General features: G+C 70.8%; 42 protein-coding genes (1 of these 42 running past the window's edge). 18 read left to right on the top strand and 24 right to left on the bottom strand.

Features of this window, described 5'->3' with window-relative positions; translation table 11 throughout:
• The 4 genes from treS to H180DRAFT_RS25060 all read right to left on the bottom strand — a co-directional run.
• On the bottom strand, positions 1-621 hold the 5' portion of the coding sequence (treS, locus tag H180DRAFT_RS25075) for a maltose alpha-D-glucosyltransferase (protein WP_055488417.1). It extends 1,092 nt beyond the left edge of the window; 621 of the gene's 1,713 nt are visible here — the first part of the coding sequence; the start codon lies at positions 619-621; its stop codon lies off the left edge, out of view.
• A 77-nt stretch (positions 622-698) separates the two neighbouring features.
• Positions 699-2,783 (bottom strand): alpha-1,4-glucan--maltose-1-phosphate maltosyltransferase, encoded by a 2,085-nt coding sequence (locus H180DRAFT_RS25070; RefSeq protein ID WP_055488416.1) that lies wholly within the window; start codon positions 2,781-2,783, stop codon positions 699-701.
• Positions 2,784-3,110: 327 nt separating this feature from the next.
• On the bottom strand, positions 3,111-4,373 hold the full coding sequence (locus H180DRAFT_RS25065; RefSeq protein WP_055488415.1) for a cytochrome P450 family protein: 1,263 nt from the start codon (positions 4,371-4,373) through the stop codon (positions 3,111-3,113).
• Positions 4,370-5,533 carry a cytochrome P450 gene (locus H180DRAFT_RS25060; protein ID WP_254666184.1) on the bottom strand — a complete coding sequence of 388 codons (1,164 nt, stop codon included), beginning with the start codon at positions 5,531-5,533 and terminating at the stop codon, positions 4,370-4,372. Before H180DRAFT_RS25060 ends, H180DRAFT_RS25065 begins: the two co-directional genes overlap by 4 nt.
• Before the next feature lie 741 nt (positions 5,534-6,274).
• Here H180DRAFT_RS25060 and glgP point away from each other — a divergent pair.
• Entirely contained in the window at positions 6,275-9,007 is a 2,733-nt protein-coding gene (glgP, locus tag H180DRAFT_RS25055) for an alpha-glucan family phosphorylase (RefSeq protein WP_055488414.1), read from the top strand.
• 121 nt (positions 9,008-9,128) lie between these two features.
• On the opposite strand, the gene H180DRAFT_RS25050 is transcribed toward glgP, so the two are convergent.
• From H180DRAFT_RS25050 to H180DRAFT_RS25040, 3 genes are all read right to left on the bottom strand, one after another.
• Positions 9,129-10,745: a M4 family metallopeptidase gene (locus H180DRAFT_RS25050; protein ID WP_055488413.1), complete on the bottom strand. Its 1,617-nt coding sequence runs from the start codon at positions 10,743-10,745 to the stop codon at positions 9,129-9,131.
• Positions 10,746-10,988: 243 nt separating this feature from the next.
• A complete protein-coding gene (locus H180DRAFT_RS25045) occupies positions 10,989-12,824 on the bottom strand; it encodes an ABC transporter ATP-binding protein (protein ID WP_055488490.1) in 1,836 nt (611 codons plus the stop codon).
• An 80-nt stretch (positions 12,825-12,904) separates the two neighbouring features.
• Positions 12,905-14,818, bottom strand: a complete 1,914-nt coding sequence (locus H180DRAFT_RS25040) for an ABC transporter ATP-binding protein (RefSeq protein ID WP_254666183.1) — start codon at positions 14,816-14,818, stop codon at positions 12,905-12,907.
• 503 nt (positions 14,819-15,321) lie between these two features.
• Between H180DRAFT_RS25040 and H180DRAFT_RS25035 the strand changes: the two genes are divergently transcribed.
• The 6 genes from H180DRAFT_RS25035 to manD all read left to right on the top strand — a co-directional run bounded on the left by H180DRAFT_RS25035 (position 15,322) and on the right by manD (position 22,572).
• Positions 15,322-16,461 (top strand): L,D-transpeptidase, encoded by a 1,140-nt coding sequence (locus tag H180DRAFT_RS25035; RefSeq protein ID WP_254666182.1) that lies wholly within the window; start codon positions 15,322-15,324, stop codon positions 16,459-16,461.
• A gap of 189 nt (positions 16,462-16,650) precedes the next feature.
• Complete coding sequence (locus tag H180DRAFT_RS25030; protein ID WP_055488412.1) at positions 16,651-17,934, top strand: L,D-transpeptidase; 1,284 nt, start codon at positions 16,651-16,653, stop codon at positions 17,932-17,934.
• A gap of 76 nt (positions 17,935-18,010) precedes the next feature.
• The gene (locus H180DRAFT_RS25025; RefSeq protein WP_055488411.1) at positions 18,011-18,778 is read left to right on the top strand and encodes an enoyl-CoA hydratase/isomerase family protein; all 768 of its coding nucleotides are present in this window, start codon (positions 18,011-18,013) and stop codon (positions 18,776-18,778) included.
• Positions 18,779-19,204: 426 nt separating this feature from the next.
• Positions 19,205-19,657, top strand: a complete 453-nt coding sequence (locus tag H180DRAFT_RS25020; RefSeq protein WP_055488410.1) for an ATP-binding protein — start codon at positions 19,205-19,207, stop codon at positions 19,655-19,657.
• A 102-nt stretch (positions 19,658-19,759) separates the two neighbouring features.
• Positions 19,760-20,341: a hypothetical protein gene (locus tag H180DRAFT_RS25015; RefSeq protein ID WP_139151439.1), complete on the top strand. Its 582-nt coding sequence runs from the start codon at positions 19,760-19,762 to the stop codon at positions 20,339-20,341.
• 989 nt (positions 20,342-21,330) lie between these two features.
• On the top strand, positions 21,331-22,572 hold the full coding sequence (gene manD, locus H180DRAFT_RS25010) for a D-mannonate dehydratase ManD (RefSeq protein ID WP_055488408.1): 1,242 nt from the start codon (positions 21,331-21,333) through the stop codon (positions 22,570-22,572).
• Positions 22,573-22,719: 147 nt separating this feature from the next.
• Here manD and H180DRAFT_RS25005 read toward each other — a convergent pair whose 3' ends face one another.
• The 4 genes from H180DRAFT_RS25005 to H180DRAFT_RS24990 all read right to left on the bottom strand — a co-directional run bounded on the left by H180DRAFT_RS25005 (position 22,720) and on the right by H180DRAFT_RS24990 (position 29,989).
• Positions 22,720-24,015, bottom strand: a complete 1,296-nt coding sequence (locus H180DRAFT_RS25005; protein ID WP_254666181.1) for an ABC transporter substrate-binding protein — start codon at positions 24,013-24,015, stop codon at positions 22,720-22,722.
• Between the two features lie 528 nt (positions 24,016-24,543).
• On the bottom strand, positions 24,544-25,209 hold the full coding sequence (locus tag H180DRAFT_RS25000) for a class I SAM-dependent methyltransferase (RefSeq protein WP_074466986.1): 666 nt from the start codon (positions 25,207-25,209) through the stop codon (positions 24,544-24,546).
• Positions 25,210-25,555: 346 nt separating this feature from the next.
• The gene (locus tag H180DRAFT_RS24995) at positions 25,556-28,342 is read right to left on the bottom strand and encodes a cation-translocating P-type ATPase (RefSeq protein ID WP_055488487.1); all 2,787 of its coding nucleotides are present in this window, start codon (positions 28,340-28,342) and stop codon (positions 25,556-25,558) included.
• Positions 28,343-28,582: 240 nt separating this feature from the next.
• Positions 28,583-29,989, bottom strand: a complete 1,407-nt coding sequence (locus H180DRAFT_RS24990) for an APC family permease (protein ID WP_055488406.1) — start codon at positions 29,987-29,989, stop codon at positions 28,583-28,585.
• A gap of 463 nt (positions 29,990-30,452) precedes the next feature.
• Between H180DRAFT_RS24990 and H180DRAFT_RS24985 the strand changes: the two genes are divergently transcribed.
• On the top strand, positions 30,453-31,349 hold the full coding sequence (locus H180DRAFT_RS24985) for a universal stress protein (protein WP_254666178.1): 897 nt from the start codon (positions 30,453-30,455) through the stop codon (positions 31,347-31,349).
• A 113-nt stretch (positions 31,350-31,462) separates the two neighbouring features.
• On the top strand, positions 31,463-32,689 hold the full coding sequence (locus H180DRAFT_RS24980; RefSeq protein WP_368073146.1) for an FAD-dependent oxidoreductase: 1,227 nt from the start codon (positions 31,463-31,465) through the stop codon (positions 32,687-32,689).
• A gap of 104 nt (positions 32,690-32,793) precedes the next feature.
• Here the strand turns inward: H180DRAFT_RS24980 and H180DRAFT_RS24975 are convergent, their stop codons facing one another.
• On the bottom strand, positions 32,794-33,177 hold the full coding sequence (locus H180DRAFT_RS24975; protein WP_055488404.1) for a VOC family protein: 384 nt from the start codon (positions 33,175-33,177) through the stop codon (positions 32,794-32,796).
• Positions 33,178-33,327: 150 nt separating this feature from the next.
• Between H180DRAFT_RS24975 and H180DRAFT_RS24970 the strand changes: the two genes are divergently transcribed.
• Complete coding sequence (locus tag H180DRAFT_RS24970) at positions 33,328-33,708, top strand: VOC family protein (RefSeq protein WP_074466984.1); 381 nt, start codon at positions 33,328-33,330, stop codon at positions 33,706-33,708.
• 74 nt (positions 33,709-33,782) lie between these two features.
• Here the strand turns inward: H180DRAFT_RS24970 and H180DRAFT_RS24965 are convergent, their stop codons facing one another.
• On the bottom strand, positions 33,783-35,162 hold the full coding sequence (locus H180DRAFT_RS24965) for an FAD-binding oxidoreductase (protein WP_055488403.1): 1,380 nt from the start codon (positions 35,160-35,162) through the stop codon (positions 33,783-33,785).
• A 167-nt stretch (positions 35,163-35,329) separates the two neighbouring features.
• Between H180DRAFT_RS24965 and H180DRAFT_RS24960 the strand changes: the two genes are divergently transcribed.
• Positions 35,330-35,680, top strand: a complete 351-nt coding sequence (locus H180DRAFT_RS24960; RefSeq protein WP_175437823.1) for a VOC family protein — start codon at positions 35,330-35,332, stop codon at positions 35,678-35,680.
• Positions 35,681-35,726: 46 nt separating this feature from the next.
• Entirely contained in the window at positions 35,727-36,923 is a 1,197-nt protein-coding gene (locus H180DRAFT_RS24955; RefSeq protein WP_254666176.1) for a class I SAM-dependent methyltransferase, read from the top strand.
• Between the two features lie 70 nt (positions 36,924-36,993).
• Here the strand turns inward: H180DRAFT_RS24955 and H180DRAFT_RS24950 are convergent, their stop codons facing one another.
• Genes H180DRAFT_RS24950 through H180DRAFT_RS24940 form a run of 3 tightly spaced genes read right to left on the bottom strand, consistent with a single transcriptional unit; the run spans position 36,994 to position 39,895 of the window.
• Positions 36,994-37,875 carry an alpha/beta fold hydrolase gene (locus tag H180DRAFT_RS24950; protein ID WP_055488400.1) on the bottom strand — a complete coding sequence of 294 codons (882 nt, stop codon included), beginning with the start codon at positions 37,873-37,875 and terminating at the stop codon, positions 36,994-36,996.
• 58 nt (positions 37,876-37,933) lie between these two features.
• Entirely contained in the window at positions 37,934-38,212 is a 279-nt protein-coding gene (locus H180DRAFT_RS24945; RefSeq protein WP_055488399.1) for a phosphopantetheine-binding protein, read from the bottom strand.
• Between the two features lie 24 nt (positions 38,213-38,236).
• Entirely contained in the window at positions 38,237-39,895 is a 1,659-nt protein-coding gene (locus H180DRAFT_RS24940) for an AMP-binding protein (RefSeq protein WP_055488398.1), read from the bottom strand.
• Between the two features lie 176 nt (positions 39,896-40,071).
• Here H180DRAFT_RS24940 and H180DRAFT_RS24935 point away from each other — a divergent pair, with 176 nt between their 5' ends.
• Both H180DRAFT_RS24935 and H180DRAFT_RS24930 read left to right on the top strand, forming a co-directional pair.
• A complete protein-coding gene (locus tag H180DRAFT_RS24935) occupies positions 40,072-41,700 on the top strand; it encodes a (2,3-dihydroxybenzoyl)adenylate synthase (RefSeq protein ID WP_055488397.1) in 1,629 nt (542 codons plus the stop codon).
• A 15-nt stretch (positions 41,701-41,715) separates the two neighbouring features.
• The gene (locus H180DRAFT_RS24930; RefSeq protein ID WP_055488396.1) at positions 41,716-42,489 is read left to right on the top strand and encodes a 4'-phosphopantetheinyl transferase family protein; all 774 of its coding nucleotides are present in this window, start codon (positions 41,716-41,718) and stop codon (positions 42,487-42,489) included.
• Here H180DRAFT_RS24930 and H180DRAFT_RS24925 read toward each other — a convergent pair.
• A complete protein-coding gene (locus H180DRAFT_RS24925) occupies positions 42,453-43,670 on the bottom strand; it encodes a cytochrome P450 (RefSeq protein ID WP_055488395.1) in 1,218 nt (405 codons plus the stop codon). The genes H180DRAFT_RS24930 and H180DRAFT_RS24925 overlap by 37 nt on opposite strands.
• Before the next feature lie 149 nt (positions 43,671-43,819).
• Here H180DRAFT_RS24925 and H180DRAFT_RS24920 point away from each other — a divergent pair, with 149 nt between their 5' ends.
• The gene (locus tag H180DRAFT_RS24920) at positions 43,820-45,019 is read left to right on the top strand and encodes a cytochrome P450 (protein WP_055488394.1); all 1,200 of its coding nucleotides are present in this window, start codon (positions 43,820-43,822) and stop codon (positions 45,017-45,019) included.
• Between the two features lie 50 nt (positions 45,020-45,069).
• Here H180DRAFT_RS24920 and H180DRAFT_RS24915 read toward each other — a convergent pair whose 3' ends face one another.
• From H180DRAFT_RS24915 to H180DRAFT_RS24895, 6 genes are all read right to left on the bottom strand, one after another.
• Positions 45,070-45,504: a helix-turn-helix domain-containing protein gene (locus tag H180DRAFT_RS24915; RefSeq protein ID WP_254666175.1), complete on the bottom strand. Its 435-nt coding sequence runs from the start codon at positions 45,502-45,504 to the stop codon at positions 45,070-45,072.
• 210 nt (positions 45,505-45,714) lie between these two features.
• The gene (locus tag H180DRAFT_RS29585; protein WP_139151438.1) at positions 45,715-45,918 is read right to left on the bottom strand and encodes a hypothetical protein; all 204 of its coding nucleotides are present in this window, start codon (positions 45,916-45,918) and stop codon (positions 45,715-45,717) included.
• 89 nt (positions 45,919-46,007) lie between these two features.
• Positions 46,008-46,769 (bottom strand): tryptophan 2,3-dioxygenase family protein, encoded by a 762-nt coding sequence (locus H180DRAFT_RS24910; protein WP_055488392.1) that lies wholly within the window; start codon positions 46,767-46,769, stop codon positions 46,008-46,010.
• Positions 46,766-48,007, bottom strand: coding sequence for a pyridoxal phosphate-dependent aminotransferase (locus tag H180DRAFT_RS24905; RefSeq protein WP_055488391.1), 1,242 nt, complete (start codon positions 48,005-48,007; stop codon positions 46,766-46,768). The genes H180DRAFT_RS24910 and H180DRAFT_RS24905 overlap by 4 nt, the downstream gene beginning before the upstream one ends.
• A gap of 35 nt (positions 48,008-48,042) precedes the next feature.
• Positions 48,043-48,795: an SDR family NAD(P)-dependent oxidoreductase gene (locus H180DRAFT_RS24900; RefSeq protein WP_055488390.1), complete on the bottom strand. Its 753-nt coding sequence runs from the start codon at positions 48,793-48,795 to the stop codon at positions 48,043-48,045.
• Positions 48,792-49,652 carry a thioesterase II family protein gene (locus H180DRAFT_RS24895; RefSeq protein WP_159033605.1) on the bottom strand — a complete coding sequence of 287 codons (861 nt, stop codon included), beginning with the start codon at positions 49,650-49,652 and terminating at the stop codon, positions 48,792-48,794. The genes H180DRAFT_RS24900 and H180DRAFT_RS24895 overlap by 4 nt, the downstream gene beginning before the upstream one ends.
• A gap of 151 nt (positions 49,653-49,803) precedes the next feature.
• On the opposite strand from H180DRAFT_RS24895, the gene H180DRAFT_RS24890 reads away from it, so the two are divergent.
• Positions 49,804-51,018 (top strand): cytochrome P450, encoded by a 1,215-nt coding sequence (locus H180DRAFT_RS24890; RefSeq protein ID WP_254666174.1) that lies wholly within the window; start codon positions 49,804-49,806, stop codon positions 51,016-51,018.
• Between the two features lie 105 nt (positions 51,019-51,123).
• Here the strand turns inward: H180DRAFT_RS24890 and H180DRAFT_RS24885 are convergent, their stop codons facing one another.
• A complete protein-coding gene (locus H180DRAFT_RS24885; RefSeq protein WP_055488388.1) occupies positions 51,124-53,112 on the bottom strand; it encodes an amino acid adenylation domain-containing protein in 1,989 nt (662 codons plus the stop codon).
• 255 nt (positions 53,113-53,367) lie between these two features.
• On the opposite strand from H180DRAFT_RS24885, the gene H180DRAFT_RS24880 reads away from it, so the two are divergent.
• Together H180DRAFT_RS24880 and H180DRAFT_RS24875 are read left to right on the top strand one after the other, a co-directional pair.
• Positions 53,368-54,645, top strand: a complete 1,278-nt coding sequence (locus tag H180DRAFT_RS24880) for a condensation domain-containing protein (RefSeq protein ID WP_055488387.1) — start codon at positions 53,368-53,370, stop codon at positions 54,643-54,645.
• Positions 54,642-57,671: non-ribosomal peptide synthetase (locus tag H180DRAFT_RS24875; RefSeq protein ID WP_139151437.1), on the top strand; the 3,030-nt coding region annotated here is incomplete at its 3' end. The genes H180DRAFT_RS24880 and H180DRAFT_RS24875, both read left to right, overlap by 4 nt.

Genomic DNA, 57,671 nt, shown 5'->3' with positions numbered 1-57,671 from the left:
CCAGAAGCGCAGTGCGGAGATCATCTCCTCCTGCACGGCCGGGTTCTCGTAGTTCAGGTCCGGCTGGTGGGAGAAGAAGCGGTGGAAGAAGTACTGCTTGCGGACCGGGTCGAACGTCCAGTTGGAGGCCTCGGTGTCGACGAAGATGACCCGCGCGTCCGCGTAGCGTGTGTCCTCGTCGTCCCAGACGTAGTAGTCGCCGTAGGGGCCGTCCGGATCGTGCCGGGACTCCTGGAACCACGGGTGCTGGTCACTGGTGTGGTTCATGACCATGTCGATGATGACGCGCATGCCGCGCTGGTGCGCCGAGTCGGTGAACTCCACGAAGTCCGCGAGGTCCCCGAACTCCGGCAGCACCGACGTGTAGTCGGAGACGTCGTAACCCCCGTCGCGCAGCGGCGACTTGAAGAACGGCGGCAGCCACAGGCAGTCGACGCCGAGCCACTGCAGATAGTCGAGCTTCGCGGTGAGCCCCTTGAGGTCTCCGATGCCGTCGCCGTTGCTGTCGTAGAAGGAGCGGACCAGCACCTCGTAGAAGACGGCCCGCTTGAACCACTCCGGGTCGCGGTCCCTGGCGGGCGTGTCCTCGAACTTGTCGTGTACGGGTTGGTTCACGGTCATGGGTGAGTGCCCTTCGGGTCGGTGGGGGGTGTCTTGCGAAGAGCTCGTCCGCCCATCGGGCGGAGCACAGGAATTCGTCAGACACCGCCTGGTTCGGGCCGCAGCGTGAGAACGTGCGCCGCTGCGGGGGAGCCGTCCCCCGCCTCCAGCCGCACGTAGTTGTTCCTGCTCCACTCGTACGTCCTCCCGGTGAGCTCGTCGCGCACCGGGAAGTTCTCCCTCCCGTCGGCCTGCGCCGCCGTCAGCCCGAAGCGGCGCAGGTCCCCTTCCTCCAGCGTCACCGTCGCCTCCTGCGTACGCGCCGGGTCGAGACTGACCACGACGATGACGGTGTCGGTGTCCCGCTGTCCTGGATCTGCCTGCTCTGCCTCCTTTCCCTGCTCTGCCTCTTCTCCTGGCGCCGACCAGTGCTTGGAGAAGGCGATGACCTGATCGTTGTCGCAGTGGTGGAATCTCAGGGAGCGCAGTCCGCGCAGGGCGGGACGGGCGCGCCGCAGCCGGTTGAGCTTTGTGATCAGCGGCGCGATCGTCCGGCCGGACTCCTCGGCCGCGGCCCAGTCGCGCGGACGCAGCTGGTACTTCTCCGAGTCCAGGTACTCCTCGCTGCCGGGCCGTACCGCCTGCGACTCGCACAGTTCGTAGCCCGCGTACATGCCCCACGAGGGGGAGAGCGTCGCCGCGAGCACGGCCCTCGTCTCGAAGACGGGCCGCCCGCCCTGCTGGAGGCAGGCGTGCAGGATGTCGGGGGTGTTCACGAAGAAGTTCGGACGCATGTACGCGGCGGCCTCGCCGGACAGTTCCGTCAGGTACTCCGTCAGCTCCTGCTTCGTGTTGCGCCAGGTGAAGTACGTGTAGGACTGCTGGAAGCCCACCTTGGCGAGGGTGTGCATCATCGCGGGCCGCGTGAACGCCTCGGCGAGGAAGACGACATCGGGATCGGAGCGGTTGATGTCCCCGATGACCTTCTCCCAGAAGCCCACGGGCTTGGTGTGCGGATTGTCCACGCGGAAGATGCGCACGCCGCGTGACATCCACAGCCGGAGCACGCGCAGGGTCTCGCGCACGAGCGAGGCGTAGGCGTCCGGGTCCGTGTCGAAGGCGAGAGGAACGATGTCCTGGTACTTCTTCGGCGGGTTCTCGGCGTGTGCGATGGTGCCGTCCGGGCGGTGCCGGAACCACTCGGGATGCTCCTTGATCCACGGGTGGTCCGGTGAGCACTGCAGGGCGAAGTCCAGCGCGACCTCAAGCCCCAGGGACCGGGCGCGCTCCACGAAGTACGCGAAGTCCTCGGCCGTCCCCAGATCGGGGTGGAGCGCGTCGTGGCCGCCGGCCGCCGAACCGACGGCCCACGGAGAGCCCACGTCGTGCGGCCCCGCGGACAGCGCGTTGTTGGGGCCCTTGCGGAAGACGTCGCCGATGGGGTGCACCGGCGGAAGGTAGACCACGTCGAACCCCATCGCCGCCACTGCGTCGAGCCGTCGCGCCGCGGTGCGGAACGTGCCGGAGACGGGCGGATCGCCCTCCTCCTGCGGGAGCCGCGCGCCCTCGGAGCGCGGGAAGAACTCGTACCACGAGCCGAACTGGGCACGTTCCCGCTCGACTTGGAGGGGCAGCGGACGTGTCGAGGTGATCAGTTCGCGCAGCGGATACCGCTGCAGCACCCCCGTCACCTGAGGTGTCAGCGCGGCCGACAGCCGTGCGGCAACGCTGCGGCTGCGGCTGCGCAGCGCGTCGGCCACGGCCAGCACGCAGTCCCGGCCCTCACTTCTGGGCACGTCGGCGGCGGCGCGCTCGTGCAGCACCGCGCCTTCCTCCAGCACGGCTTCGGTGTCGGTGCCGGCGGGGATCTTCAGCTTCGCCCGGCGCCGCCACGTGGTGACGGGGTCGCTCCAGGCCTCGATCGCATAGGTCCATCTCCCCTCGCTGTCGGGGGTGATGTCGGCCGCCCAGCGGTCGGTTCCGGGGGCGAGTTCGCGCATCGGGGTCCAGGGCCCCTGGCGGCCGCTCGCGTCGCGGAGCACGACGTTGGCGCCGAGGGCCTCGTGTCCTTCGCGGAAGACGGTGGCCGAGACCTGGAACGTCTCGCCCGGTACGGCCTTGGCGGGGTGGCGCCCGCAGTCGACGAGGGGGCGGACGTCGAGGACGGGAATGCGACCGATCATTGCTTCACCTTGGTGCGGGACGGAACAGGCGGACGGTTTGTGATCTTCTGCCTGTTCTATCTGCTTCACCTGGTGCCCCGGTGCCCCGTGCAGGGCGGCAGCGCGCGTTCACCCGCCCGGCCCTCCGCACGAGGGCCGTGCCCGGTGACAGCCGCCCACCGGTCTCCGGGCGGGTCCTCGGGCCGGCCGTCGGGACGGTCCCGGTCCGGGAGCACGGGACGTGAACGGATCTGCGCACGGACCCGCATCTGCTCCCAACGGGACGCCCCGCACGCAGAGTTGGCCCCGGCGGGCACGCTGTGGTCCGCCGGGGCGGGGCGGCCCGCGTCAAATCCCGTGCAGGTGGACGGGGAAGGACCGGAGGTCGTTCTGCGTGAGCACCGGCTGGTTGACGATCTCCTCCACCGGGACGGCGAACCGGATGCCGGGGAAGCGCTCGAAGAGCGCCGGCAGCGCGATGCCCGCCTCGAGCCGCGACAACGCCGCACCCGGGCAGATGTGCGGTCCGTGGCCGAACGTCATGTGACGGCTCGGCGAGGGCCGGGCGATGTCGAACCGGTCGGCGTCGGGCCCGTGTTGCTCCTGGTCCCTCCCGATCGCGCGGTAGGAGATCACGACGCCCTCGCCCTCGCGGACGACACAGTCCCCGACCTCGATGTCCTCCGTCGCGAACCGCATCAGCACGTGCGTGGTCGGTGTGTCCCAGCGCAGGGTCTCCTCGACGACGGCGTCCCAGCCCACCTCGCCGTCGAGCACCATGCGCAGCTGCGCGGGGTGGGTGAGCAGCGCCCGCACGGCGTTGAGTATCAGACCGATGGTCGTCTCGTGCCCCGCGGCCACCATCGCCTTCAGGTTGCCGACGACCTCTTCCTCGGTCAGCGGCTCGCCGCCCTGGTCCGCGAGGATCAGCGCGCTGGTCAGGTCGTCCCGCGGTTCGGCGGTACGGGCCCTGACCATGTCGGTGAAGATGCCGTCGAGTTCGTCGATCACCGCGAGCCGCTCGTCCTGCGGCGTCAGCATCGAGAAGAACGCCTTGTACAGGACGTGCAGCCGCGGATGGAGTGCCGGGTCGACACCCATGAGTTCGCTGACCACCGACATCGGAAGCGGCAGGGCGTAGACGGACTTCAGATCGACCGCGCCCTCCTTGCCCTGCACCTCCAGGTCATCGAGCAGCCGGTGGGTGATTCCCTCGATCACCGGACGCAGACCCTCCAGGCGGCGCGGAGTGATCGCCTGAGCGGTCTTCGTGCGCAGCCGGCGGTGCTCGGTGCCGTCCACGGTGAACATCGAACGTCCCGCGTCGATCATGCCGATCAGCGGCCACTCGTGGGTCACCTCCCCCGTGCGCCACAGCGTCCACCGGTTGATGTCCTTCACCAGCCGCTGGTCCGTCAGAAGCCGCCTGGCCTCGGCGTGAGTCGTGACGGTCCAGGCCGGCACCCCGAGCAGGTCGATGCGGGCGAGGGCGCCGGCCTCGCGCAGCCGGCGGGTCTCCCCGTCCAGGTCGCGCACCATGGGGTCGATGACGACGGGGCACTCGTCCGGCCCGGCCGACGGAGAGGGAGAGGGAGAGGCGGGAGCATTCATCGCGAGCCTTCGAGGGGAGGAGTGGGGGCGAAGCGGACGGGCAGCGCGGTCATCCCGCGCAGGAAGGGCGAGGGCCGCCGCGCGAGGGCGCCGACGGGCACGGCCAGGTCGATCTCGGGCAGCCGGTCGAGGAGCACTTCGATCCCGATGCGGGCGATCGTCTCCGCGATCTCCTGCGCCTGGAAGGGGCACTGGAACTCCCCGTGGCTGAAGGCGAAATGGGCGCCGTTGCCACCGCGCAGCCCCGTGTCGGCCCCCTCGGCGGTGACGTGCACCTTCGGGTCCGCGTTGGCGCCGGCGAGCCCGAGCAGCAGCATGTCGCCGGTGCGTATGCGCCGGCCGCCGAGCCAGGTGTCCCAGGCGGCCCAGCGCCCGGCGAGGATCTGTGTGGGCGTGTCCTCCCACAGCACCTCGTTCATCGCCTCGGGGATGCTGCGCCGGTTGCCGGTGAGGGAGGCGGCGAAGCGGTCGTCGGTGAGCATCAGGCGCACGGAGTTGCCGATCCAGTCGGCGGTCGGCAGGTGTCCCGCGGCCGTGATGGCCATCAGGTCCAGCGCGTACTCCTCGTCGGTGAAGGGCTCGGGGTCGGCGAGCATCCACGACGTCAGGTCGGCGCCCGGGGCCTCCTGCTTGGCCGCCACCAGTTCGTGGATCTTGGCGCCGAAGTGCGCGAAGCCCTCCAGGGCATCGGCTCCGCCGTCCGCCAGGTCGCTCATCGCCTTGATCAGGCCCGGGCCGTCGGAGTCGGGGAACCCCAGCAGCCTGGCCAGTACGAGGACGGGCAGCGGCTTGGCGTACTCGGCGATGATGTCCGCCTCGCCGCGCGCGCAGAACCGGTCCAGCAGGTGGTCCGCCAACTCCTCGCAGTGTGTGCGCAGTTCGAGCGGGCTGATGTTCTGCATGGCGGTCTGCACCATCTCCAGGTGGCGCTGGTGCTCCGCGCCGACCGTGTAGTAGATGGACGGCTGCCGTTCGCCGATCATGGGCCGGAGCGGCCAGTCCTGTGGCAGCGTCTCCCACTGGTTCCACAGCCCGGAGTCGCGCGGGAAGAGCTTGGAGTCCGTGGTGACCTGGTACATCTCCTGGTAGCCGATCACCAGCCAGGCCGGGACGTCGCCGGGCAGCAGCACCGGCACAACGGGGCCGTACTCGGCCCGCATCTCGCGGTAGTGGCCGGCGGGGTCGGTGTGGAACCGGGGGCCGCTGAGCGGCACCGCGTCGTCCGCCGGGTGTGCCGGGCACCCCGGCGGCGGGGCGGCCGGTGTCCCGAATCCGTAATCCCCCTGGTGGGCGCTTTGATACGCCGTCACGATGCAAAACCTTCCGTGTGATGGATCGCGACCGATTGCGTGGACGGGTACTGGAATGCGCGACCCGGTCGGAACACGGATCCAGCGGCGCAAGCGGGAGAGGGAGCTGGTCAGGAACCCACCGCTGTGCTGCGCCGTCACACTTCACCCCGACGGGGAGCGAGCGTGCCCTGGGCCGCTGTGCGCGGCCCGCACCGTTGCTCTCCGTTCACCTCCGTGGTCTGCCCGCGACTGTCCGCGTCCCGTGTGGAGAGCCCAGGTGGGACGTGCAGAAGTCGTGCCCCGTGTACTGAGGTCCCGAAGCTTAGGAGCAGAGACGGAGCCCGGTCGAGGGGGTGGAGCTGCGCATTCCGGCCCGGGCCCGTGACGAGCGGAATTACCCGCACGATGTGACGGATGTATCGGAGAACGAGCCGGCCCGCCCCCTCCGCGGGGGCGCGTTGACGGCACGTCACCGACCGCATCCGGGTCGAGGGCCTCACGGTGCGGACAGCCGCCCGCGCACCGCTGCGGTCACCGCGTCGGGGTGGACATCCCGCGCCGGGCGGATCATTGCCGCAATGGGTGCGTATGCCCCGTTACGGTCGAGGAGTGAAGGCCATTCGTCGTTTCTCCGTTCATCCCGTACTCCCCGAACCACTCCGTCCCCTGAGCGAACTGGCGCACAACCTGCGCTGGTCCTGGCATCCCCCGACCCTCCGTTTCTTCAGCGAACTCGACCCGGAGGCCTGGCGGCTCGCGGGCGGCGACCCGCTGCGCATGCTCTGCGCCCTGACGCCCTCGAAGCTCGCCCGGCTCTCCTGCGACGGAGCCTTCCTGCGGAGGCTCGCCGTCGTCGCCGGCGATCTGCACGACGCCGTGAACGAGCCGCGCTGGTACCAGCAGGAGGCCGCCACCGGCGATCTCCCGCGCGCCGTCGCGTACTTCTCACCGGAGTTCGGAATCACCGGCGCCCTGCCGCAGTACTCGGGCGGGCTCGGGATCCTCGCCGGCGACCACCTCAAGGCCGCCGGCGATCTGGGAGTACCCCTGATCGGTGTGGGGCTCCTCTACCGCCAGGGATACTTCCGGCAGAGCCTCTCCCGCGAGGGCCGGCAGCTGGAGCACTATCCGGCGCTCGATCCGGCGGAACTCCCGCTGCGGCTGCTGCGCGAGGAGAACGGCCTGCCCGTACGCGTCGAGTTGCGGCTGCCCGGCGGCCGGTCGCTGCGCGCCCAGGTGTGGCAGGCGCGGGTGGGGCGCGTACCGCTGCTGCTCCTCGACTCCATGGTCGGTGCGAACGCGCCGGCCGAACGCGAGGTCACCGACCGGCTCTACGGCGGCGGGGGCGAGCACCGCCTCCTCCAGGAGATGCTGCTCGGCATCGGCGGCGTGCGTGCGGTGCGCGCGTACTGCCGGCGCACCGGCCACCCCGCACCCGAGGTCTTCCACACCAACGAGGGCCACGCCGGCTTCCTCGGGCTGGAACGCATCCGCGAACTGGGGGAGCAGGGGCTGGAGTTCGACGCCGCCCTGGAATCGGTGCGTGCGGGCAACCTCTTCACCACCCACACACCCGTCCCCGCGGGGATCGACCGCTTCGACAACGCCCTGGTGGCGGCCCACTTCGGCGACGACGGCGAGCTGGAGGGCATCCCCGCGGACGACGTGCTGCGCCTCGGCGCGGAGAGCTACCCCGGCGGCGACCCGGGTCTGTTCAACATGGCGGTGATGGGCCTGCGGCTGGCCCAGCGGGCCAACGGCGTGAGCACCCTGCACGGTGAGGTCAGCCGCGCCATGTTCGCCGGGCTCTGGCCGGGCTTCGACCCGGCCGAGGTGCCCATCACGTCCGTCACCAACGGCGTGCACGCGCCCACTTGGCGATCGCCCGACGTGCCCGACGATGCGGCGGCGCTGCCCGACGCCGAACTGTGGGCGCTGCGCCGCCGACTGCGCGAGCGGCTCGTGCACGAGGTGCGGGCGCGCCTGCGCGCCTCGTGGCGCGAGCGCGGCGCCGCCGACTCCGAACTCGGCTGGACGGACGGGGTGTTCGACCCGGATGTGCTGACGATCGGTTTCGCGCGGCGCGTGCCGTCGTACAAGCGGCTCACCCTGATGCTGCGTGACCGTGAGCGGCTCACCGGGCTGCTGCTGCACCCCGAACGTCCGGTGCAGATCGTGGTGGCGGGCAAGGCGCACCCGGCGGACGAGGGAGGCAAGGAGCTGATCCAGGAGCTGGTGCGTTTCGCGGACGATCCTCGTGTGCGTCACCGCATCGTCTTCCTCCCCGACTACGGAATGGAGATGGCCCAGGCGCTCTACCCCGGCTGCGACGTGTGGCTCAACAATCCGCTGAAGCCGCTCGAAGCGTGCGGCACCAGCGGGATGAAGGCCGCGCTGAACGGATGCCTCAACCTCTCGGTGCGGGACGGCTGGTGGGAGGAGTGGTTCGACGCGGACTTCGGCTGGGCCGTGCCGAGTGCGGACGGCGAGGCCGCCGCGGACGAGGACCGCCGGGACGGCATCGAGGCCGCGGCGCTCTACTCGCTGATCGAGGACCATGTCGCGCCCTGCTTCTACGAGCGCGGCGGCAGCGTCCGTCCCGGTCCCGGTCCCGGGTCCGATTCCGGGTCGGGTTCGGGTCCGGGTTCCCGCGCTGCGGCCGGGGGCGCGGGTGGGCCCGTCCCGGCCCGCTGGGTGGAGATGGTCCGCAGGACGCTCTCGCGGCTCGGCCCGAAGGTGCAGGCGGAGCGGATGGTGCGCGAGTACGTCCAGCAGCTGTACGCGCCGGCCGCCCGCGCCCAGCGCGAGGCGGGCCCGGACGCGGCACGCGAACTGGCCGCCTGGAAGGCGCGTGTGCGGGAGCAGTGGCCGTCCGTCGCCGTCGGCCGGGTCGAGCACGAGCGGCATGACGGACCGGAGGGCGCGGGCCGCCGGGACGGGCACGACGAGCACCACGGGCACGACGGGAGTGTCCGGCAGGACGCTGCGGGACGGCAGCACGAACCGGACGACGGCCTGGCTCTCGGCTCGTGCCTGACTCTGCGCGCGCGGGTCGTCCTCGGGACGCTGTCCCCCGAGGACGTGGAGGTGCAGGCCGTTTCCGGACGGCTCGACGGCACCGACCGCATCACGGGCGGCGACGCGGTGAGCGTGCCGCTCAAGCCCGTGACGTCCGCGAGCGGCGGCCCCGACCTGGAGGGGCGGTGGACGTACGAGGGGACCGTCACGCCCGGCCGTGCGGGCCCCTTCGGGTACACGGTGCGGGTACTGCCCGCGCACCGGCTGCTGGCCTCGGCGGCCGAAATGGGCCTCGCGGCCGCACCCGAGGCCGAGGAGGTCTGAGCACGACGACGGGGCGGGTGCCGTGCGCGTTCTGCGCACGGCACCCGCCCCGCGGCTGTGCCGGTGGCCCTGGGTCTACGGCTCTACGGCCGGGATCCGGCGGCGGGCCGGTCCGCCCGGGTCACTTGACCGCGACGGCCGTCCAGGCTGCCTCGACCGCCTTGGTCTCGGCGGAGTCGGCGCCGAAGAGGTCGTTGGAGGCCTTGACCGTCGCCTCACGGGCCGCCTTGTAGTCCGTGTTCGCGGTCATGTTCTCGGTCAGCGCCTTGAACCAGATCTCCTGGGCCTTGGTGATGCCGATGCCCTCGATGGTGGAGCCGTCGGAAGTCGGCGAGTCGTACTCGACGCCGTTCTTCTCGGACTTCCCGCTGCCCATGGACATCAGGAAGAACCAGTGGTTGGCGATGCCGGACGAGTAGTGCACGTCCACGTCGCCGGCCTTGTCGCTCCACTCGTCGAGGGAGTTGCCGTCCTTGCTCGGCTTGTCCATGTAACGCAGCGGAGTGCCGTCGCCGTTGATGTCGATCTCCTCGCCGACGTGGAAGTCGGCGACGTCTTCCTTGTTCTCCGGGGCGTGGAACTCCGTGGCCGCCGCGAAGATGTCCGAGGTGGCTTCGTTCAGTCCGCCCGACTCGCCCGCGTAGACCAGTTTCGCGGTCGTCGAGGTGACACCGTGCGACATCTCGTGGGCCGCGACGTCGAGCGAGGTGAGCGGGGCCTTGTTGCCCTCACCGTCGCCGTAGGTCATGCAGAAGCAGCTGTCGTCCCAGAAGGCGTTGACGTAGTTGTCGCCGTAGTGGACGCGGCTGGGCGCACCCTTGCCGTCGCCGGCGATGCCCTCACGGCCGAAGGTGTCCTTGAAGAAGTCCCAGGTCTGCATGGCGCCGTAGTGGGCGTCGACAGCAGCGGTCTGGGGGTCCTCGGGCTTGCCGGTGCCCCACTTGTTGTCCTCGTCGGTGAACTCCTTGCCGTCACCGCTCTCCCCGTTCTCCAGGTTCACGGTCTTGCTGCCGCCCCTGGAGGCGTCGGTCAGCGTGAACTTGCCGTCCGCGCCGTCCGTGGAGAGCTCGACCTCGCCGCTGTACATGCTGGCGCCGGTGCCGTCGGCCTCGTGGATGCCCTGGTACTCCAGGAGCTTCTTGCCGGTCTTGGCGTCGGTGATGACGTGCAGCTGGCTCGGTGCGCCGGACTTCTGGGTACCGCCCTCGACGGTCTCCCAGGCGACGACGGGCTTGCCGCTCAATGCGTAGACGACCTTGCGCGGCGCCTTGCTGCCCTCGGCCTTCGGCGTGGCGGGCTTCTCGGCGGTGCTGATCCCCTTCGTGGAGACGGCGGAGATGTCGGCCTCGGTGGACTTGGTGACGCCGGTCCGCTTGCCCGACTTGGACTTGTGCACGACCATGTCGCCGCCGAGGACGGGCATGCCGTCGAGGGTCCGCTCGTAGCGGACGTGGGTGGCGCCGTCCCGGTTCTTGACGACGTCCCTGACCTCGAGCTTCTCCTTGGAGCCGAGGCCGAGGGCCTTGGCGTCCGCGGCCTTGGCCTCGGTGGAGTCGGCCTTCTTGATGAGCTGCGTCTTCTGGGCCGCGGTCATGTCGGCGGCCAGGGCGCCCGTCTTCATCGAGGACTGCTCGTCAGCGGGGCCGGCCGTCGCGGTGCCGGCGGTGACGCCGGCGACGACGAGCGCGGCGGTGGCCGCAAGGGCGGATATCCGCTGCTTCTTGCTGAGGGATCTCACTCGGTGGCTCCTTCTGCCGTGGGGGCCGGGCGGCCTGCCATCGCGGCTGCCCGGGCAGAACGTTGGAACTGGAACGCGAACAGTCGTGCAGTGTGCGAAATCACGACTGCCGGTCACACTACTGTCGAGTACGTGTGCATGTCACCGCTTCCGGCAGACAGCGTTCACAGGTTGACCAGACTTTGTTCGCCCTTGACCGTCCGCTTTCCGGATAACGGACGCTGATTCCAGTGCGGTTGGGAGTCACCGCTGGTCATGGTGGGGTGCGTGGGTCTGGACGAGACTCTCGCGCCAGGCGCTGTGAAGACCCGCGAATCTGCCCTCGCCGGCGATCAGTTGAGCCGGAGTGCCGTCCTCCACCAGTCTGCCGTCCTCCATCACGAGCACCCGGTCCGCGATCTCGACCGTCGAGAGCCGGTGGGCGATGACCACCGCCGTGCGGCCCCGAAGCACCGTCATCATCGCCTGCTGCACGGCTTGTTCGCCCGGAATGTCCAGAGACGACGTCGCCTCGTCCAGGATCAGCACGGCCGGGTCCGCGAGCAGTGCGCGGGCGAAGGCCACGAGTTGCCGCTGCCCCGCCGAGATCCGGCCGCCCCGCTTGCGCACGTCGGTGTCGTACCCCTCGGGGAGGCCGGAGATGAAGTCGTGCGCGCCCAGGGCCTTCGCGGTGTTCTCGATCTCGGTACGCGTCGCGTCCGGACGGCCGATGGCGATGTTCTCCGCGACGGTGCCCGAGAAGAGGAACGCCTCCTGCGTGACCATGACGACGTTGCGCCGCAGTTGGGAGCCGTCCACGTCGCGCAGGTCCACGCCGTCGAGCAGGACCCGGCCGCCCGTGGGGTCGTAGAAGCGGGCCAGCAGCTTCACGAGCGTGGACTTGCCCGCCCCGGTGGCGCCCACCAGCGCCACCGTCCGCCCCGCACGGAGGGTCAGTCCGAAGCGCGGCAGCACCTCGTCGCCCGTGCGGTAGCCGAAGGAGACCGAGTCGAAGACGACTTCGCGGCCGCCGCTCCCCTCGCCGCGCGGCGGGAGGGCCCGCGGTGCGGACGGTTCCGGCACGGACGGGCGCTGGGCGAGGAGCCCCGCGATCTTCTCCAGCGAAGCCGCCGCCGACTGGTAGGAGTTGAGGAACATCCCGAGGTGGTCGATCGGCTCGTACAGCCTGCGCAGATAGAGCGCGGCGGCGGCCAGCACACCGAGCGCGAGATCCTGCGCCGCCACGCGGTAGGCGCCCCACAGCACGATCGCCGCGACGGCGATGTTCGCGGTGAGCCGTGAGGTGACGACGTAACGCGCCATCTCCAGCAGGGAGTCGCCGTTCATCTTCAGATGACGGCCGTTGAGGCGTGCGAACTCCTCGTCGTTCGCGCGCTCCCGGCGGAAGGCCTGCACGGCGCGGATTCCGCCGACGGTCTCCGTGAACTTCACGATGACGGCCGCCATCGCGGTGGAGCGGCCCCGGTAGACGCGCGCGGAGCGCTGCTGGAAGTTGCGCACCAGCAGCGCCAGCGGGACGAAGCTGGCCAGCGCCGCGATTCCGAGACCGGGGTCGAGCCACAGCAGCGTCACCACGATGTAGACGACGGAGACGATGACGGCCAGCAGTTCCTGGAGGCCCTCGTCGAGCAGTTCGCGCAGCGAGCCGACATCGGTCGTGGAGCGGGAGATCAGGCGGCCCGAGGTGTAGCGGTCGTGGAAGTCGACGTCGAGGGCCTGCGCGTGCCGGTAGATCCGTCCGCGCAACTCCAGCAGCACTCGCTGGTTGACGCGGGCGGCGGCGACGATGAAGGCGTACTGGAGCCCTCCGGAGGCGAGCGCACAGAACAGATAGGCGAGGCCGACGGCAGCGAGGAGCAACTGCCCGCTCTGCCCGCCCTCACCTCTCAGCGCCGGGACGGCATGGTCGATGGCGAAGGCGACGAGGAGCGGACCCGCCTGCACCGCCGCCTGCTGCAGGAGCAGAAGCAGGGCCGCGGCGGCGACGCGCGGTTTGTGCGGGCGCAGCAGGGATGCGAGCAGTGTGCGCGCGGCGTGCGGAGGCGCGGGCAGCACGTCGCGGTCGAACGGGTCGGGCACGGGCGGCTGTTCGGGCCCGGACGCGTGAGGGGTCTGCGCGGGGCCGGGCTGCGGCCCGCCCGCCGTTTCGGCTGTGCTGGTCAACTCCGCTCCTTCTCCCGCTCGTTGTTCTCGCCCGACATCAGGCGGCGGTACTCCTCGCTGCTGCGCAGCAGCTCGTGATGCGTGCCGACGGCCGCGATGCGGCCGCCCGAGAGCAGCGCCACCCGGTCGGCGAGCAGCACCGTCGAGGGCCGGTGTGCGACGACGAGCGCGGTGGTCGAGGCCAGCACCTCCCGCAGGGCGGCCTCGACGGCGGCCTCCGTGTGCACGTCGAGCGCGGAGAGCGGATCGTCCAGTACGAGGAATGAGGGACGGCCGACGACGGCACGCGCCAGGGCGAGGCGCTGCCGCTGCCCGCCGGACAGGCTCAGGCCCTGCTCGCCGACCTGGGTTGCGGAGCCGTGCGGCAGGGCGGCGACGAAGCCGTCGGCCTGTGCGACACGCAGTGCGCGGTCGAGCCCGGCCCGCTGCCCGGCCGGCTTCCCGGCCCGGTGTTCCGGCGCGGCATGTCCGGGGAGCGGCGGGGCGCCCGGGGTCAGCCGGCCGGGCGGCGGCACACGGTCGTCGGCCGCGCCGTCCGGGGTGGCGCTGTTGCGGGCGGCGTCCGGTGCGGCCTGGGCGCCTGATCCCGGCCGGGGCGGTGGCAGCGCCGGCATTGCGGCGTGGGCCGGACCGTCCGCGCCCATCAGCACGTTCTCCGCGACGGTCGCGGAGAAGAGCGTCGTCTCCTCGAACGCCACGGCGACCCGGGAGCGGAGATCGGCGCGGCTGAGCGTGCCGATGTCGTCTCCGTCCAGGGTGATGCGGCCGGCCGTCACCTCGTGAAGACGCGGCACGAGCGCCGTGAGGGTCGTCTTGCCGCTTCCCGTCGCGCCGACGAGAGCCATCGTCTCGCCCGGACACACGTGCAGATCGACTCCGTCCAGGACGGGCCGGGTGCCGTCCGGCGCGTCGGGATAGCGGAAGACGACGCGGCTGAAGCGCAACCCGCCCCCGCGCGGGCCGTCCGGGGTTCCGCGCTCCGGCGCGCTCTTGACGAGCACGTCCGCGGGCAGCGGCTCGTCGAGTACCTCGAAGAACCGGTCGGTCGCCGTCGCCGACTCGTTGCTCAGCGCCAGCAGGAACCCGGTCGACTCCACCGGCCACCGCAGCGCCAGCGCCGTGGAGAGGAACGCCACGAGCGTTCCCGCCGAGAGATGGCCCTGGGCCACCTGCAGCGTGCCCAGCACCAGTGCCGCCCCGATGGCGAGTTCGGGCAACAGCATGATCACCGCCCAGATGCGGGCCAGCAGCCGCGCCTTCTCCAGCTCCGTACCGAGGAGCCGTTCGGAGAGTGCGCGGAACGCGCGGGCCTGGCTGCGGTGCCGTCCGAATCCCTTGATGACGCGGATTCCGAGGACCGATTCCTCGACGAGCGTCGTCAGGTCCCCGATCTGGTCCTGTGCCCGGCGCGCGGCGTGGGAGTAGCGGTACTCGAAGACCGCGCACATCCACACCAGCGGCACGAACGGGCCGAGGACCACCAGCCCGAGCGTCCACTGCTGCGAGAGCAGGATGATGCAACCGACCATCACGGTAACGGCGTTGACCAGCAGAAAGGTCACGCCGAACGAGAGGAATCTGCGCAGCAGTTCCAGGTCGGTCGTCGCCCGCGAGAGCAACTGCCCGCTGGGCCAGCGGTCGTGGAAGGAGACCGGCAGGCGCTGAAGGTGCCCGTAGATGTCGGCCCGCATGGCCGCCTCCACGCCCGCCAGCGGACGGGCGCTCAGCCACCGCCGCAGCGCGAACAGCCCCGCCTCTAGGACCCCGACCCCCAGCAGCAGCGCACCGCCCGCCCACACGCCGGCGGTGTCCCGCTCGGCCACCGGGCCGTCGACGATCCACTTCAGCACGAGCGGGATCACCAGACCGGTGCACGAGGCGAGCACGGCGACCAGGGCCGCGGCGAACATCCGCACGCGTACCGGCCGCACGTACGGCCACAGCCGGAGCAGCGAACGCACCGCCGAGCGGCCGCTTTCGGGCGCGGGGCCTGCGCGCGTTCCCCCGCTCGTTCCGACGGGCGTTCCGACGGCCCTGCCGCCGGTCCCGCTGCCGGCCTTCGTTTCCGCGCCGCCCCCGGCCATGCTGCCGGTGGTCTCGTTCCCCGTCCCCGCCCCGGTCGTCACCGGGCTGAGACTACGGCCGGGTGGTTGCATCCTTCATCTGCTTTTTTCCCGCCGAGTCGGTGCTCGCACGTCGGTGGTCCGACCGCAATGCTTCCTCTACGGGACAACTCGAACACCGTGCGTGACCGACTCGCATCCCCTCCGGCAGCGGGTCGTTGGTCTCCGTACGGATGAGCTTCACGGGGAGTGCGGACATGGATCGGGCGGGGCGGACGGAACACTCGTACTGGAAGGGCCTGCTGATGAGGAGCAGTGCGCTGAAGTGCTCGCTGGCCGCGCTGTGCGTGATGGGCGCTCCGCTGGCGGGCTGCGGTGCGATGGTCGAACCGCAGACGCCGGCGCAGTTGATCGAGGTGAAGCCCCGGGACGGTGCAAGGGACGTGACAGCCGGCAGCCGACTGCGAGTGACGGCGACGGAGGGCCGGCTGGAGAAGGTGCGGGTCACCCGCAGAAGCAGGGGCGAGGGCCACGCGGTTCCCGGTGCCATCTCGCCCGACGGGCGGACCTGGCTGCCCGAGGAGTCCGCACGTCAACTCAGGCTCGGCAGCAAGTACAGGATCGACGTCACCGCGCTGGACGAGGAAGGCCGGCGGGCGGCCCGGCACACCTCCTTCACCACGAAGGCCCAGCCGCGGCGCTTCATCGGCTTCTTCACCCCCGAGCACCGGCAGACGGTGGGCACCGGGATGATCCTCTCGATCAGGTTCAACCGCCGGATCGCCGACCGCGAGGCAGTTGAGCGCGGCATCAGCGTCACCGCGAGCCCGCAGGTCGAGGTGGCGCCGCACTGGTTCGGCCGTACCCGCCTGGACTTCCGCCCCGAGGAGTACTGGCAGCCGGGCACGCGCGTCACGCTGGATCTGCGGCTGCGGGGTGTGCGCGGCGCTCCGGAGGTGTACGGGGTGCAGAGCAAGCGGGTCCACTTCACGGTCGGCCGGGACCGGCGCAGCGTGGTGGACGCCCGCAGTCACACGATGACGGTCCGGCAGAACGGCGAGATCGTCAGCCGCGTGCCCGTCACGACGGGGTCCGCGAAGAACCCCACATACACGGGGGAGATGGTCATCAGCGAGAAGTTCGAGGTGACCCGGATGAACGCGCGTACCGTCGGTTTCGGCGGCGAGTACGACATCGAGGACGTGCCGCACGCGATGCGCCTGACGGAGAGCGGCACCTTCCTGCACGGCAACTACTGGGCGTCGAAGCGGACGTTCGGCAGGGAGAACGTCAGCCACGGATGCATCGGCCTGCCGGACAGGAAGGGCGGCGACCCCTTGAGCCCGGCCGGCGAGTTCTTCCGCAGCTCCCTGACCGGAGACGTGATCTCCGTGAGGAACTCCGGGGAGCGCAGGGTCGCGCCGGACAACGGCCTCGGCGGCTGGAACATGTCCTGGTCCGCGTGGAAGGCGGGTACGGCGCTCGACTGAGCGTCCCGGCGCGGAGGGTGCGGTGCCCGCCGGCGCCCCGGAGTGCCCGGAGGAAATCGCGACGGAACGGTGACGGTTTCGGGGATTCCTTCTCCATCTCGGTGTGATTATCTAGCGCATGCACTGTCGTGGTTTCCGCTCGCAGCCGCCACGATGGTGCAAGCAGCCGTGCGAGGGGAGTGGCCCGCTGTGGATCTCAAGACCGTCGCCAGGGACGCCAAGGCAAGGCTCAGCCCGGAGGCGATACGGGGGGACACCAGGACACAGCTCATAGGCGGGTCCGCCGTGGGGCTCGTCGTGATCGCCGTGGTGCTGGTGCTGACCCTGACGACCTGCGGCGGTGCCGGGAGCGTGGCAGGTGACAAGGGCGGCGAGAAGCCGGCCAAGTCCCGGGCGGTCGTGGAGATATCACCGAAGGACGGCGCCGACGGCGTCGGTACGCAGGACGCCCTGAAGGTGACCGCGGCCAAGGGCGAACTCGTCGAGGTGGACGTCAAGGACGAGGACGGCACGGCTGTCGAGGGGAAGATCGCCGAGGGCGGCAAGAGCTGGGCTCCCGCGAAGCACCTGACGACGAAGACGAAGTACACCGTCGAGGCGCAGGCCGAGGACTCCGAGGGGCGGAGGGCCACCGAGCGGGCCGAGTTCACCACGCTCACCCCCAAGAGCACCTTCATAGGCCGCTTCACTCCCGAGGACGGCGACACGGTGGGCGTCGGGATGCCCGTCTCCCTCAACTTCAACCACGCCATCCAGGACCGCGAGGCCGTCGAGAAGGCGATCTCCGTCACCGCCGAACCCCAGGTCGAGATCGAGGGGCACTGGTTCGGGAACAACCGCCTCGACTTCCGGCCCGAGGACTACTGGAAGGCCGGCACGAAGGTCGAACTCGACCTGGACCTCGACGGGGTCGAAGGCTACGACGGCGTCTACGGCGAGCAGGACAAGTCGGTGAACTTCACCGTCGGGCGCAGCCAGGTGAGCGTCGTCGACGCCAAGTCGAAGAAGATGACGGTGACCCGGGACGGCAAGAAGCTCAAGACGATCGACATCAGCTCGGGAAGCGCCGAGAACCCCACGTACAACGGCCGCATGGTGATCAGCGAGCGTCACAAGGAAACGCGGATGGACGGTCGCACCGTGGGCTTCGGGCGCAAGGAGGAAGCCGGCGGGTACGACATCAAGGACGTGCCGCACGCCATGCGGCTCTCCACGTCCGGGACCTTCATCCACGGCAACTACTGGCTCGCACGGGGGCAGTTCGGCTCGGTGAACGCGAGCCACGGCTGCGTCGGGCTCTTCGACAAGAAGGGCGGCGACGACAAGTCCACGCCGGGTTCCTGGTTCTTCCGGGAGTCGATCATCGGTGACGTGGTGGAGATCAAGAACTCCAAGGACAAGAAGATCCAGCCGGACAACGGCCTCAACGGCTGGAACATGGACTGGGACGAGTGGAAGGCCCCGCAGAAGTAGGTCCCTTCCCGCGACGGTGCGGCCGGAGCGCGGCCGCACCATCGGCCTCGTCCGTAACGGCCGTTAACCTTCCCCCATGACTGTGAATCTCGAAGTCGCCGAGGGCGTGGGAACGCTGCGCCTCGACCGTCCCCCGATGAACGCGCTGGACGTCGCCACCCAGGACCGGCTGCGTGAACTCGCAGAGGAGGCGGCCGTGCGCGACGACGTGCGCGCCGTCGTGATCTACGGAGGCGAGAAGGTCTTCGCCGCCGGCGCGGACATCAAGGAGATGCAGGCCATGGACCACACGGCCATGGTGAAGCGCTCCAAGGCGCTGCAGGACTCCTTCACGGCCGTCGCCCGTATTCCCAAGCCGGTCGTCGCGGCCGTCACCGGCTACGCGCTCGGCGGGGGCTGCGAGTTGGCGCTCTGCGCCGACATCCGCATCGCCGGGGAGCGTGCCAGGCTCGGCCAGCCGGAGATCCTCCTCGGGCTGATCCCCGGCGCGGGCGGGACGCAGCGGCTGGCGCGGCTCGTCGGCCCGTCGAAGGCCAAGGACCTCATCTTCACCGGCCGGCAGGTCAAGGCGCCCGAGGCGCTGGAGATTGGCCTCGTGGACCGCGTGGTGCCCGACGAGGAGGTCTACGAACAGGCGCGGGAGTGGGCGGCGCAGCTTGCCAAGGGTCCGGCGATCGCGCTGCGCGCCGCGAAGGAGTCCGTCGACGTCGGCCTGGAGACGGACATCGACTCCGGGCTCGCCGTCGAACGCAACTGGTTCGCGGGGCTGTTCGCCACCGAGGACCGGGCAACGGGCATGCGCAGCTTCGTCGAGGAGGGCCCGGGCAAGGCCAAGTTCGGCTGATCCGCCGGGCGTTGGACGCGGCGGCGGTCACGGCTCGGTGACCCGGCCGGGGCACGCCCGGGAGCCGCTTCCCGGTACGGCGCCCCGCAGCACGGCATTCCGCGGAACGCGTCGTACCGGGGTGGGGTGGCCGGGGGTGGCGCACGCCGCGTTGCCTGTGCGCCCACCCTTGTGGGGGAACGGCCCCCGGATCGGCCGGGCACCGGGCGCTGCGCTCCCGTGACCCGTCGTGGCCGGACGTGACCTGACGTCGTGCCAGGTCAGGGCCGCCGGCACTCGATTCGTCCAGCGCGGGTGGGCAACAGCCCAGCGTGCGGAGGGAGTTGTTCCGGAAATCGGGATCTGGTTGAACGGCCCCACAACTGCCCTGCTCCCCCCATGATGGTTGCCATGGCGGGACAGGGAGAAGTGGCGAGCGTGAGCGAAATGCCAGAAATCCCGGGTGAACCGACGAGCGACGGCCTCCCCGGCGGCGCTCTTGACCTCGTCGGCGACCCCACGATCGGTGAAGTGCGCCTGCCGAACCGCCCCGAGTCGGCGAGATGCGCCCGGGAACTGGCCCGTACCGTCCTCGAGTCGCACTGGGCGCTGCCCGCCCCCCTCACCGACGACGCGGTCCTGCTCGTCTCCGAGCTCGTCGGCAACGCCGTGCGCCACACCGGAGCCCTCGTCTTCGGGCTGCAGATGATGCGCCGCCGCGGCTGGATCCGCGTCGAGGTGCGCGACCCGTCCCGCGGTCTGCCGTGCCTGCTGCCCGTGCAGGGGCTGGACACCAGCGGGCGGGGCCTCTTCCTCGTCGACACCCTCTCCGACCGCTGGGGCGTCGACCTGCTGCCCCGCGGCAAGACGACGTGGTTCGAGATGCGAATCACCACCTGACGTTGTGTCAGAGGCATGCCCCACCGGTGTTAACGTCGCCGGAAATGGAACCGGGCGGCAGGACCGCCGCCCGCCGGTGATCACGGGGGCAACATGGTCGGTGTGCTGTGTCGTGGACATCACGGCAAGTCGGCGCTCTGCGCGTCGCTGATGACATTCGCCCTGCTCACAGGGCTTGCTGGTTGCTCGGGTACGGACGGAGGCGACACCAGCGCCGACGCGGTGCCCGGCACGCCGTCGGACGGCAAGGGCGCGTTGAGCTCACCGAAGCGTTCGTCCGTTTCGCCGGCGAAGCGGGAGGGGGCGTCCGCCGGCGCGAAGCCCACTTCGTCGGCGCTCCCGAAGGCCGCCGACGGCACGGACACCGGCGCCTGCGCCGACGGTGACTGCGAGGTCGAGCTGTCCAAGGGGGACGAAATCCATCCCCCGTCCTCCTCCGGAGTCCACGAGTTCACGGTCCAGGACATCGAGGACGGCATCGTCACCTGGACGGCGCGCTTCAGCGGCGGACGTGTCACCACCTCGGCCCGGGGCATGCAGAACTCCTCCACGAGCTGCTCGAACGGCTTCTGCCGCGGCAAGCTCAGCAGGAGTAAAACCAAGATCGAGATGAACCGGCTCGTCATCGAGTTCAAGGCCATCGGTGCGGACCGCGCCGTCGTGAGGGTCTCCGCGAAGAAGTGACGGGGGCCGGCGGTGCCGGCGGTGCCGGCTGTCGCGGGGGTTGGCCGTGTTTGCTTCGGGTTGGTTTTGCGGGTGCGGGTTCGTGGTGGGTGCGCGTGGGGTTCGTGGTGGGTGCCGGGGGCGTGCCGTTCCGGCGGGTGTCCCGGGGCGGCATGATTTACCTCCCTGGACCGTCAAGGGTTTCCGTGCTGCCCTTCATATGGCGGTCCGCAAATCACTTCCCCACGCTTCGCTGGGGAGACCCCAATGGCCCCGTGCCTCCCGCCTCCACGTCCCGCCCCCTCCCGCCCGTCCGGCGTCTGCCGCTTTCGTCCCCCTTCTCCCCTCCGGGAGTCCGATTGGCCTGCGGGGCGGCTGTCCCGCCGGTGGTCCTTCGGGTCACTCGCGCAGAATCGTCCGATGGCTCAACTCCTTTGCCGCGTGGACCGGTTAATCGCGGCTCCGGGTCGGGTGTGGACGGGCCCGGGTGTCCATCCACATGGCGGGGCCATCTGCCGCGCCCGTCGAGACGACGGGCCACCGGGCAGTGGGCCCGCGCTCGTCGAGGACGACGGGTACGGGCCCACTGCCCGGTGTGGAAGAGGGGATCTTGGTGGGGCCCCTGGGGGAGAGCCGCGGACCGGCGGGAGGGGGCGGGACGCGCAGGGGGGCATGGCCGGGCCCTTGGGGTCTCCCCAGCGAAGCGTGGGGGAGTGATTTGCGGACCGCCATATGGAAGGTCGTACAGAACTCCGTCCGGTTCAGGGAGGGAAATCATGCCGCCCGGACTTGCCCCCCGGAGCGGCACGCCCCCGGCACCCCGCACCCACCCCAGGCGCACCCCCGCACGGGTCGATGGAAACACGGGGCCGCCATGGGCACGGTCCGACTGCCCCCGTACGGGGTCGCCGTCGCCGAGATGACACCGTGAGCAGGACAGCCACGGACACAGGTATGGACGTAGGCACAGACACAAGTACAGGCACGGGGCGAGGAGAGGAACACGCCGGATGAGGATCGAGTCGGCCGACACAGTCGTCACCAGCCCGGGACGCAACTTCGTCACCCTGCGCCTGGTGACGGCCGACGGCATCACCGGTCTGGGCGATGCCACGCTCAACGGCCGTGAGCTGGCCGTCGCCTCGTACCTGCGCGACCACGTCGTGCCGCTGCTGACCGGCCGCGACGCGCACAACATCGAGGACACCTGGCAGTACCTCTACCGCGGTGCCTACTGGCGGCGCGGCCCGGTCACGATGGCCGCCATCGCCGCCGTCGACACCGCCCTGTGGGACATCAAGGCGAAGGCGGCGGGCATGCCGCTGTACCAGCTGCTGGGCGGCGCGAGCCGCCGCGGCGCGCTCGCCTACGGGCACGCGTCGGGGCGGGACATCCCCGAACTCCTCGACTCCGTACGCGCGCACCTCGACGACGGCTACCGGGCGATCCGCGTGCAGACCGGCATTCCCGGCCTCGGTTCCGTGTACGGGGTCGCCTCCTCCGGTGCCGGTTCCGGCGACCGCTACGACTACGAGCCGGCCCGCCGCACCGCCGGCGGCCCGGCCCTGCCGGCGGAGGAGACCTGGGACACCCGGGCCTATCTGCGCCATGTGCCGTGTGTCTTCGAGGCCGTGCGCGAGGAGTTCGGGCCCGAGCTGCCCCTGCTGCACGACGGGCACCACAGGATGACGCCCGTCCAGGCGGCGAAGCTCGGCAAGTCCCTCGAGCCCTACGACCTGTTCTGGCTGGAGGACGCCACTCCCGCCGAGGACCAGGCCGCCCTGCGGCTGATCCGGCAGCACACCACCACGCCGCTCGCGATCGGCGAGGTCTTCAACTCGGTGCACGACTACACGACTCTGCTGAGCGAGCGGCTGATCGACTACGTCCGCTCGGCGGTCACCCACACCGGCGGTGTCACCGCGATGAAGAAGCTCCTGGACCTGGCCGCCGTCTACGGCGTCCGCTCCGGGATGCACGGGCCGACGGACATCTCACCGGTGGGGATGGCGGCGGCGCTCCATCTCGGCCTTGCCGTGCACAACTTCGGCATCCAGGAGTACATGCGGCACTCCGCCGACACCCTGGAGGTCTTCCGCACCTCCTACACCTTCGAGGAGGGGCTGCTGCACCCGTCCGGGACCCCGGGCCTCGGTGTCGAGCTCGACACGGACGCGGCGGCCCGGTTCCCGTACGAGCCCGCGTACCTGCCCGTGAACCGGCTCGCCGACGGGACCGTCCACGACTGGTGAGCCGCGCCGGGCCCGAGCCCGACCTGGGATACGGGCCCGCCGGGGCGGCGGTCCGGTCCCCTCGGCGGGCTGAGCCGGAACCGGTGGGCGGCAGCGGCGCGGCGCGGGGGCGCCCCGCCGGCGCCCGCCGGCGGGGCGGCGCTCAAGTCAGCGATTCCGGTACCGCGCGCCCAGCTTCAGTGCCTCGCGCTGGGACGTGCGCAGAGCGGCGGACACGGACTGCTTCCCTTCGATCGCGGCGCTCAGCTGCTGGGACACGTGGTCACCGAGGCCGGTGAACTCCGGGACGCCGACGAACTGGATGCCCAGGGTGGGGCGCTTCTGCACGCCCGGCTTCCGCGGGTCGGCCTTCCGGATCGCCTTCTCGGTCGCTTCGCCGAACGCGCCGGCGGCCTTCTTGTACTGCGGGCGTTCGAACGTCGACTCGCGTTTCCCCGCGGGCACGTTCTCCCATCCGATCTCGCGGCCGACGAGACTCTCGTACTGCTTGCTCGACGCCCACGACATGAACTCCCATGCCGCACGGGGCTGACGGGTCGACTTCTGCATGCCCCACGCCCATGTGTAGAGCCACCCCGAGGACTTGGTCTTCTCCACCGGCGCCGGCGCGTACCCGATCTTTCCCTTCACGGGTGAGCCGTCGGCCTCCAGGGGGCCCGCTCCCGCGGTCGCGTCGTACCACATCGCCGACTTGCCGCTCTTCATGGTGCGCAGGCAGCCGGCGTAACCGGACTTCTCGGGGTTCTCCTGGCCGTGGTCGCGTACGAGGTCGACGTAGAACTCTGCCGCGTCCGCGAAGCCGGGGTCGGTGAGCCTGGCGTTCCAGTCCTCGTCGAACCACGTGCCGCCGAAGGTGTTGACCACGGTGGTCAGGGGAGCGGCCATCTCGCCCCATCCCGGCTGGCCGCGCAGGCAGATCCCGCTCATGTCCTTCCCGGCGCCGTCGGCGCGCTCCGCCAGCGCGGCGACCTGGCTCCAGGTGGGCTTCTCCGGCATCTTCAGGCCGAGATCGCGGAAGACGTCCTTGCGGTACATCAGGAACGAGGACTCCCCGTAGAAGGGCTCCGCGTAGACCTTGCCGTCGGCTCCGCTCAGGGAGAGCTGGATCGGAAGCATGATGTCGCTCTGGGCGAAGGAGCGGTCCTTGGTGATGAAGGAGTCCAGGGGTCTGAGCCAGCCGCGGCGTGCGAAGTCCCGCGTCTCGAAGTTGCTGATGGTCGCGATGTCGTAGCGGCCGGACTGGAGGGCGAAGTCGGAGTGGACCTCCTTGCGGAGCTCGTTCTCCGGCAGTGCGGTGAAGTCGACCTCGATGCCGGTCCTCTTCGTGAAGTGCTCGGCCGTGAGCTTCTTCAGCTCCAGCATCTGCGGATTGTCGACCATCAGGACTTTCAAGGACTTCTTCTCCGGAGGCTTCTCGTCCTCCGGACTGCATGCCGTCAGCAGGCCCGCCGTGACCGTTGCCGCGGCGACGATCCTTACCGTCCTTCCTCTGTGTCCGGATGTGTACCGGGACTTGAACACGCGGCTCTCCTCGTCGTGGTCCTGGCGCGACCCTGCGAGGGGTGTCCGACGGCACCCGGGGGTTCCGAGGCACCCGGACGCAGCGTGACGCCGATCATGCGGAGAGTTCTACATGCCCGAGATGGGGGAGAAAAAGTCCGGATGACATTCAATCCTGCCTGCTTCTGCCCGAGTTGAGGATGGATTCGAGTCAGCTGACCAGTGGCGGGGGCTGCGGGGGCTGTCGGAGTATGCCCGTTTCCCGTTCTGGGGGTGCCCGTTCCGCTTCCGCGCCCCTGACTCTGGCCTAGTCCAACTTCCCTTGCTACGCGAGTAGTTGAGAAACGAGGGTGTGACGGAAGACCCTTCACGGATCTTCCGTCACACCCTCGCGATTCCCACACCGGCCGGCGGTGCCGGGAGACTCCCGGGAACCCGGCCGTACATGTGTGCCGTGCGCCGTGCGCGGGCTCAGCCCACCGACGTCGCGTCGGAGACGCCGTCCGGACTGCGGCGGGCCGGCACCACGACCTGCCGGTGGAACACCGTCGTCCTGGGGCGCCTGGCGTGGTAGACGAGCGCGGGCGGCAGATTGCGCCAAACCGTGCGGCCCGGCACCACCTCTTCGAAGGTGGTGTGCAGCAACTCCCGGAAGCGCAGCGCCGAGGCGAGCCGCAGTGCATGGACATATCCGAACGTGGTGAACGCCCCGTCCGACGCGAGGACATGGCTCACGCCGGCGAGGATCTCGCGCTGCACTTCGTCGGAGAACGAGGCCCACGGAAGGCCGCTGACGACCACGTCCGCCTTCGCCAGGCCGCGCTCCGCGAGAAGCTGCGGCAGCGCGGAGGCGTCGGCGTGGAGCACCTCCACCCCGCGGCAGCGCCATCGCAGCTGATCGGCCAGCCGGGGATTCGCCTCGACGGCCAGCTGGCGCCCGCGACCGCCCAGCTGCTCCTGGATGATGCTGGTGACCACCCCGGTGCCGGGGCCCAGTTCGACCACGACCGGCTCGCCCAGTTCCGGTATGGGTGCGGTGACTGCCGCGGCGAGTCTGGGGGAGCTGGGGGCCACCGCACCGATGTCGGCGGGTGATCGCAGGAACTCGCGCAGCATCGTGCCGGTCTCGCTCGTCAACGTTCTTGCCTCTCGGGGACGTCAAGGGGCTCGAGGCCGGCCGGGTGAGCAGCGCCTTCGGTGGCTGGCACGAGGGGCTGCGGCGGGGACGGCGCGACCTCGGGGGGCACCACCGTACCCATGGATCGGCGGATGGCGGCCATCTCCGGGGCAGATGAGATGCGGACCCGGCCCGGCCTGCGGCTTCGGGCCGCCGGAGCGGATTCCGTAAGCCGCACAACCCCGTGGAACGGGCTCCGCCGTGCCGATTCCGCGGAGGACGGGCAGGCAGGGCAGGCCCGCCGGGGAGGCCCCGGGCGATCCGGTCGGTCCGGCTCAGGCGGAGCAGGACCGAGGGGAGGAGCTCCTACGGCCGGGCGCCGTGCGGCGGCCGCTCCGGGCGCACCCCGGCCTGCAGCCGCATGACGAGATACCCGAGGACGGACAGCGCGCAGCAGACTGCCAGGGGCGCCGGCGGAAGCGGGTCGGTGCCCAGCAGAGTCCGCAGCGGCGGGAGATAGATCCCGGCGAGCTGAAGGAGGAGCGCCGCACCGACCGACAGCAGCAGGAACGGGTTCGCCAGGGTGCCGGGCCGGGCCCGGGAGCCGAAAGCCACGCCCAGCTGCATCGCGCCGAGGACGAGGAACATCACGGACTGCCAGGGGTGGCCGTTCGTCCGCGCCCACACCCCGGCGGCCAGGGTCACCGCTGTGAGGAACGCGCCCATGAACAACAGCCGTGGCCACAGACCGGCACCCAGCACACTCTCCTCCGGAGGGCGGGGCGGATGCCGCATGGCGTCGGGCGACACCGGTTCCGCGCCGAGCGAGACGCCGGGCAGCCCGTGCGTGAGCAGGTTGATCCACAGAATCTGAGCGGGCAGCAGCGGCAGCGGCATCCCGAGGAACGGACCGACGAGCATCACCAGAACCTCCGCCGTGCCGCCTGCGAGGCCGTAGAGCAGGAAGCGGCGAACGTTGGCGTAGACGCGGCGGCCCTCCTCGACGGCGGCCACCACGGTGGCCGGGTTGTCGTCGGCGAGTACGAGGTCGGCCGCCTGGCGTGCGACCTCCGTTCCGCGCCGTCCCATGGCCACGCCGATGTCGGCCCGGCGCAGTGCCGGACCGTCGTTGACGCCGTCCCCTGTCATCGCCACGACCTGCCCCGCCCCGCGCCACGCCTCGATGATGTCGAGCTTCTGCGCGGGGTCGGTACGGGCGTAGACGCGCACGCCGGTCAGGTCGGTGGGCGTGGCGTTGCGGATGCCCTCGCCGGTGGTGACGTCGTCCTGCGAGGCGGGGATGCCCAGCCGCTGCGCGACGGCACGCGCGGTCAGCGGATGGTCTCCCGTGACCAGCACGGGCGTGATGCCCGCGCCCCTGCACGCGTCGATGGCCGGCTTCGACGCGCTGCGGGGCGGGTCCACGATGCCGACGACGCCGTCGAGGCCCAGGCCCGACTCCCAGCCGCCTTCGGGCTCGTGCGGTCCGGGGATGTCCGACGAGGCGACGGCGAGGACCCGGTACCCCTCCCGTGCCAGCTCTTCCGACCGGTCGGCGGCCGCACGCAGGACCCGTCCCTCGCTGAGGACGCCGGGGAGCAGCACCGCCTCCGGCGCGCCCTTGCAGACGACGTGCAGCCCGCCGCCGGGACGGCGGTGCACCGTCGTCATCCTCTTCCGTCCGCTCTCGAAGGGGATCTCGTCCACGCGCGGCAGCTCGCGCTCCAGCTCCGCGCGGTCGAGGCCGAGTCTCGCTCCTGCCGCGAGGAGAGCCGCCTCGGTCGGGTCGCCCGTCGCCTGCCACTCGACGCCGCCCGCCCGGTCATCGGCCCTGTGGAGCGCCGCGTCGCCGGGCCCGTCACCCGTCGCGCCGCCCGCCTCCCCGCCCGCCTTGTCGACCTTGTCGTCCGCGTCCCGAGTGAGCGCCGCGTCGTTGCACAGCATGGCGCCGCCCAGCAGCTTCGCCAGATCGGGGGCGTTCCCTGGGGTCGAGGTGGTGCCGTCCCGTGCGACCCGCCCGACGGGCTCGTAACCGGTGCCGAGGACCGTCGCCCAGCCGCCGTCCGGTGTCCACAGCCGCTCGGCGACCATGCGTCCCTCGGTCAGCGTGCCGGTCTTGTCCGTGGCGAGCACGGTGACGGACCCCAGCGTCTCCACCGCCGGCAGCCTGCGGACGATGGCCTGCCGGTCCGCCATGCGGCGGGCTCCGAGGGCCAGGGCGAGCGTGACGACGGCCGGCAGCGACTCCGGCACGGCGGCCACGGCGAGGCTGATCGCCGTGACGATCATCAACTCGAGGGGCTGGCCGCGCACCACCCCGAGCACGAGCACCACCGCGCACAGAGCAACCGTCGCGACGGCCAGCGTCCGTCCGAAGCCCACCAGCCGGCGTTGGAGGGGGGTGAGTTCGCGGGCGGTGCTCATGAGCGCCGCGATGCGCCCCAGCGCGCTGTCCGGACCGGTGGCGGTGACCTCCATGCGGCCACGGCCCCGCACGACGACGGTTCCCGCGGAGACGCTGCCGGTCCGTTCGCTGCCGGTCCGTTCGGTGCCTGGCCGCTCACTCCCGGATTGCTCGCCGCCGGACTGCTCGCCGCCGGGCTGCCCGCTCGCGGAACGATCGCCGGCGGGCCGTTCGCGGACGGGGACCTTGTCCACCGGCACGGACTCCCCGGTCAGCGAGGACTCGTCCACCAGCAGCAGCACGGCCTCCAGCACGGTTCCGTCGGCAGGCACGATGTCGCCCTCGGAGAGCAGGACCAGATCACCCGGCACCACCTGTGCGGCCGGCAGGGCCCGCTCCTGCCCGTCGCGCACGACGCGCGCCGTCGGAGCGCTCATCGCGGACAGGGCCGTGACCGCGCGGTCCGCCCGCACCTCCTGCACCACGCCGACGACCGAGTTGGCGGTGACGACGAGAAGAATCACCGCCGCATCGGTGTGGTCGCCGGTGGCGATGGTGAGGGCGGCGGCGACCAGCAGCACCAGGATCAGCGGATCGCGCAACTGCCGGACGAGGCGACGCCACACGGGAGTCCGGCGCTCCACCGTGACCTTGTTGGGCCCGTGCTCGCTCAGGCGGCGTGCCGCCTCGTCGGCCGACAGGCCGCTGAAGGGGGGTGCGCCACCGCGTGCGCCCTCAGGACTCACCATGACGATGCTACGAAGGCGCCCGCCCGGCGGCGACCGGACGCGGGAGGCGTCGACCGGCCCGTCCATGCGCCGCCTGGCAGACCGGTACCCGTGGAGCCGCCAGGGTCGCCCGGGTCACCCTGGCGCGTCCGTCCGATCCCGCGCCCGTCCGCTCCCGCGCCGCTGCCGGCCCGAAGGACGAGGAAAGCCCGTAGCCCTCGTCCGGGCCGGCAGCGGCGGGAGGGGCGCCTGCCCCTGCCGTCAGCGGGAGGCGACGGCGGCGATGAGGCGCTGTTCGGCGTCCTCGCCCGCTGTCACCTTGGGCAGCCGCCACATGAAGAACGCGCCGGCCAGCCACCACACGCCGACGATCAACCACTCCGAGGGCCAGACGAGGGCCGCGGGCATGCCGGGCAGGTAGAGCACGGCCAGTCCCAGGCTCAGCACCAGCGCGGCGACACCGACGGCCGGCCCGGCCGGGGTGCGGAACGGCCGCTCCATGCCCGGCTCCCGGCGGCGCAGCACGAGGAACGACAGCACCACGACGACGTAGGCGACGACGATGTTGATGCCGCCCGCGTCGACCAGCCAGACCAGCATCGGCCGTCCGAAGAACGGGGCCACCACCGAGAGGGCCCCGACGAAGAGCACTGCATTGCCCGGGGTGCGGTACTTCGGGTGCACCTTGCCGAACCAGGCGGGGATCATGCGGGACTCGGCCATGGCGTACAGCAGCCGGCTGCCGCCGATGAGGAAGGCGTTCCAGCTCGTCAGGATGCCGGCGATGCCACCGATGACCAGGACGTCGCCCATGGTCTCGTTGTTCCACAGGGCGGCCATGGCTTCGGCGGCGGCGACGTTGGAGTCGGCGAGGGCGGAGGCGCTGAGCCCGGAACCCACGGTCAGCATGATCATGATGTACCACGCGGTTGCGCAGAGCACGGAGATCACCAGGAGCTTGCCCACCTGGCGGTACGGGAGCTTGATCTCACCGGCCGACTGCGGAATCACGTCGAAGCCGACGAAGAGGAAGGGCACGGCGACCAGCACCGTGAAGATCCCGTCCATGCCCCCGCCGGTCATCGGCTCCATGGTGTCGGTCGAACCGCCCATGAAGGCTCCGGCGAGCAGCGCGGCGCCAGCACAGAGCAGGAAGAGCACCGCGATGGTCTGGAAGACCGCCGCCGGACGTATGCCGATGTAGTTCACGGCCGTGATGGCGATCGCAGCGATCACGCCGACGGCGACCCAGCTCGCGTAGACGTCGTAGTCGGCGATCGTCCACATGTGGCCCACGAGCATGTCGGGGAAGAGGTTGACCAGGCTGTGGGGCAGCGCGACAGCTTCGAACGCGGCGACCGACACATAGCCGAGGACCATGGCCCAGGAGGCCAGGAAGGCGCCCCGTCCCCCGAGCGAGCGCAACGCGTAGTGGTGCTCGCCGCCCGCGTGCGGCATCGCCGAGACCAGCTCCGCGTACGTGAGCCCGACGAGCGTGACGACCACGCCGCCCACGGCGAAGGCGATCGCCGCGCCCACCGGCCCCGCGTCGCTGATGAAATCGCTGGTGAGAACGACCCACCCGAAACCGATCATGGCCCCGAAGGCCAGTGCCAGAACATCTCCTCTGCCGAGCACGCGGAGGAATCCGCCGTTGTCGTCCGTCATTCGCCGATCCTGTCTCTCGGGGGCTCGCGGCGTGGGGGAGGGACAGCAGTGGACCGGGCGTGGGGACATGGGCACCACAATCAGGATGTACAAGTTGCACCGCATACCTATCCAGATTGATGAAACCCCAGGTCAGCCAGGTAGCTGTGTGACTGATCCCGGCATGTGCGGCCCAACGGACCTGCCGGGCCGGCCCGGGATGCGGCTCGGCCGGGCCGGCGCACCCTCCGCGGAGACGTGCGCACCGGCTGCTGGTGGTCCCCGTTCGACCGTGCTGATCCGCTCACGGGACACCCAGGTCCCGCGCCCGTCCGGCCCCGCGCCCGTCCGGTCCTGCGCCCGTCCGGTCCTGCGCCCGTCCGAACCCGCGCCCGGCCGGTCCCGGCGAGCGGGCCCGCGGTGCACGGCGCACACTGCGGGTACGCGCGGCCGGCAAATCTCCCGCGACCCTCCGGAGGCAACGGTGACGAGCACGCACGAACCTCCGCACGTGCCGCCGGCAGTCGCCGGAGTGGAGGCCGATCCGGGCAGAAGGCTCGCACTCGCATGGGCCGTCGACGAGGCGGACCGGCGCGGCATCCCGCTGCGGCTGGTGCATGCCTGGGGTTCACCGGCCGCGACGCTGCGCTCCGCGGAATCCGGCGACCTGCGGCAGGAGCGGGACGCGCTGCTGCGTGCGCGGGGTGAGGGTGCGCTGGAGCAGGCCGCCGCCTTCGCCGCACAACGACGGCCGGGGGTGGGGGTCTCGACGGTGCTCGCCGAGGGCGAGGCGGCCTGGGTGATGCGTCAGCAGGCCGAGGATGCCGCCTTCGTCGTCCTGGGCTCCTGGGGGCTGAGCGAACGGAAGGCCCTCTTCAGCTCGTCCTCGGTCGTCCTGCCCGTCCTCGCCGACGCACCGTGCCCGGTGGTCGTCGTACGGGAGGCGGAGCACGTCACCACGCGTCCGCCGTACTTCGTCGTGGGTGTGGACGGCAGCAGTGACTCGGGCGCGGCCGTCGACTTCGCCTTCAAGGAGGCCTCACTGCGCGGTGCCGACCTGCGGGCGCTGTACGTGCGGCATCCGTCCCGGCGTGGAGGCGATGACGACGACGCCGCCGTACAGGAGAGCCGTGCGCTGCTCTCCGAGACGGTGGCCGGACGCACCGCCGCCGACCCCGATGTCGGCGTCTACCACGAAGTCCTCGGCGGACACCCGGTGGACGTCCTCACGAGGGAGTCGGCACACGCCCTCGGCCTCGTCGTCGGCACGCGCGGTCACGGGGGATTCGCGGGGATGCTCCTGGGCTCCGTCAGCCAGGGGGCCGTGCACCATGCGCAGTGCCCGGTCATCGTCGTGCCGGCGGGCGCCCGCAGCCACTGAGGTGCGCGGCCGGCACCCGCTCCGGCGGCGCTCCGCGCGCCCCGCGACAGATTCACGACATCAGTCCGGTCGCAGATCGCGCGGTTTCCTACGGTGAGGGCGTTCGCCGCCCTGTGCTGACGCGTCCGCCGCGAGAGGAGTCCGACGTGAGTGGAGCTAGGACCGACCGGAACGTAGCCGTCGTAGGAGGAGGGGTGGCCGGACCGACGGTAGCGATCGGGCTCGCCCGCTCGGGATACGAGGTGAAGCTCTACGAGGCATACGCACGCCGGGTCCAGGACGTGGGCTCGTTCTTCAACCTGGCACCGCTCGGACGCAAGGTGCTGGAGACGCTGGGAATCGCCGACCGGGCGCTCAAGAGCGGGACGATCTGCACCGGGATCACGTTCCAGAACCACAAGGGACGCTGGCTCGCCAAGAACCCCGAGACCACCACCAACATCATGCGCGGAGAGCTCAGCGCGGCGCTTCGTGAGGCGGCAGTCGCCGAGGGCGTGCAGCTGTTCACCGAGAAGCGGCTGGACGCGTTGACCGAACGGCCCGACGGCAGCTGGGAGTTGGGCTTCGCCGACGACTCCTCCGCCGAGGCCGGCATCGTCATAGGCTGCGACGGCGTCCACTCCGACGTCCGCCGTCTCGCCCTGCCGCAGGCCCCGGGGGCGAGCTACGCCGGCGTCGTCGGGTCCGGTGGTCTCTCCGAGGTCGGCGAGCAGTTCAAGGTCGACGGTCTCTTCCACATGACCTTCGGGCTGCACGGCTTCTTCGGCTACCAGACCATCCGCCCCGGCACGATCCTCTGGTTCGAGAACCACTACGAGTACGAGGAACGGACGATGGCCGAGCTCGCCCGGCTCAGCAACGCCGAGTGGGTCGGCTCCCTCGTCGAGCGGCATCGCACCGACCCCGGGGTGGTGAGCGAGGTCATCAAGGCCTCGGCGGGGGAGGTGTGGCGCTGGCCGGTGTACGAGGTGCAGCAATTGGAACAGTGGCACCGGGGCACTGCAGTGGTGATCGGCGATGCCGCGCACGCCATCCAGCCGCACTTGGGGGTGGGGGCGACGCTGGCTCTGGAGGACGCCTACGAGCTGACTGCCACGCTGCGGCGGCAGCCCGACGCGGCCGCCGCCTTCGCCGCCTTCCAGGCCGACCGCAGCGCCCGCACCAAGGAGATGAACAAGCAGGCCCAGCGCATGGGAGCGTTCATGGCCCCGCGGCACTGGTGGCAGCGGACGATGCGCGACCTCATCCTGCCTGTTGCGGTCAGGTCGGCGATCAAGAGGAGCGAGCAGGGCTTCGGCTACCGGTTGCAGCCCTGGCCGCCGGCCGGCCAGATCGCTTGAGCGGTGCACTTCCCCGGCCGGCGCTCAGCGCGCGCCGGCCGAGGACCCGGCGCGGGCGCCGGGATGAGCCGGGCCGGCAGGGGCCGGCTCGGCACGGCGTCGCCTCAGCGAAGGTCGCCGGTGAGAATCCACAGATGGCCGAACGGGTCACGGATGCGGCCCGAGCGCATGCCGTAGGGCCGGTTCTCGATCGGCACGACCACCTCGGCGCCCTGGTCCACCATGCGCTTGCCCACGGCGTCGGGGTCGTCTGCGACGACCTCGAGGAGGACCGCGGAACCGCCGATGTCGTCGGGCGAGAGCCAGCCCCACTCCGACACCGCCGGCGAGACCCGGAAGGACTGCTCACCGAGGTCGTGGAAGACGACGCTGGGACGGCCGTCGTCGCCCTCCGGAGCGCGGAAGGTCTGCTTGGCGCCGAGTGTCTCCTGGTAGAACGCCGAGGCACGGTCGGGGTCGGGAACGATCAGGCGAGGAAGCATCTGCATGGCCGTCATGCTAGTCACGCGCCGCGGGGCGGAAGCGTGAAAGGCGCGACATCTGCCGGGGATCTGTCACGCCGTGTCAGGCATGACACCTTGTGCCGCACTCCTTTCCGACTCCCCGTCAACCGGACGGCGCCGCACTAGAATTCCGGCATGACGGTCCACGCGGTAACTCCCAAGCTCGTTGTCAACGACGCACGCAAAGCACTCGACTACTACACGCGGACCCTGAGCGCGCAGGTCGAGGACCGGCACGAGGCCGAGGGCCGGATCGTGCATTCCGTGGTGCGGGTCGGGCCTTCGGCCGTGCAAGTCAAGGACGCCGACTCGGTCGACCAGGACCCGCTCAGCCTGGGCAGGCCGGGCGTCCTCCTCCAGCTCACCGTCGAGGACCCTGACAGCGTCGCCGGCGCCATGGTGAAAGCGGGCGGCGACTACGTCTTCGAGGTGGCCGACCGCGAGTACGGCGCCCGAGCCGGCCGGGTCAGGGACCCCTTCGGCCACGAGTGGCTGGTCCAGACTCCGATGAGCTGAGCATCTCGCGCCTGCGGCATCGCCTGCGGCCCCGCACCCGGTTCTCCGGGCGCGGGGCCGCAGGCGCAGCGGGCTCAGCTCCCGGGCTTGATGTTGACGTTGCGGTGGAAGAAGTTGTCCGGGTCGTAGACCTGCTTCAGCTCAGCCAGGCGCTTGTAGTTCTTCCCGTACGCCTCGCGGACCCGCTCGTCGGCGTCCGTTCCGAGATGGTTGGCGTAGACGCCCTCCACCGTGTAAGGCAGCAGCTCGGTGTAGACGCGCTCCGTCCACTCCACGGACTCTTCGTCCTTCGCCGGGTCCGTCCAGGAGGGCAGGATGCTCGTCAGATAGCCGTCGCGGTGGGGGAACGGGGTCGCCTCCGGCGAGACGTCCAGCATCGCTCCGCCCATCTGGGCGCCGCCGACCAGGCTGCGCTGCGAAGGTGTGTTGACGAACCCGTCAGCCAGGATCTGCATCGCCTCGGGGTGCAGCTCCGGCAGGAGGAACGAGCGCGGGTAGTAGCGGTGTCCGGCGACCGTGTTCTCGTCGAGCAGCCGCTGGACGGCCACATAGGGCATCACGCCGCAGTGGTCGAGCACCAGACGCGAACCGAGGCCCCGCATCTCCTCGATCAGGCCCTCGGTGCTGTCGTCGGGGGCGGCGTGCATGAAGCCCATGCCGACGGCGTGTTCACCGTTGGGAGCGACCAGGAAGGCGAACGACGTGGTGAGCGCGTTCGGTGCGGTCTTGTTGAACTCGTCGATGCGGCTGGTCACTTGGACCGTCTGGTCGATCGGGAAGCCCAGGATTCCGGCCGCGCACTCGCCCTGGGGGTAGAGCTTGAACTCGAACCTGGTGACAATGCCGTAGTTGCCGCCGCCGCCCCGGATCGCCCAGAACAGATCCGCGTCGTCCTCGGGGCTGGCCCGCACCAGCGAGCCGTCGGCGAGGACGACGTCGGCCGAGATCAGGTTGTCGACGAGCAGGCCGCGATAGCGGGCCAGCCAGCCCAGGCCACCACCGAGCGCCACGCCTCCGATGCCGATGTAGGACTCCTGCGAGCCGGTGACGGCGAGACCGAAGCTCTGTGTCTCCGCGTCGACGTCCCCCTGCAGCAGCCCGGGTTGGACCACCATGCGCCGGCGGTGCGGATCAACGTGTATGCCGCGCAGGTTGGAGGTGTCCAGCAGCAGGCCGCCCTCGGTGGTGCCCGAGCCTGCGAAGCAGTGGCCGCCGCCCTTGATGGCCAGTTCGATCTCGTTCTCGCGGGCGAACTTCACGACCTTGATGACGTCCGAAGCGCCGTCCACGCGGACGACGGCACCCGGGCTCTTCTGGAAGTACCCGTTCCAGATCAGCTTGCGCTCGTCGTACGTCGGGTCGTTGGGCTCGATCACCTCGCCGCGGATGGCGCCGCGCAGTTGCTCAAGCGTGGCATCTTTGACGGTGGTTCCGGCCGTGTTCACGAGTACCACGTCGGTTCTCCTCAAGTGGGTGTGAGCAACAGTGGAACGCAGGGACCAGGCGCGTTCCCGCGTCCGTTGCCGTGAACGTAGTCCGTCACGGGCGGGTGCGGCGCGCCGGTGAAAGAGTGCCGACAGGCCCACGGGGGCCCGCGCGGAGACGCGGCTAGCATGCCGTGATGGATGTACGTCGTGTGATGGCCGCACTCACGGTCAGTGACCTGGAGACCGCCGTCGACACCTATGTGCGGGTGTTCGGCATGGAAGTGGTCATGAACCACGGCTGGATCGCCATCGTGGCCTCGCCGGAGAACCCGTCAGTCCAGTTCGGCCTGATCACCCGGGACCGCACCGGCCCCGTCAACATGAACGCCTCCATCGAAGTCGACGACGTCGAGGCCGCGCACAGGGCGGCACAGGACGCCGGCATGGAGATCGTGCACGAGCTCCAGGACGAGGAGTGGGGCGTACGCCGGTTCTTCTTCAGGGACCGCGACGGCAATGTGATCAACGTGCTCACACATCTCTGAGCCCACCGAGCCCGCCCGCCTTGCGGGAGGAACCGAGGAGGTAGCCGTGGCGGCTCCCCCGCCCCGACGTCAGGCCGTGCCCACGGGACGCGGACCGCTCCCGCGCCCCCGGGTGGCGGGCGGCGGGCCGCCCGCCACCCGCAGGAGTCCGCAGAGCTTCTCCGTCAGGTTCTTCGGCGCCGGGCTGGCCGCCGCCGAGCTGATGACCTGCTACCTCGGGCTGGAGATCGGCGCCTATCACGCACTGGCCGACTCCGGCCCGGCCACGGCGGCCGAACTCGCCCGCCGCGCGGGCCTCGACGAACGCATGGCCCGCGAGTGGCTGGAGCAGCAGGCGAGTGCGGGCATCCTCCAGGTCGAGGACCCCGAACAGGCCCCGGAACAGCGCCGCTTCACGCTTCCCCCCGAGCACGCCGAGGCGCTCCTCGACCCCGACAGCCCGAACTGGATCGCACCGCTGGTCGTGATGCCGATCGGCGGCATGGCCTCCGTACTCCCGCAGCTCGTCGCGGCCTACCGGAACCGGGAGGGCCTGGCTCCGTCCGCCTACGGCCGGGCCATGCGCGACGGCCAGGCGAATCTCAACCGCGGCGTGTTCCAGCACCAGTTGGCCGGCTGGATCTCCCGGCACCTGCCCGACATCGAAGCGCGGCTGCATGTGCCGGGCGCCGCGATCACGGACGTCGCCTGCGGTTCGGGCCTGTCCACCCTGGAGCTGGCCCGCGCCTTCCCACTCGCCCGGGTGCACGGCGTCGACCTCGACCCCGCCTCGGTCGACGCCGCCCGCCGGCGCCTGGCCGAGACCGACCTCGGCGACCGGGTCAGCTTCGGCAGCGGCGATGCCGCCGGCTCCGGGCGCGGCGCCGACGGCCCCGGGGCCGCCGGCGCCGGGGAGGGCAGCCTGCTCGTATGCGTCTTCGACGCACTGCACGACATGTCGCGCCCCGTCGAAGTGCTGCGCGCCTGCCGGGAGATGTTGGCCCCGGGCGGCGCCGTCCTGCTGATGGAGCCCTCGGTCGCCGAGCGGTTCACCGCCGAACCCGACGACACCGAGCGCTTCCACTACGCCGTCAGCGTTCTGCACTGCCTCCCGGTCGGCATGAGCGACACCCCATCCGCGGCGACCGGCACCGTCATGCGCCCGGACACCGTGCGTGCCTATGCACGTGAGGCGGGTCTGGAGGCCGAGGTGATCGACGTCGGTCACCTCTTCTACCGGCTCTACCGGCTGCGGGCGGCATGAGGAAGCGGCTCCGAGCCGGCGGGGGCCGGCTCGGAGCCGCTCCGTTGTGAGGGATGGGCCGGGAGCCCGTTCAGGCCGTGGTGCCCGCTTCGGCGTCCTCCTCCTTCCGGACGTGGGCGGTGCCGCGGGGCGTGCCCACCTTGCCGCTGCGCAGGTACTCGCCCACCAGGTTGTTGACCTCGGTCGGCTTCTCCAGCAGTGACGCGTGCCCGCTGTTGCGGATCTCGGTGTACTCGGCCGTCGGGATCAGCCGGGCCAGCTCGCGCGCGAAGTGCCGCGGCGCGACGATGTCGTGCTCCATGCCGACGATCAGAAGCGGCACCGTCACCTTGGCGACCTCGTCCTCGGACGGCCGGAACCGCCGGGCGGCCTCCGCGTGGCCGATCGCGCCGTGCCCGCCGGACTCGGCCCATCCCTGGAGGCCCTCCAGGAAGGGCGCGATGAAGGCGTCGCGGTTGAGCGCCCGCGGGCCGAAGAGATACATCGCGCGGTAGACGCCTTCCAGGAGGGCAGGGATCTTCTGGTCGGAGTTGAGCCGGGTCACGGCCTCGGCCTGGATGGCCTCCTGGAGCTTGCTGGCCTTCCACGGCACGCCGATGAGCGCCGCACGCTCCACCAGGTCGGGCCGCTTCATGGCGAATTCGAGCAGAATCATCGCGCCGACCGAGTACCCGACGTACGTGCACCTGCCGAGTCCGAGCGCCTCGTTGAAGGCTGCCAGGTCCGCGCCGAGCATTTCGACGGTGTAGGGCGGCGGCGTCTCCTCCGAGGGGGCGACGCCGCGGAGGTCGAAGGTCACCACCCGGTAGCCCGCCTTCGTCAGATGCGGCACCTGCACGTCCTCGAAGAGAGACGCCTGGTGCTGCCCGGGGACGAGCACGACCACCGGCCCGTCGTCCGGGCCGTAGATGTCGTAGCTCAAGGTGACGTCGGTGGGCAGTGTGATCTTCATGAGGTCCTCCGTGGTATCCCGCTCCAGGACTTCGGTCGGCGACGCCGCGCGGCGCCGTTCAGGAGGAGACGAGCTGGTCCTGCTCGGTGAGCTGGCCCAGGACGTACTCCAGCACCTGCTCGGTGGTCTGGATGCCGCGTCCCGTCTCCTCGTCGATCGGCGGCAGGTCGAAGTCGTCCTCGATGGCGAAGGCCAACTCGAGCAGGGCCAGTGAGTGGAAGCCGAGATCGTCGACCATGTGCAGGTCCTTCGCCGGATCGAACCGCTCCGGCTCGGGGGCGAGTTGCTGGATGATCCCCAGCACGGTCTCCCTGACCTCCGCCGCCGTGTAACGCATAAGCCTTCTCCGTTCTCGGCCTCATCAGGATGGTTGCGTCGCCTGTGCGGCGTGGCGGTTGAGCGTGAGCCACAGCTCCCGGCGCCGGGTCTTGCCACTCGTGGTGCGGGGAATGGCCCCGCGGGGGACGCGGGCGACGTGCCGCTCGATGCCGGGGCAGGCCGTACTCAGCACCCGCTCGGCGATCTGTGCGCACTCGGCGTCGAGGTCTTCGAGGACGGCGTACGCATGGGCCCGCGAGACGATCTCCCCGAGCACCACGCAGGTGCGGTTGAGGTCCAGGCCGGCACGCCCGAGCAGCATCTCGACGTCCTCGGCGAAGAGGAACCGGGCGTTGACCTTGACGCCGTCGCCGAGCCGGCCGAGCACATACAGCTCTCCGTCCCGTTCGAACGCCACATCGCGGGTGTGCAGGCCGTCCTCGCAGAAGCCGGTGCCGCCCGCGGGTGCGCCGTCCAGGTAACCGTCGGCCAGCGAGGTGCCGGTCACCACCAGCTCTCCGAGGTGCCCCTCGGGCACCGGCTCGTTCTCCTGGCCGACCAGCCGGACGTCCAGACCCGCGAGCGGGCGCCCGCAACTGATCACGTCGGCGATCCCGCCGGGATCCACGCCGTCGACGTCGGTGCGCACCGGGGCGCCGACGGCCAGTTCGTGCCGGCGGATCCGTACGGCGGCGGCACGCCGGTGCACCGGCACCCCCGTCACCGCGAGCGTGCTCTCGGCGAGCCCGTAGGCCGGAGTCAGCGCCTCCGGCGCGAGACCGTGGCCGGCCAGCAGCTCGGTGAACGACCGCACGACCGCCGGATCGATCCGCTCGGCGCCCACGATCACGGCGCGCCATCCCGCGAAGTCCAGTCCGTCGAGCTGCTCGGGGCGGACCCTGTCGACGATGCGCTTGAGCCCGAAGGCGGGGGTCGCGGTGACAGTGGCGCCGCCGCGGTCGAAGCGGCGCAGATAGGACAGCGGATGGCGGAGGAAGGTCTCGGGGGCGCACACGGCGAGGTCGTTGTTGCCGCCCGACACCGGGACGACCATGCAGCCGATCAGGCCCATGTCGTGGTGCATCGGCAGCCAGGAGCACCATGCGTCGCGCTCGGTGGCGCACTCCCAGTCGCGGATCGCCGCGACGTTGGCCGCCAGCGCCGCGTGCGAGATCCGCACACCGCGCGGCCGGCCCGAACTGCCCGAGGTGAACTGGACGAGCGCCAGCTCCGGGGGGACACGGCGCGCGGGGTCGCAGGACGCCAGATCGCCGATCGGCAGCAGCCGCACGGTCCTGCGTGAGGCGAAGCCGGCCTCGGTCACCAACTGCCGCGCATACGGCTCGTGGTCCTCGTCGACGACGGCCACCTCGGCGTCGAGCGCGTCCAGCACCTGCCGTGTGCGCTCGCGGTGCGCGTCGCCGGACATCCGGGTGGGCGGGGCGAGCACGGAGACGGCGCAGCCGGCGGCCTGGATTCCGTAGAAGCCGGCGATCAGGTCCGTGCCCGTACGGCAGAGCAGGGGCACCACGGAACCGGCAGGTACGCCGCGGGCGACGAGGCCGCCGGCGATGCCCGCCGCGCGCGCGGCGAGGTCGGGGTACGGGGTGCGGGCGGCCGACTCGGCGTCGAAGACCTCCACGGCGGCATCCACGCGCGGCTGCTCCAGCCACGCCAGCGGATGGGTGCCGGTCCCGGTCATTCGCTGCCTCCTGGTCGACGACGCACGGAAGAGCCACCGCCTCCGGTGACTGCCGGCAGGGTCTCCCGCAGCCGGTCATCTGGGACAGTACGAGACCGGCACACGGCACCGGCCGTCTCTTTCACAGCTCTGTTGCTGGGCCCGCCCGCCTCCTCGTACTCCTCGAGACTGGCCGGATGACCGAGAAGTTCACACCGTGGCCGGAACAGGATGCCGAGCGCTATCGGAAGGCGGGCCTCTGGCAGGGCGTCCCCCTGGGGACCGCGCTGACCGCCGTGGCCGATACGGACCCCGACGCGATCGCCGGGGTGGACCGCCGCAGGAGGATCACCCACGCCCAGGTTCGTGCCGAAGCGGACGAGACAGCTCACGGCCTGCTCGGCCTGGGCCTTCGTCCCGGCGACCGCGTGGTGGTGCAGTTGCCGAACATCGTCGAGTTCCTCACCGTGACGGTTGCGATGCTGCGGGCCGGGATCATTCCGGTGCTGGCCCTGCCCGGCCATCGCCGCACCGAGGTCGAGCATCTCGTGGAGGCCTCGGAGGCCGTCGGCTATTTGACGGTCGACCGCTTCCACGGCTTCGACTACCGGGCCCTCGCCCGTCATCTGCGTGCGGCGTCGCCCGGCCTCATCTGTGTGATCCACGGAGACGCCCAGGAGTTCACCGCTCTCGAGGCCGTCCGGGAGGCCGGGGCGGGCTCGGCGGCCTCCGGCGGGAGCACCGGGCTGCCCGACGTCGACCCCTCCGGCGTCGCCCTGCTGCTGCTCTCGGGCGGGAGCACCGGCAGGCCCAAGCTGATACCGCGCACACACGACGACTACGCGTTCAACATCCGCGGCTGCGCGGAGGCGTTGCGCTTCGGTCGCGACTCCGTCTACCTGTCCGCCAATCCGGCCGCCCACAACGCGGCACTGGGATGCCCCGGCGTGTGGGGAGCCCTCCTCGTGGGCGGCAAGGCGGTGTTCGCCGCGAGCCCGTCACCCGACGAGGTCTTCCCGCTGATCGAACGGGAAGGGGTCACCCACACCACCGTGGTGCCCGCGGTGGCCAATCTCTGGTCGGCGGCGAGCGCCACGCGGCGGGTCGACATGAGCAACGTCCTTCTCCAAGTGGGCAGTTCGAAGTTCGACGCGGAGACCGCGGGACGCACCCAGCGGGCGCTGGGCTGCCGCATCAGCAACTGGTTCGGCATCGGCGAGGGCCTGCTGACCTACACCCGTCTCGACGACCCCGAGGACGTCATACACGGCACGGAGGGCAGGCCGCTGTCCGAGTACGACGAGATCCGCATCGTGGACGAGGAGTTGCACGATGTACCGCCCGGTGATGTCGGCGAACTGCTCACACGGGGCCCGTACACGATCCGCGGCTACTGGAACGCCCCCGAGGCGAACCGCGCCGCCTTCACCGGCGACGGGTTCTTCCGCACCGGGGACCTCGCCAGGCTGACGCCCGGCGGCAACCTGGTCGTCGCCGGGCGCGTGAAGGACATCATCAACCGCGGCGGCGAGAAGGTGTCCGCCGAGGAGGTCGAGTTCCATCTGCGCGGCCACGAGGCCATCAGCGAGGCGGCCGTCGTGGGCCGTCCCGACGCGGCACTCGGCGAGGCCGCCGTGGCCTACATCGTGCCGGCCGGTGACGACACGGTCAGCCTCACCGACCTCAAGCGGCATCTGACCGCGCGGGGACTGGCGGTCTTCAAACTCCCCGACGAGGTGCGGCCGGTGAAGGATCTGCCCCGCACCCCCGTCGGCAAGATCGACAAGACCGTCCTGCGGGCGGACGCGTCCGGCGCCGTCTCCTGAGAGGAGAACGGGCACGTGGTCGAGGAGCTGGTGCCGGCGCAGGCCGCCGCGCTCGATGTCTTCGGTGATGTGTGCTCGCACCGGCTCTTCGCTGCGGAGCGCGCGGTGGTCGACGGCGCCGTCGCCTCGCGCGTCCGGGAGTTCACCACGGTGCGGTGGGCCGCCGCGCAGTGCGTACGGCGCCTGGGGCACGAGCCCGCACCGCTGCTGCCCGGCCGGATGGGGGCGCCGAGCTGGCCGCACGGACTGGTCGGGAGCCTGACGCACTGCCGCGGCTACCGAGCGGCCGTCGTCGCGTCCAACTCCTCGGTCTCCGGGCTGGGCATCGACGCCGAGCCCGACGCGCCGCTGCCGGAGCGCGTGCTCGCGCACGTCACCTCGGCGGGGGAGCGGCGCCACCTCGCCGAACTGCGGTCCGCGGACCCGGCGGTCCGCTGGGACCGGCTGCTGTTCTGCGCCAAGGAGGCGTTCTACAAGGTGTGGTCACCCGTGATGGGCACCTGGCTCGGCTTCGACGAGGCCGAGGCCTTCTTCCACCCCGCCGATCCGCGGCTGCCGGAGCGGGGGTTCACCGTCCGGCTCACCGCCTCCGCCTCCCGCCACCGTCCGCGGGCGGCGGACGGAGCCGGCTTCCCCGCCCTGCGAGGGCGCTGGCTGGCGCGTCGCGGCATCCTGATCGCGGCGATCGCCACGTCCGTTGGCGAGCTGCCCGGCGGCCGCCCGCCCGCCGGACGCGACGAGGACCGGGACGGTCACGACGGGCGGCCGGCGACCGGAATGCTCTCGTAGGCCCAGTAAGGGAAGCGGAATCCGCCGGCGCTGGGATTCCACCGGGGCGGGCCGTCCGGTTCCAGGTGCGAGAAGCGGGACATCAGCCGCTCGAAGACGACCCCGCCCTCAACGCGCGCGAGCGCCGCTCCCAGGCAGTGGTGGACCCCTCCGCCGAAGCTCACATGAGGGTTGGGCGAACGGGTCAGATCCACGCGGTCGGGGTCCTCGAAGACCGACTCGTCACGGTTGGCCGAGGCCAGCAGCAGCACCACGACCCGGCCGCGGCGTACGGTGTGGCCGGCGATCTCGATCGGCTCCAGCGCCAGCCTCGACGTGGTGGGGATCGGCGCGTCGTACCGCATGAACTCATCGAGCGCGGTGCCCACCAGGCCCGGTTCGGCGCGCAGTCGGCGCTGTGCCCCGGGCTGGGTGAGCAGCACCTGGCCGCCCGTGGCGATCGCGTTGGTGGTGGTCTCGAAGCCCGCGTAGTAGACGAAGAGCGCGTTGTCGACGATCTCCTCGTCGGTCAGCGGCTCGGTACCGTCGCGGACCGCGGTGATCATCCGCGACAGCAGGTCCTCGCCCGGCCGGCGTCGCCGCTCCCGCAGGAGGCCCGCGAAGTAGTCGCGCAGCAGGACGACCGACTCGTGCGCCTCGTGCCGCTTGTCGTCGGGGATGAACACCGCGAAGGCCTGCGCCAGCGAGGCGGACCACCGGGCGATCATGTCGCGGTCGGCCTCGGGCACGCCGAGCAGTTCGCTCATGACCGACATCGGGACGGGAACGGCGAGGTCGCTGACGAGGTCCCAGGTCCCGCGCTCCGCGAGGTGGTCGAGCCTGCGGTCGACGAGCGCGCCGACGGGTCCGGCCAGCGAGCGCACCAGCGCGGGGTTGAGGGCCTTGATCAGCAGCCGCCGCAGCCGCGCGTGGGCCGTGTGGTCGCGGTTGATGACGATGCGCTGCAGATAGTCGTTGGCGGGGCCCTCTCCGATCGACAGCGCCTGGTACTGCTCGGGGTACTCGCGGCCGAGTCGCGTGTCCCGCAGCAGCGCGCTGACCTCGGCGTGCCGAGGGAACACCCACTGCCCGGGGCCGCCCCGGCAGACCGGGCCGTACGCCCGCAACTCCCGGTAGACGGGGTACGGATCCGCCGCGTCCTTGGCGTCGTCGAGTACGTAGCGAGGCATGTCCGTCCGCATTGGCACCTCCACTTCGCGGCCAATGTAGGCATGGCGGGGCAACGCCCGCTCCGTCGCCGAAGGTTGGCCGACAGGTTCGCCGCCCGGCCGCCGCCGCTCTGCCACTCTCGGAGTCGACCGAACGCGGAAGGTGGAGGTGGCAGACGCCGATGCGACGACTCCCGGCGAAGTTCGACTCCCGCGATCCGCGCGTCCTCGCGGACCCCTATCCGGTGTACGCGGAGCTCCGTTCGGAGGGGCGGCTGGCGCGCGGTTCCGCGGGGCAATGGGTCGTCTCGCACCACGCGGACGTGTTCCGGCTGCTGAAGGACCGCCGGCTCGGGCATCAGTACCCCGCGGAGTTCCACGAGTTCTCCAACGGCACCGGCCCGGCCAACGACTTCCTGCAGCGCATCGTCCTCGACCAGGACCCGCCGACGCACACGTTCTGGCGACGGGTCATGCAGCACTCCTTCAGCCCGTCGCTGATGCGCCGGCTCTACGACTACGTCGCGGGGCAGGTCGACAAGCTGATGAGCGAGGCCGTGGCGCGCGGCCGGATGGACGTCGTCGACGACCTCGCCTTCCCGCTGCCGGTGACGGTGGTGTGCGAACTGATCGGCATCCCCGAGGTCGACCGGGAGGCCGTACGTCCGTACGCCGTGGAGCTGGCCAAGGCGTTCGCGCTCTATGTGCCGCCCGAGGAGAGGGAGGGAGTGCACGCGGCCGTCAGCTGGCTCCGTGACTACATCAAGACCCTCATCGACGAGCACGCCCTGCGGCCGTCCGACGACCTCATCGGCAATCTCCTCGCCATGCAGCGCGAGACCCCGGAACTCGACATGGAGACGCTGATCGACAACGTCGTCTTTCTGTTCTTCGCGGGTTTCGAGACGACGACCAACCTGATCTCCACGATCTGGACGGCCCTGCTGGGCAACCCCGGTCAGTACCGACTGCTGCGTGCCAGGCCCGAGTTGGCGGCGAGCGCTGTGGAGGAGATGCTGCGCTACGACGCCCCGATCCAGGCGACGGCCCGCTACGTCAAGGAGCCGGTCGACATCGAGGGACGGACCGTCCGCCCGGGACGGATCCTCGTCCTGCTGCTCGGCGCGGCCAACCGCGACCCGGCACGCTTCGACCGGCCGGACGAGGTCGACATCGCCCGCGACCCCAATCCGCACGTCAGCTTCGGCGGCGGACCACACCACTGCCTGGGTGCCGCTCTGGCGCAGGTCGAGGGCCGCGCGGTCGTCGACTGGCTGGCGCATTCGGACGAAATGCCGCAGCTTGCGGGAGAGATCGTCAGACGGCCCAGCGTGTCGTTCCGTGGCTACCGGGAAATTCCCGTTTCCCTGCGTGGCGGATGAGAAACGCCGCAGGGGCGCATTCCCGGGTACGGGGATGCGCCCTTGCGACTCTAGGTGGAACGGGCCTTGGCTTCGGCCCACTCCAGGATGTATCCCCGGCCCCATACCGTGCGTATCTCAAGGCTGACGGGGGCGATCCGTTTTCGAAGACGCAGAATGTGCAGGTCCAATGCGTTGTTGGAGAACCCCACATTGATACCGGCGAGCGCCTCCTTTAATTCCATGCGAGGAACCACCTGGCGGAACTCGGCGAGGAAGCAGTGCATCATCGCCACTTGCGCATTCGAAATCGTCACCGACTCGTCCTCGTAGTACAGCACTCCGGTCGGGTCCAGTACGGGTACGGCCCCGACGGTGCGCCTTCTGAGCATCGAGACCCTGGCCTCGATGTCGCAGCGCGGAACCGGCGGACGGACCCAGTCCTCGCTGGGGGCGATGTCGGTCGGCGGGACGGCGCTCCCCTCGACGACGAGCAACGACGGCACCCCGGCTTCGCGTAAGCGTGTGCGCTCGTGCTTCTGGGCAGGCCAGCGCAGGAATACGACCCCTCGCGCACTCATCGCTGCCCCGTTCGGCCGGCACCTCCCCCTCCGGTCGTATGGAGTACCTGGTGCAGCAGCCAGCGAACAGTGGTCTTCGCTCTGCCAGGACAGAGTCCGGCCCGATTGCAGGACACTTTCCGAACGTAGAACATGTCACCCCCGCGACGGCATCTCAATGGCTTCATCCAGAGATTTGCTGGCCCACGAAAAGGATCCGTACATCTTCCGTACCGTGGAGAATTGCTCTACATGGCCGGCCCGACGAAAGGGGCCGGTCGCGCCGTTCTTGTCCATGACCGTTTCGTGATCTTCTGGACCGGTGCTTCGGTTGCTGTCCAGAAATATCGTCTCGGCCACCCGGTACACCGTATGTGGGGAGGTGCAGGTATGCAATGGACTTGTCAGGACTGTTGTTTTCAGCCCGATAAAGCGACTGCGCCCGTTCGTCAGTCGGTAGACGGAATGTCACCTTCCGCCGTCACTCCGCTCGCGGCGACCCGCTCGTGCGTTCTGCCGCGCAGCCTGCGCAGTTCACCGAACGGCAGGGACGCGCGATCCACCAGATACGCCACGCCCGAACTCCCGCCCGTCCCCGGGCTCCCTCCCAGCATCCGGCTCGTCAGGCCCACATGGCCCACCTTCCACCGCAGGAACCCGTTGCCCACGTGCAGGAGCCCCTCGACGAGCCGGTGCTCGGTGCCCGCCTCGGCGCCGGCCTCGACGATCTTGGCCACGGTGCCGCCGGTCCGCTCGACGCCCCGCTCGAACGCCGTGTAGAGCGTGCCGCTCCGGGAGGCGTTCCCGAGCATCCGCTCCAACTCGTGGAACTGTGCCGACTGGGCGCCGCTAGCCGAGCCCAGGAACTGCCGGAACTGTGCGAAGTCCTCCACGTCCAACTGCTCCAGCACGACCAGCTGTTCGTGGAGCAGCCGCAGCAGCCCGCCCACCCGGTAGAGCAGGTCGACCGCCCGCTCCAGGTCGGCGGGGCGCATCGTCGAGAACGCCCCCACGACGGCCGACAGGTCCGCCAGGATCTGCTTGAGCCACAGCTCGCACGTCTGGTGACAGATGATGAAGAAGTGCTCGGACAGCGCCGTGTGACCGGTCTCCCCGACGCCCCCGCCGTCCCCGTGCGCGGTGAACGGACGTTGAAGCGCGAGCAGTTCGTCCACTCTGAGGTAGTCCTGATAGGAGACCTCGGCGGTCATGTGTTGCTTCCCTTCCTCTCGACCAGTGCCACGAGGCGCTCCACACCGGTGGCCAGTTGGTCGTGGTCGACGCAGAACGCCACCCGGACAAGCCGGCTGGCCATGCCTCCGGGGCGGAGCGGTCGCAGCGTCCCGTCCGCGGCGAACTCGGGGCGTGCCGAGAATCCGCTGCCCGGCACCACCGCGACGTCCTCGCTCTCCATCAGCTCGGCGGCGAACTCCTCGCCGGACAGGCCGCTGGCCGACACGTCGACCATCGCGTACCAGCCGCCGCCCGGGAGCGCCGGAAGGAGGCCGGCGTCCACCAGGGTCGGCAGCACGCTGTCCCGGTTGTTCCGCACGTACGCGTGGTTCCCGGCGAGCGCCTCCCGTGCCTGGAGCGCGCTCAGCCCGGCGTACTGGATGGGGGCGGACGGCGCGATGATGCTGGACTCCTGGACCATCCGCATCGCGCTGCACATCTCGGGACGGGCGACTGCGACGTAGCCGAGGCGGTACCCCGTCATCGCCAGCCCCTTGGAGAAGGTGAAGACGGTGCTGACCCGTCGCCGCGCCGGGGCCGTGTCGCGTTCCAGAGCGGCGATCGACACGTGCGGCGACTCGAAGGCGAAGTCCTCGTACGCCTCGTCGCTGATGATCTGCCATCCCCGCTCGGAGGCCAACTGATAGAGCGTCGCCTGCACTTCGGGCCGCAGCAGCGCACCGGCCGGGTTGGACGGCGAGTTCAGCAGAAGCACGCGGGTGTTCGCGGTGGAGACGCTGCGGATCGACTCCGGGTCGGGTGCGAGGGCGTCGTCCAGCCCGTAGAACACCGGCCGCAGTCCCGCCAGGAGCGCCTGCTGGAGATGCACCGGCCAGTGGATCTCCGGGAGCAGGATCTCCGCGCCCGGTTCGGCCATGCTCCGCATGAGGGAGACGAGGCCCTGGCACGAGCCCGGGGTGACGAAGAGGCGGTCAGGAGGGACGTCGATACCGTTGACGGTGTCGAGCTTCTCGCTGAGGGCCTCCCGCAGCTGGAGCAGCCCCTGCACGTCGATGTAGCGGGTCCGGCCGTCGAGCACTGCCTCCGCGAGGCTCCGCCCGACCGACTCGGGCGGGCCGAACGCGGGCTCGCCGACGTTCAGCTTGATCAGGGACGGAGCCCGGCGTTCCCGCTCGTTGGCCATCCGAAAGGACTCGTAGAGCCATGAAGTCGGTATCGAGGACGCCACCGGGAACACCGGATTCAGCTGCGCCATGATCGGGACTCCTCCTGTGCTTGAAGGGATGTCGTTCAGGCTGTTCTGCCGCCGTCCACCGGGATCAGGGACCCGGTGACCCAGGCGGCGCCCGTGGGGTCGAGCAGGTGGCACACCCAGGTGGCCACCTCGTCGGACTCGCCGAAGCGCCCCATCGGCGTGCCGGCGATGACGCCTTCGCGCAGCGCGTCGACGCCGTCCCCGGCGGCCTCCGTCCAGAGCTTGGTGTCCACCGGTCCGGGCAGCACCGCGTTGACCCGGACGTCGGGGGCCAGCTCCACGGCGAGGGAACGGGTGAGGGAGTTGAGCGCGGCCTTGCTCGCGCCGTAGTACGCGCGCCCGGGCATGGCGAGCGCGCCGCCGACCGAGGAGACGTTGACGACAGCCCCGCGACTGACGCGGAGTTGCGGAAGGGCGGCGCGGATCAGCGCGGCGGCGGCGACGACGTTGGTTTCGAGCATGCGGCCGAACTCCTCCGGGCCGGCCCGCTCCAGCGGCGCGAACCGGGCGTGCCCGGCGTTGTTGACCAGGGCGTCGATGCCGCCGAGCCTCTCGCAGGCGGCGGATACGACCGAGGCCGCTGCCCCCCGCTGCGTCACGTCGCAGACGTGGACGTGCACGCGCGAGCCGGAACTCTCGGCCACCCGCGCCAGCCTGCCCCGGTGCCGGCCCACCGCCAGGACCGTGGCGCCCAGCCCGGCGGCCTTGCGCACGATCGCCTCCCCGATGCCCGAGCCGCCGCCCGTGACGACGACGCGCTGCCCGGACCAGGGGACCGCCGCGCTCATGCCACCGGCCCCGGCAGTGCTACGGGCTGGTCGGCGCCGGGCCTGCCGAGGTGACCGTCCAGCAGGTCGGCGAGGAGTTCGCGGGGACGCTCGACGTGGTGGAAGTGCCCCCCGCCGCGCACCCGGACCACGAGGTTGCCCGTGGTGCGCGCCGCCCACCCGGCGCCGGCGTCCTCGGGGGCGAGCGGGTCGTCGGCGCCGAGATAGCACCGGATGTCGACCCCGACGGTTCCGGCGGGCGCGGCCGCGTACCGCTCGTGGGCGGTGATGTCGGCGCGGAGAGCGGGCAGCACCAGCTCACGCAGCTCGGGGTCGTCGGCCAGCAGCGGGTCGATGCCGCCCAGTTCCGTCACACGCCGCCAGAGCTGCGCGTCCGGAAGGCCCGCCTCCCCGCGCGGTGCCGCCGGGTCGCCGGGGGCGCGCGCGCCGCTGACGGCCAGCACGGCGGGCGGCGCTCCCGCGGACTCCAGCCTGCGCGCCGTCTCGTAGGCCACCATCGCCCCGAAGCTGTGACCGAAGAGCACTGTCCGTGCCGGATCCAGGCCGGCGAGCTCCGCGCTGATCGCCGCCGCCATCGCCCGCACGTCCGCCGCCGGTTCCTCCGATCCCCGGTCACCGTGTCCCGGGTACTGGACCGCCAGGAGTCCGACTGCGGCCGGACCGGCCTCGTTGAGTGCTCTCACGGGCTCCCGCCAGGGGACGAAACTGTCGGCCCAGCCGCCGGAATGAGGACAGCAGACGAGGAGGGTCCGGTTCCGGCGAGCTTTTTCCGCGGAGCCCGCACCGCGGGTCGCCCCGCGCTGCCGTGCAGCGACGCCGCGAGGCTCCAAGTGCCTCACCCACGTGCCCGCTTCCATGCCGGCCTCCGCTCCCTCGATGGCCCTCGACGATGGCATGTGTCAGGGACGGCCCAACGGAATCCTTCTCCTTTCATTCATCGCGCGCACCGCGGTCCACCACCCTTGCCAGGCTCCTGGGGTGGGCCCGTTCGAGCCGGAGGAGGATCGCGTGGTGCCGGAGAGAGCGACAGCCGGATCGGTTTCGCCGCTGGATCTGACCGATCCCGCCGCGATGGTGGAGAACGACCCGTACGTCTACTGGGAGTCGATGCGCGGCAGAGCCCCGGTCGCCTGGCACGAGTCACCGATCGGACCAGGATTCTGGTCGGTGGCCAGGCACGCCGACGTACTGGCCGCCTACAAGGACGCGGCGCGCCTGAGTTCCGCCCGTGGCACCGTCCTCGACGTGCTGCTGCGGGGAGGAGATTCGGCGGGCGGCCGGATGCTTGCCGTCATGGACCGGCCCCGCCACCGGGATCTGCGCCGCGTGCTGTTGCGTGCGTTCTCGCCCCGGCTGATCCGCCGGCTCGAGAAGCAGGTCATGGCCCGCGCCGACGCCCTGGTGGCCGACGTCGTGGGAGCCGGCTCCTTCGACTTCGCGGCCGCGGTCGCCGACGTGCTTCCGATCAACACCATCTGTGACCTGCTGGAGCTGCCCCAGTCCGACCGCCCGGACCTGCTGGCGTGGAACAAGCGCACCCTGTCCTTCCTCGACGACCGGGCCGACCCGGTCGACGCCCTGGAAGCCCGCAACGAGATCATCGACTACTTCGTCGACGTGGCCCGAGAGCGCCAGCGGCGGCCCGGCGACGACGTGATCAGCCTGCTCGCCGGCGCGCTCGTGGAGGGCGAGCGGCTTTCGGACGACGAGATCGCCCTGAACTGCTACAGCCTCATTCTCGGCGGCGAGGAGTCCACCCGTATGTCGCTCATCGGGGCGCTCGACGCCCTCGGCCGCCACGACGACCAGTGGCACCGCCTCACGGCAGGCTCCGCAGGGATCGATACCGCCGTCGAGGAGGTGCTGCGCTGGATCACGCCCGCGATGCACTTCGCCCGCACCGCGACCTGCGACCTGCGCATCGGCGGACAGCACATCCGCGCCGGGGACATCGTGAGCCTGTGGAACATCTCGGCCAACAACGACCCCGAGGTGTTCCACCAGCCGCGCACCTTCGACGTCGGCCGACACCCCAACCCGCACGTCGCCCTCGGCCACGGGCCGCACTTCTGCCTGGGCGCCTTCCTCGGCAGGCTTGAACTCACCGCCGTGCTGACCTCGCTCCTCCGCCGCGCGCGCACGATCGAGGTGCTTGCCCGACCGCGTCGCGTCTACAGCACCTTCCTCTACGGATACACGGGCCTGCAGCTCGCGCTCGGCTGACGGGCGCCGTCCACGGCTGACGGGCGACGCCCACGCTTGAGGGGACGCCCACGGCCGGTGGCGCGGGCGTACGCGGCCGCGCCCGCGCCACCGGAGCGGCAGCCGCTACGAGGCCTGGAGGTGCTTGCCCAGGTCGGCCATCGTCGGGCTCTCGATGATCGCGCGGACGGGCAGCGCCAGCCCCCACTCGTCCCGCACGCTGCGGGAGAGCTTGACGGCGAGGACGGAGTGACCGCCCCGGTCGAAGAAGTTCTCGTGCGCCCCGATCGCCGGGACTTGCAGCACCCGTGCCGCCAACTCGCACAGCGCGACGAGGCGTTCGTCCTCGTCGACGGGGCTGGGGGTTCCGGCGGGCTCATCGGATGCGGCCGCGCGGGCCCCCTCGGGAACCGGCCCCCGCGATACGCCGAGCCGTGCCAGGGCACGGCGGTCGACCTTGCCGTTGCTCGTCGTCGGCAGCGACTCCACCAGCACGATCTCCGTGGGCACCATGTGCGCGGGCAGCCTCCGCGCCAGCCGCCGCCGGAGACCTGCCTCCTCGGGGCTGCTGCCGCGGTGCGCCGCGACGTACGCCGTCATACGAGCCGAGTCGAGCGAGCCGCTCACCACCACCGCGCTGAGAGCCACTCCCGGGCAGGAGTCCAACGCCGCCTCGATCTCGCCCAGTTCGATGCGGTAGCCGTGCACCTTGACCTGCTGGTCCGCCCGGCCGGAGAAGAACAGCTCGCCGTCCGCCGCCCGGTGTCCGCGGTCGCCGGAGCGGTACATGCGCGCACCGGGCGCACCGAACGGGTCGGCGACGAACCGCTCGGCGGTCAGCCCCGGCCGGTTCAGATAGCCCAGAGCCTCGCCGGAGCCGACCAGGTACAACTCGCCCTCCTCACCGGGCGCGCAGGGGAGCAGATCGTCGTCGAGCACCCGCACCTCGTTGCCCGGCCAGGGGCGTCCGATGCTGATCGGGGCGTCGGGGTCCACCGGGCCGGCCATCGTGACTCCGACGGTCATCTCGGTCGGGCCGTAGCCGTTGTACATACGGCGGTTCGGCGCCCACGTGCGTACGAGCGCCGGCGTGCAGACGTCCCCCGTGGAAAGCAGCACGCCGCCGTCGAGGACGCCGGTGCTGTCCGTGAGGCTGAGGGCGACCGGAGGCAGCACGGCGTGGCTGATGCGCCGGTGCCGCAGAGTGCGGTGCAGGTCGTCGCCGGGCAGCACGTCCCGCTCGTCGGTGAGCACCAGGGTGGCCCCGGAGAGCAGCGCCAGGGTCATGTCCCAGAAGCCGGCGTCGAAGTTGAACGACGCCCACTGAAGCACCCGGTCCCCCGGTCCCGCACCGATCCACCGCCGCTGGGCCGCGACCAGATCCGCGATGCCCGCGTGGGGGACGACGACGCCTTTCGGCACCCCTGTCGAGCCGGAGGTGTAGATGACGTACATCGGATCGTCGGCCGTCAGCGGCCGGACACGCTCCTCGGGCGCGACCGGGTGGGACGCCTCGGCGGAGATCTTGCTCCGCACGCCCGGGTCGTCGAGGTCGAGGACCGGGACCGTGTCCGTGGGGGCGTCGTGCGGGCCGCTGCGCAGCAGACAGTCCAGCCCCGCGTCACTGACCGCGTGCTCGATCCAGGCGCGCGGATAGGTCGGATCAAGCGGTACGTAGGCGGCGCCGGCCGCGGCGACGGCGAGAGCCGCGACAGGCTGCCAGGCGCCACGGGCGAGGGAGAGCCCGACCATGGAACCGGCCGTGAGCCCGCGGGCGAGCAGCACTCTGGCCAGTCGGTGGACCCGCGCTTCGAGCTCCTCGTACGAGAGCACCTCGCCCCGGGCCTCGACCGCGATCTCGCGCGGGTGATCGGCGGCCACCCGCGCGAACTGCTCCGGCAGTGTGGGCAGTTCCGGGGGCGGGCCGGCCACGGCGCACACATCGGGCCAGACGCGCTCGACGAAAGCGCACGCCTCGGCTCGTGCGACCGGCCCGCGCTCGACGTGCCAACCGGCAGGAACCGGCTGCCCCTCGGGCCACAGCGAGCGCTGGCCGCGGTCGTTGCGCAGCACCGCGTATCCGGCCCCGTCGTACTCGAACGGACTCCCGCCCATCGCACACCTCCGAGATCCTCCGGTGCAGCCGCGCCTGCCGTCCCCCGCCGTCCGCTGTCGCAGCGCGGCGACAGATGACCGGCGGCGGCCTCCGACGCACTCGGCCCCCACGATGGCGCCTCGGCCGCACCTGTGTGAGCAGCGACGACAGGTTCGTGAAGGAGCAGCCGGGCGGTCCGGCCCGGGCCCGGAAGTCCTCGCACCTTTCTTTCATCGGCCCGAGGAACCGGGCGCCCGCATGACTACGTTGCGTCCGTGGCAGTCGAATCCCAGCCTTCCATCGGTCAGTCCCTGCTCTGGTTCCTCGACCGCTACCGCGGCGAGGAAGGAGCCCTCAACTGCCCGACCCTGTGCCGTATCCGGGGACCGCTCGAGGTGGCGCGGCTGCGCGCCGGCCTCGCCGAGGTCGTGGCGCGGCACGAGGCGCTGCGGACGACGTTCACCGGGGGAGGCCGCCGGCTCAGGGCGAGGGTCGCCGAAAGCGCCTCACCCCGGCTGCACACGGTCGACCTCTCCGGGGAGCCGGACCCGGAGTCGGCGGTCGGGGACGCCGTCAGCACCGAGCTCGGCACCCGTATCGACCCGACGGACAGCGGGGTGCGGCTCACACTGTGGCGGCTCGCCCCCGACCATCACGTGCTCTGCTTCAACATGCATCACATGGTCACCGACGCGTGGTCCTGCCGCGTGATCCTTCAGGATCTGTGCGCCGCGCTGGACCGGCCCGCGGACGAGCCCGTCCCCGAGGCGGCAACCCCCTACTCGGCCTTCGCGGCGGAACAGCGGGAGGCCCTGGCCTCCGGCACGGGGAAGCGGCTCACCTCGTTCTGGTCCGCGCAGCTGCGCGACCTGACGCTTCCACCGCTGCCGATGTCCCGCGCGACGCCCGGAGCGGCACGGCACACCGATCTCGTGCAGCACACGCTCGGTGCCGGCACCGTCAAAGCGCTCGAAGCCCTCGCGCGCAGCGAGCGAAGCACCCTGTTCGTCGCCCTGCTGACGGCCTATTACCAGGCACTGCAACAGGTCAGCGGCAGCAACGACCTGACCGTGGCCACGCTGTTCGCCAACCGCGCGCCGCAGTACCGCAACACCGTCGGCTTCCTGGCGAACATGGTGCTGCTGCGTGCCAGGCTGCGTCCCGGGGCGGACTTCGCCGCGCATCTGCGGGCCACCCACGCCACCGTGATGGACGCGTTCGTCCACCAGGCGATGCCGCTGCAGATGCTGCCGCTGAGGCTGAACGACAAGAGCCGGCGGCCGGACGATGTGGTCTTCCAGATGATGCCCGACCCCGTCTACACCACCCGGGCCGGCGGCCTGGACATCGAGGTTCTCGTCCCCGACGAGGTCGCGACGCGCTTCGAGCTGGAGCTCGTCGCAGTACCGAGCGAGGACACGGTCCGCATCCTGCTGTTCTTCAACCCCGACCGGTTCTCCTCCGAGTTCGTCCGCGAGCTTCTTTCCACGTACGTCGAGATCTGCACAGCTTCGGCCGGCAGCGCCGTGGAGCTGAAGGAAGGTTCCGCATGATCGAGCGAGAGATCGACCAGGGAGAGCGTCTGCAGGCTCCGCGGCTGGACGACATCCGCGTGGAAGTCGCCGCGAAGCTCGGCGTTCCGGCCACCGACGTCGGAGCCGACGAGGACCTCGTCGGCCTCGGCCTCGACTCCCTCGGCGTGATGACTCTGGCGACTGCCTGGCAGGCCGCCGGCGTGGACGTCACCTTCGGCGACCTGATCGAGGAGCCCACGATCACGGCGTGGGCGCGGCTCATGGGAGACGCCTCGTCCGCCGGGCAGGAGCCGGCGAAGCCCGCGGAGAGCGAGGCGTTCGGCCTGGCGCCCATGCAGCACGCCTACTGGTCCAGCCGCCAGCCGGGCATGCCGCTGCGCACCGGCTCGCACTTCTACTTCGAGTTCGACATCGATGAGGACATCGACCCCGGCCGGATGGACCGGGCGGTCCGGGCACTCCGCGAGCGCCACCCGATGCTGCGGACCCGGATCGACGGTGACGGAATCCAGCAGGTACACCCCGAAGTGCGGGGCCTGGACGAAGTGGTGGACCTGCGCGGACTGGACGCCGACGCGCGGGAGAGGCGACTGGGAGACATCCGGGCGCTGATGTCCCACCAGACGCTGCGCATCGAGGACGGGCGGGGCCTGGAAGCCCGGCTGGTCCTCATCGGCGAGAAGACCTGCCGGCTGCACCTGGACATCGACATGATCGTCTGCGATGCCGGTAGCTTCGGCATCGTCGTCTCCGACCTGGCACGCCTCTACACCGAGGACCGCGCCGGCGAGCAGCCGTTGGAGCTGCACTACCGCGACTACCTGCGGCTCGTCGAGCAGTCGGGCCGGCGCCGGGAACGCGACGTCGAGTACTGGCGCGCCCGCGCCGAGAGCCTGCCGGGGGCGCCCGCGCTTCCCCTGGCCACGGCACCCGAGCGGCTCGACGAGGTCGAGTCGGTGCGGCGCCACACCTGGCTGCCTCCGGACGTCTACGAGCGGCTGGCCCGGCACGCCCGCGGCCACCGTGTGACGACCTCCATGGCGCTGGCCACGGCGTACGCGGATGTGCTGGCGGCCTGGAGCGAGAGCCCGCACTTCCTGCTCAACCTCCCCGTGCTCAACCGGCTCCCCGTCCACCCGGACGCCGCCCGCCTGGTCGGCGACTTCACGGACCTGCTGCTGCTGGAGGTCCGCCCCGATGCCACCCGGACGTTCCTCGACCGTGCCCGTGGCGTGCAGGAGCAGTACCGGCGGGACGCCGCGCACTCCAGCTACGGCGGCACCTCCGTCCTGCGGGACCTGGCGGCCACGAAGGCCGGTCTCATCAACCGTTCCGGAGCCGTGTTCACCAGCGCCCTCAGCCAGGGCGAGCTTTTCGACCCGGCGGCGCGTGCGCTGCTCGGCCAGCCGAGCTGGATGAGCTCGCAGACTCCGGGCGTCTGGATCGACGTGCAACTGGTCGAGCAGGACGGCGGCATGCTGATCAACTGGGAGACGGCCGAGAACCTCTTCTGCGAGGGCGTACCGGCCGCCATGTTCGACGCGTTCGTCGCACGCGTGCGCCTGCTCGCCGACGACGCCGACGCCTGGTCGCAGCCGCTGCCCGTGGGGTTGCCGGTGGGGCAGGCGGTGGTGCGGGCTGAGGTGAATGCGACGGAGGTGGGGTTCGAGCCGTGGTTGTTGCATGTGCCGGTGTTTGAGCGTGCGGTGGAGTCGCCGGGGCGGGTGGCGGTGCGTTCGTCTGCGGGTGAGGTGGTCACGTACGGGGAGTTGGCGGATCGTGCGTTGGCGGTGGCGGGGTGTTTGCGGTCTGCGGGGGTGGGCCGGGGGGATCCGGTTGCGGTGTGTGTGCCGAAGGGTCCTGGTCAGGTTGTTGCGGTGTTGGGGGTGTTGGCGGCCGGTGGGTGTTATGTGCCGGTGGGGGTGGATCAGCCTCGGGCGCGGCGTGATCGGATTCTGAGGGCTGCGGGTGCGCGGCATGTGCTGGTGGGGGAGGGTTCCGGGTCTGCCGAATTCTCTGTCTCTGCTGGGTCTTCTGGTTCTTCTGGGTCTGCTGGTTTCTCTGAGTCCGCTGATTCTTCTGCTGGTTCCTCTGGTTCCTCTGGTTCCTCTGGTTCCTCTGGTTCCTCTGGTTTGTCTGGGTCTTGTGGGTCTGGTGGTTGGCCGGTTGGTGTGGAGGTTGTGGGTTTGGGGGTGGCGGTGGGGGCTGTGCCGTTGGCGGAGCCTGTTGTGCCGTCGGTCGGGGATTTGGCGTATGTGATTTTCACGTCGGGTTCGACGGGTGAGCCGAAGGGTGTGGAGATTTCGCATGCTGCGGCGTCGAACACGATCAGTGCGGTGAATGCGCGGTTCGGGGTGGGGTCCGGGGATTGTGTGCTGGCGGTTTCGGCGTTGGATTTCGATCTGTCGGTGTATGACGTTTTCGGGTTGCTGTCGGTGGGTGGGCAGGTTGTCACTGTTGCTGAGGGGGAGCGGCGGGAGGCTGCGGTGTGGGCGCGGTTGGTGCGTGCTCATGGGGTGACGGTGTGGAATACGGTGCCGGCGTTGTTGGACATGGTGTTGACGGCTGCGGATTCGGTGGCGTTGCCGAGTTTGCTGGTGGTGTTGGTGTCGGGGGACTGGGTCGGTCTGGATTTGAAAGACCGTTTGGCGGGGGTGTCGTCGCGGGCGCGGTTGGTGGCGTTGGGTGGTGCGACGGAGGCGGCGATCTGGTCGAACGCGTTTGAGGTGGAGCGGGTTGATCCGGAGTGGGTGTCGATTCCGTATGGTCTGCCGTTGCCGAATCAGTGTTATCGGGTGGTGGATGGTCAGGGTCGGGACCGGCCGGACTGGGTTCCGGGTGAGTTGTGGATCGGCGGGGACGGGGTGGCCCGTGGTTATCGCAATGATCCGGAGCGTACGGCGAAGTGTTTTCCGGTGGTTGAGGGTCGGCGTTGGTATCGGACGGGGGATCAGGGGCGTTATCACCCTGATGGGATTCTGGAGTTCCTCGGCCGTACCGATCACCAGGTGAAGATCCGCGGCCACCGCATCGAACTCGGCGAA

The organism is Streptomyces sp. WMMB 322 (assembly GCF_900090145.1).
Taxonomy (GTDB): Bacteria; Actinomycetota; Actinomycetes; order Streptomycetales; family Streptomycetaceae; genus Streptomyces.
Note: the sequence above shows the minus strand (reverse complement) of the source record. Positions and strands in the feature narration are given on the sequence as shown.

What these genes read in the sequence shown, in the direction of transcription:
- H180DRAFT_RS24910 (WP_055488392.1), bottom strand. Translation starts at nt 46,769, where the DNA reads ATGACCGCCGAGGTCTCCTATCAGGACTACCTCAGAGTGGACGAACTG.
- H180DRAFT_RS24885 (WP_055488388.1), bottom strand. Translation starts at nt 53,112, where the DNA reads ATGGGCGGGAGTCCGTTCGAGTACGACGGGGCCGGATACGCGGTGCTG.
- H180DRAFT_RS25035 (WP_254666182.1), top strand. Translation starts at nt 15,322, where the DNA reads ATGGGCGCTCCGCTGGCGGGCTGCGGTGCGATGGTCGAACCGCAGACG.
- H180DRAFT_RS25025 (WP_055488411.1), top strand. Translation starts at nt 18,011, where the DNA reads ATGACTGTGAATCTCGAAGTCGCCGAGGGCGTGGGAACGCTGCGCCTC.
- H180DRAFT_RS24920 (WP_055488394.1), top strand. Translation starts at nt 43,820, where the DNA reads ATGCGACGACTCCCGGCGAAGTTCGACTCCCGCGATCCGCGCGTCCTC.
- H180DRAFT_RS25065 (WP_055488415.1), bottom strand. Translation starts at nt 4,373, where the DNA reads ATGAATGCTCCCGCCTCTCCCTCTCCCTCTCCGTCGGCCGGGCCGGAC.
- H180DRAFT_RS24990 (WP_055488406.1), bottom strand. Translation starts at nt 29,989, where the DNA reads ATGACGGACGACAACGGCGGATTCCTCCGCGTGCTCGGCAGAGGAGAT.
- H180DRAFT_RS24895 (WP_159033605.1), bottom strand. Translation starts at nt 49,652, where the DNA reads ATGGAAGCGGGCACGTGGGTGAGGCACTTGGAGCCTCGCGGCGTCGCT.
- H180DRAFT_RS24995 (WP_055488487.1), bottom strand. Translation starts at nt 28,342, where the DNA reads ATGGTGAGTCCTGAGGGCGCACGCGGTGGCGCACCCCCCTTCAGCGGC.
- H180DRAFT_RS24970 (WP_074466984.1), top strand. Translation starts at nt 33,328, where the DNA reads ATGACGGTCCACGCGGTAACTCCCAAGCTCGTTGTCAACGACGCACGC.
- H180DRAFT_RS25060 (WP_254666184.1), bottom strand. Translation starts at nt 5,533, where the DNA reads ATGCGGGCCGAGTACGGCCCCGTTGTGCCGGTGCTGCTGCCCGGCGAC.
- H180DRAFT_RS24905 (WP_055488391.1), bottom strand. Translation starts at nt 48,007, where the DNA reads ATGGCGCAGCTGAATCCGGTGTTCCCGGTGGCGTCCTCGATACCGACT.
- H180DRAFT_RS24975 (WP_055488404.1), bottom strand. Translation starts at nt 33,177, where the DNA reads ATGCAGATGCTTCCTCGCCTGATCGTTCCCGACCCCGACCGTGCCTCG.
- H180DRAFT_RS25020 (WP_055488410.1), top strand. Translation starts at nt 19,205, where the DNA reads ATGCCAGAAATCCCGGGTGAACCGACGAGCGACGGCCTCCCCGGCGGC.
- H180DRAFT_RS24945 (WP_055488399.1), bottom strand. Translation starts at nt 38,212, where the DNA reads ATGCGTTACACGGCGGCGGAGGTCAGGGAGACCGTGCTGGGGATCATC.
- H180DRAFT_RS24925 (WP_055488395.1), bottom strand. Translation starts at nt 43,670, where the DNA reads ATGCGGACGGACATGCCTCGCTACGTACTCGACGACGCCAAGGACGCG.
- H180DRAFT_RS24960 (WP_175437823.1), top strand. Translation starts at nt 35,330, where the DNA reads ATGGATGTACGTCGTGTGATGGCCGCACTCACGGTCAGTGACCTGGAG.
- H180DRAFT_RS25070 (WP_055488416.1), bottom strand. Translation starts at nt 2,783, where the DNA reads ATGATCGGTCGCATTCCCGTCCTCGACGTCCGCCCCCTCGTCGACTGC.
- H180DRAFT_RS25040 (WP_254666183.1), bottom strand. Translation starts at nt 14,818, where the DNA reads ATGTTCGCCGCGGCCCTGGTCGCCGTGCTCGCCTCGTGCACCGGTCTG.
- H180DRAFT_RS24950 (WP_055488400.1), bottom strand. Translation starts at nt 37,875, where the DNA reads ATGAAGATCACACTGCCCACCGACGTCACCTTGAGCTACGACATCTAC.
- H180DRAFT_RS24900 (WP_055488390.1), bottom strand. Translation starts at nt 48,795, where the DNA reads ATGAGCGCGGCGGTCCCCTGGTCCGGGCAGCGCGTCGTCGTCACGGGC.
- H180DRAFT_RS24935 (WP_055488397.1), top strand. Translation starts at nt 40,072, where the DNA reads ATGACCGAGAAGTTCACACCGTGGCCGGAACAGGATGCCGAGCGCTAT.
- manD (WP_055488408.1), top strand. Translation starts at nt 21,331, where the DNA reads ATGAGGATCGAGTCGGCCGACACAGTCGTCACCAGCCCGGGACGCAAC.
- H180DRAFT_RS24940 (WP_055488398.1), bottom strand. Translation starts at nt 39,895, where the DNA reads ATGACCGGGACCGGCACCCATCCGCTGGCGTGGCTGGAGCAGCCGCGC.